The sequence below is a fragment of the Nocardia sp. MH4 genome (genome assembly GCF_019266065.1).
GTDB classification, from domain to species: Bacteria; Actinomycetota; Actinomycetes; order Mycobacteriales; family Mycobacteriaceae; genus Nocardia; species Nocardia canadensis.
Genome location: NZ_LPNR01000101.1, coordinates 57672 through 105036 on the forward strand (window position 1 = coordinate 57672; position 47365 = coordinate 105036).

The 47365-nt window shown below is 65.8% G+C and carries 42 protein-coding genes and 1 pseudogene (1 of these 43 running past the window's edge); 21 read left to right on the forward strand and 22 right to left on the reverse strand.

Annotated elements, in window-relative coordinates; translation table 11 throughout:
• The 9 genes from ATM97_RS16065 to ATM97_RS16105 form a co-directional block, all read left to right on the forward strand.
• On the forward strand, window positions 1–106 hold the 3' end of the coding sequence (locus ATM97_RS16065) for an iron chelate uptake ABC transporter family permease subunit (RefSeq protein ID WP_255587867.1). 884 nt of this gene lie to the left of the window's left edge; only the last 106 of its 990 coding nucleotides appear in the window; its start codon lies beyond the left edge, outside the window; it ends in the stop codon at window positions 104–106.
• A complete protein-coding gene (locus ATM97_RS16070; protein ID WP_218718827.1) occupies window positions 103–942 on the forward strand; it encodes an ABC transporter ATP-binding protein in 840 nt (279 codons plus the stop codon). The genes ATM97_RS16065 and ATM97_RS16070 overlap by 4 nt, the downstream gene beginning before the upstream one ends.
• Window positions 943–1137: 195 nt before the next feature.
• The gene (locus ATM97_RS16075; protein WP_308248504.1) at window positions 1138–2031 is read left to right on the forward strand and encodes an iron-siderophore ABC transporter substrate-binding protein; all 894 of its coding nucleotides are present in this window, start codon (window positions 1138–1140) and stop codon (window positions 2029–2031) included.
• A 32-nt stretch (window positions 2032–2063) separates the two neighbouring features.
• Window positions 2064–3254: an ATP-grasp domain-containing protein gene (locus ATM97_RS16080; RefSeq protein ID WP_218718829.1), complete on the forward strand. Its 1191-nt coding sequence runs from the start codon at window positions 2064–2066 to the stop codon at window positions 3252–3254.
• Window positions 3251–5029, forward strand: coding sequence for an IucA/IucC family protein (locus ATM97_RS16085; protein WP_218718830.1), 1779 nt, complete (start codon window positions 3251–3253; stop codon window positions 5027–5029). Before ATM97_RS16080 ends, ATM97_RS16085 begins: the two co-directional genes overlap by 4 nt.
• Window positions 5026–6225 carry an MFS transporter gene (locus tag ATM97_RS16090; RefSeq protein ID WP_218718831.1) on the forward strand — a complete coding sequence of 400 codons (1200 nt, stop codon included), beginning with the start codon at window positions 5026–5028 and terminating at the stop codon, window positions 6223–6225. Before ATM97_RS16085 ends, ATM97_RS16090 begins: the two co-directional genes overlap by 4 nt.
• Before the next feature lie 16 nt (window positions 6226–6241).
• On the forward strand, window positions 6242–7972 hold the full coding sequence (locus ATM97_RS16095) for an IucA/IucC family siderophore biosynthesis protein (RefSeq protein ID WP_218718832.1): 1731 nt from the start codon (window positions 6242–6244) through the stop codon (window positions 7970–7972).
• Window positions 7969–9183 carry a type III PLP-dependent enzyme gene (locus ATM97_RS16100; protein ID WP_218718833.1) on the forward strand — a complete coding sequence of 405 codons (1215 nt, stop codon included), beginning with the start codon at window positions 7969–7971 and terminating at the stop codon, window positions 9181–9183. The genes ATM97_RS16095 and ATM97_RS16100 overlap by 4 nt, the downstream gene beginning before the upstream one ends.
• 44 nt (window positions 9184–9227) lie before the next feature.
• Complete coding sequence (locus ATM97_RS16105) at window positions 9228–9980, forward strand: HpcH/HpaI aldolase/citrate lyase family protein (protein WP_218718834.1); 753 nt, start codon at window positions 9228–9230, stop codon at window positions 9978–9980.
• Window positions 9981–9982: 2 nt separating this feature from the next.
• Here ATM97_RS16105 and ATM97_RS16110 read toward each other — a convergent pair whose 3' ends face one another.
• Entirely contained in the window at window positions 9983–11197 is a 1215-nt protein-coding gene (locus ATM97_RS16110; protein WP_218718835.1) for an Ig-like domain-containing protein, read from the reverse strand.
• 290 nt (window positions 11198–11487) lie between these two features.
• Between ATM97_RS16110 and serA the strand changes: the two genes are divergently transcribed.
• Together serA and ATM97_RS34410 are read left to right on the forward strand one after the other, a co-directional pair.
• Window positions 11488–13086 (forward strand): phosphoglycerate dehydrogenase, encoded by a 1599-nt coding sequence (serA, locus tag ATM97_RS16115; protein ID WP_218718836.1) that lies wholly within the window; start codon window positions 11488–11490, stop codon window positions 13084–13086.
• 241 nt (window positions 13087–13327) lie between these two features.
• Entirely contained in the window at window positions 13328–13807 is a 480-nt protein-coding gene (locus tag ATM97_RS34410; RefSeq protein WP_255587870.1) for a hypothetical protein, read from the forward strand.
• Between the two features lie 131 nt (window positions 13808–13938).
• Here ATM97_RS34410 and ATM97_RS16125 read toward each other — a convergent pair whose 3' ends face one another.
• Entirely contained in the window at window positions 13939–16194 is a 2256-nt protein-coding gene (locus ATM97_RS16125; protein ID WP_218718837.1) for a cation-translocating P-type ATPase, read from the reverse strand.
• 61 nt (window positions 16195–16255) lie between these two features.
• The gene (locus ATM97_RS16130; RefSeq protein ID WP_218718838.1) at window positions 16256–16462 is read right to left on the reverse strand and encodes a heavy-metal-associated domain-containing protein; all 207 of its coding nucleotides are present in this window, start codon (window positions 16460–16462) and stop codon (window positions 16256–16258) included.
• Between the two features lie 1083 nt (window positions 16463–17545).
• Here ATM97_RS16130 and ATM97_RS16135 point away from each other — a divergent pair.
• Window positions 17546–17980, forward strand: coding sequence for a hypothetical protein (locus ATM97_RS16135; protein ID WP_218718839.1), 435 nt, complete (start codon window positions 17546–17548; stop codon window positions 17978–17980).
• Window positions 17981–18081: 101 nt separating this feature from the next.
• On the opposite strand, the gene ATM97_RS34415 is transcribed toward ATM97_RS16135, so the two are convergent.
• From ATM97_RS34415 to ATM97_RS16160, 5 genes and pseudogenes are all read right to left on the reverse strand, one after another.
• Window positions 18082–18432 carry a transposase gene (locus ATM97_RS34415; protein ID WP_255587871.1) on the reverse strand — a complete coding sequence of 117 codons (351 nt, stop codon included), beginning with the start codon at window positions 18430–18432 and terminating at the stop codon, window positions 18082–18084.
• A gap of 334 nt (window positions 18433–18766) precedes the next feature.
• A complete protein-coding gene (locus ATM97_RS16145) occupies window positions 18767–19129 on the reverse strand; it encodes a helix-turn-helix domain-containing protein (protein ID WP_218718840.1) in 363 nt (120 codons plus the stop codon).
• A gap of 1042 nt (window positions 19130–20171) precedes the next feature.
• Window positions 20172–21416, reverse strand: a pseudogene (locus ATM97_RS16150) (MFS transporter); the annotation flags it as partial.
• Window positions 21413–22492 (reverse strand): PLP-dependent cysteine synthase family protein, encoded by a 1080-nt coding sequence (locus ATM97_RS16155; protein WP_218718866.1) that lies wholly within the window; start codon window positions 22490–22492, stop codon window positions 21413–21415. The gene ATM97_RS16155 and the pseudogene ATM97_RS16150, both read right to left, overlap by 4 nt.
• Before the next feature lie 149 nt (window positions 22493–22641).
• Window positions 22642–23085 carry a hypothetical protein gene (locus ATM97_RS16160; RefSeq protein WP_218718842.1) on the reverse strand — a complete coding sequence of 148 codons (444 nt, stop codon included), beginning with the start codon at window positions 23083–23085 and terminating at the stop codon, window positions 22642–22644.
• Between the two features lie 554 nt (window positions 23086–23639).
• On the opposite strand from ATM97_RS16160, the gene ATM97_RS16165 reads away from it, so the two are divergent.
• The 4 genes from ATM97_RS16165 (at window position 23640) to ATM97_RS16180 (ending at window position 27449) form a co-directional block, all read left to right on the forward strand.
• Window positions 23640–23981: a hypothetical protein gene (locus ATM97_RS16165; RefSeq protein ID WP_218718843.1), complete on the forward strand. Its 342-nt coding sequence runs from the start codon at window positions 23640–23642 to the stop codon at window positions 23979–23981.
• A 207-nt stretch (window positions 23982–24188) separates the two neighbouring features.
• Window positions 24189–24431, forward strand: a complete 243-nt coding sequence (locus ATM97_RS16170; RefSeq protein WP_218718844.1) for a hypothetical protein — start codon at window positions 24189–24191, stop codon at window positions 24429–24431.
• Window positions 24432–24577: 146 nt separating this feature from the next.
• Window positions 24578–24949 (forward strand): BlaI/MecI/CopY family transcriptional regulator, encoded by a 372-nt coding sequence (locus ATM97_RS16175; protein ID WP_218718845.1) that lies wholly within the window; start codon window positions 24578–24580, stop codon window positions 24947–24949.
• Between the two features lie 1408 nt (window positions 24950–26357).
• Window positions 26358–27449 carry a M56 family metallopeptidase gene (locus ATM97_RS16180; protein WP_218718846.1) on the forward strand — a complete coding sequence of 364 codons (1092 nt, stop codon included), beginning with the start codon at window positions 26358–26360 and terminating at the stop codon, window positions 27447–27449.
• Between the two features lie 6 nt (window positions 27450–27455).
• On the opposite strand, the gene ATM97_RS16185 is transcribed toward ATM97_RS16180, so the two are convergent.
• The gene (locus ATM97_RS16185; RefSeq protein WP_062986699.1) at window positions 27456–27857 is read right to left on the reverse strand and encodes a BlaI/MecI/CopY family transcriptional regulator; all 402 of its coding nucleotides are present in this window, start codon (window positions 27855–27857) and stop codon (window positions 27456–27458) included.
• Window positions 27858–28249: 392 nt separating this feature from the next.
• Here ATM97_RS16185 and ATM97_RS16190 point away from each other — a divergent pair, with 392 nt between their 5' ends.
• Entirely contained in the window at window positions 28250–29821 is a 1572-nt protein-coding gene (locus ATM97_RS16190) for a multicopper oxidase family protein (RefSeq protein ID WP_218718867.1), read from the forward strand.
• A 27-nt stretch (window positions 29822–29848) separates the two neighbouring features.
• Here the strand turns inward: ATM97_RS16190 and ATM97_RS16195 are convergent, their stop codons facing one another.
• From ATM97_RS16195 to ATM97_RS16250, 12 genes are all read right to left on the reverse strand, one after another.
• The gene (locus ATM97_RS16195) at window positions 29849–31291 is read right to left on the reverse strand and encodes an NADH-quinone oxidoreductase subunit N (protein WP_218718847.1); all 1443 of its coding nucleotides are present in this window, start codon (window positions 31289–31291) and stop codon (window positions 29849–29851) included.
• A gap of 10 nt (window positions 31292–31301) precedes the next feature.
• Entirely contained in the window at window positions 31302–32795 is a 1494-nt protein-coding gene (locus ATM97_RS16200) for a NuoM family protein (protein WP_218718848.1), read from the reverse strand.
• A gap of 49 nt (window positions 32796–32844) precedes the next feature.
• Window positions 32845–34701: an NADH-quinone oxidoreductase subunit L gene (locus tag ATM97_RS16205; RefSeq protein WP_218718849.1), complete on the reverse strand. Its 1857-nt coding sequence runs from the start codon at window positions 34699–34701 to the stop codon at window positions 32845–32847.
• A 4-nt stretch (window positions 34702–34705) separates the two neighbouring features.
• Window positions 34706–35008: an NADH-quinone oxidoreductase subunit NuoK gene (nuoK, locus tag ATM97_RS16210; protein WP_218718850.1), complete on the reverse strand. Its 303-nt coding sequence runs from the start codon at window positions 35006–35008 to the stop codon at window positions 34706–34708.
• Entirely contained in the window at window positions 35005–35568 is a 564-nt protein-coding gene (locus ATM97_RS16215) for an NADH-quinone oxidoreductase subunit J (protein ID WP_218718851.1), read from the reverse strand. The genes nuoK and ATM97_RS16215 overlap by 4 nt, the downstream gene beginning before the upstream one ends.
• A 13-nt stretch (window positions 35569–35581) precedes the next feature.
• Window positions 35582–36505: a complex I subunit 1 family protein gene (locus tag ATM97_RS16220; protein ID WP_218718852.1), complete on the reverse strand. Its 924-nt coding sequence runs from the start codon at window positions 36503–36505 to the stop codon at window positions 35582–35584.
• Window positions 36498–37856 (reverse strand): hypothetical protein, encoded by a 1359-nt coding sequence (locus ATM97_RS16225; protein WP_218718853.1) that lies wholly within the window; start codon window positions 37854–37856, stop codon window positions 36498–36500. The genes ATM97_RS16220 and ATM97_RS16225 overlap by 8 nt, the downstream gene beginning before the upstream one ends.
• A complete protein-coding gene (locus tag ATM97_RS16230) occupies window positions 37847–38188 on the reverse strand; it encodes an NADH-quinone oxidoreductase subunit A (RefSeq protein ID WP_218718854.1) in 342 nt (113 codons plus the stop codon). The genes ATM97_RS16225 and ATM97_RS16230 overlap by 10 nt, the downstream gene beginning before the upstream one ends.
• 74 nt (window positions 38189–38262) lie before the next feature.
• Complete coding sequence (locus ATM97_RS16235) at window positions 38263–38739, reverse strand: hypothetical protein (RefSeq protein WP_308248505.1); 477 nt, start codon at window positions 38737–38739, stop codon at window positions 38263–38265.
• A gap of 157 nt (window positions 38740–38896) precedes the next feature.
• Window positions 38897–39271: a BlaI/MecI/CopY family transcriptional regulator gene (locus ATM97_RS16240; protein WP_218718855.1), complete on the reverse strand. Its 375-nt coding sequence runs from the start codon at window positions 39269–39271 to the stop codon at window positions 38897–38899.
• Between the two features lie 140 nt (window positions 39272–39411).
• Window positions 39412–40065, reverse strand: a complete 654-nt coding sequence (locus tag ATM97_RS16245) for a GNAT family N-acetyltransferase (protein WP_218718856.1) — start codon at window positions 40063–40065, stop codon at window positions 39412–39414.
• Between the two features lie 278 nt (window positions 40066–40343).
• Window positions 40344–41525 (reverse strand): NAD(P)/FAD-dependent oxidoreductase, encoded by a 1182-nt coding sequence (locus ATM97_RS16250; protein ID WP_218718857.1) that lies wholly within the window; start codon window positions 41523–41525, stop codon window positions 40344–40346.
• Window positions 41526–41658: 133 nt separating this feature from the next.
• On the opposite strand from ATM97_RS16250, the gene ATM97_RS16255 reads away from it, so the two are divergent.
• The 4 genes from ATM97_RS16255 to ATM97_RS16270 all read left to right on the forward strand — a co-directional run bounded on the left by ATM97_RS16255 (window position 41659) and on the right by ATM97_RS16270 (window position 46723).
• Window positions 41659–41880 carry a heavy-metal-associated domain-containing protein gene (locus tag ATM97_RS16255; protein ID WP_067486479.1) on the forward strand — a complete coding sequence of 74 codons (222 nt, stop codon included), beginning with the start codon at window positions 41659–41661 and terminating at the stop codon, window positions 41878–41880.
• 129 nt (window positions 41881–42009) lie between these two features.
• On the forward strand, window positions 42010–43380 hold the full coding sequence (locus ATM97_RS16260) for an MFS transporter (protein ID WP_255587874.1): 1371 nt from the start codon (window positions 42010–42012) through the stop codon (window positions 43378–43380).
• A gap of 48 nt (window positions 43381–43428) precedes the next feature.
• Entirely contained in the window at window positions 43429–44379 is a 951-nt protein-coding gene (locus ATM97_RS16265) for a hypothetical protein (RefSeq protein WP_218718858.1), read from the forward strand.
• Window positions 44380–44467: 88 nt separating this feature from the next.
• Entirely contained in the window at window positions 44468–46723 is a 2256-nt protein-coding gene (locus tag ATM97_RS16270) for a cation-translocating P-type ATPase (protein WP_218718859.1), read from the forward strand.
• Window positions 46724–47010: 287 nt separating this feature from the next.
• On the opposite strand, the gene ATM97_RS35015 is transcribed toward ATM97_RS16270, so the two are convergent.
• A complete protein-coding gene (locus ATM97_RS35015; RefSeq protein ID WP_358116557.1) occupies window positions 47011–47301 on the reverse strand; it encodes a DUF6632 domain-containing protein in 291 nt (96 codons plus the stop codon).
• Between the last annotated feature and the right edge of the window lie 64 nt (window positions 47302–47365).

Genomic DNA, 47365 nt, shown 5'->3' on the forward strand with positions numbered 1-47365 from the left:
GGTCCACGGACTGCCGGTGGGAGTCGTCACCACCACCGTAGGCGCGCCGTGGCTGCTGTGGCTGCTGGTCCGCGACAGCGGCCCGGCGATCAGGAGAACCGCATGAACGAGAGCCGAAACGAACTCACCACGCACACGCTGTCGTTGAGCTATGGCGATCGTGTCGTGGTCGACGGGCTTGATCTGACGCTGCCAGGCAACGCCGTCACCGCCATCGTCGGTCCCAATGCCTGCGGAAAGTCCACACTGCTGCGGGGACTCACCCGGCTGCTGCGCCCGGCGGGTGGCACGGTCACCCTCGACGGCGCCGACATCCATCGGCTCCCCGCACGCGCCCTCGCGCTGCGGCTCGGGCTACTCCCCCAGCAACCGGTGACACCGGAGGCGATCACGGTCGAGGCGTTGGTTCGGCTGGGCAGGTATCCACACCAAAGGCTTCTGCGTCCGTGGTCGGCGAGCGATCAAGCGGCCGTCGAAGACGCCTTGGCCCGGACCGCGACCGCACAGCTGCGTGCCCTCCCGGTCGATCAGCTTTCCGGTGGCCAACGCCAACGCGCTTGGATCGCCTTGGCTTTGGCCCAGGACACCGATCTTCTGCTCCTCGACGAGCCGACCACCTTCCTCGACCTGCGCCATCAGCTCGACGTGCTCGACCTCGTCACCGATTTGCACGCAGAGGCGGGACGCACCGTCGTCATGGTGCTGCACGACCTCGGTCAGGCCGCCCGCTACGCCGACCATCTCGTCGTGCTGCACGAGGGCCGTCTGGCCGCGGCGGGACCACCCGCCGACGTGCTCGACGCCGACCTCGTACGCACCGTCTTCGACGTCGACTGCCGCGTCATCCCTGATCCCGAGACCGGAACGCCGCTCGTCATACCACGCAGCCGCAGCGCCCGAGATACCAGGTCCGGGCGCGATACCACCGCTGTCCGGGCCTGACCCCGACCTTTTCACTCGCGACACCCGATTCCGGCTCCGTCGCGTTCGCTCCATGAGAGATGAGGACCAGCCATGTCCATTCGGTGTTTCCGCCTGCGCGGATCCCGTCGTATCGGCGCTGCGACAGCAGGTGCCGTGATCGCTGTCTCGGCACTCGTCGGTTGCGGAACTGACTCCGCTACAACAGCTCCCACGGTGTCCGCCGATGAGACGGCGTCGTTCCCTCGCACCCTGGAGACCGCCAAGGGGCAAGTGACGATCCCCAGCGCGCCGCAGCGCGTGGTCGTCCTCGACACCGCCGAACTCGACTCGGTCACCCTGTTGGGAGTCACCCCGGTGGGCGCGGTCGTCCCGCATACCAAGACCGGGGGTGGCTTCCCCGGTTACCTCGCGAGCGGTCTCGACAAGGTCAGCGATGTCGGCCCTCTGCTGGAGCCGAATCTGGAGCGCATCGCCTCGCTGAAGCCCGATCTGATCCTGTCCTCGAAGGTCCGCCACGACAAGATCTACGACAAGCTCAGAGGTATCGCGCCCACGGTTCTCACCGAGACCACCGGCGGCCCGTGGAAAGCAAACCTGGCGGTGCACGCCGCTGCCCTCGGCCGTGATCAGGCCGCGGCGACCGCCCTGCGCAAGTACGAGGACCGAGCCCGGGCCCTCGGCGCGGCGATCACAACCGCACACCATGACACGGCGCCCAGCGCCTCGGTCGTGCGGTTCCTCGCGGGGCCGACCCGGCTGTACCAGAGCACCTCGTTCAGCGGCGTCGTCTTGGCCGATGTCGGCCTGAATCGGCCCGCCTCGCAGACCTCGACCGACCCCAAGAAGACGATGACCGAGGTCAGTCCCGAGCAGATCGACCAGGCCGACGCCGACCTGATCTTCGTCGCCACGATCGACGACCCGGGCAAGACCCCGAAGAACGCGGTGACCAGCAGCCCTGTGTGGAAGGACCTGCGCGCGGTCCGCGACGGCAAGGTCTATGAGGTTCCCGACGAGACCTGGATGTCGGGCATCGGCGTCCAGGCGGCCCAGCGGATGCTCGCCGATATCGCCCAGGCCACCGGCGTGGCACTGCCCACCGAATAGGTCCGCCCGCCGAACAAGACGAAAGGGTTGCCGTGCAGCTCTATCTGCTCGCATTGAATCCCACCGACTCGGTGTCGGACGGATATCTACCCGCCGCCACCGCGCTCGGACTCGACGTCACGATCCTCAGCGACGATCCCGAACCGCACCAGGCACGCCACCCCGGCGTCGACGCGGTCCGCTGCGATGTCCGTGATCCCGAAACGGTCATCGCGGCGATCGCCGCGGGTCCCGCACCTGCCGCGGTCTTCACCAACAGTGACCATCTGCAAACCCCGGCCGCTATCGCCGCCGCGTATTTCGGTCTGCCCGGCAAGGACTGGCGCGCGACGCTGCGGGTGAACAACAAGGCGGAGATGCGTCGTCGGCTGGACGCGGCAGGCCTCGGCGGGGTCTGGTCGGCCGAACTCGGTCCGCTGCAGGACCCGGCGACGCTGGCCGATCTCGCTGTGCCACTGCCCTGTGTGGTCAAACCACGCGAAGGAGTGGCCAGCGAGGACGTGTACCTGGTGCACGATGTCGAGGAATTGGTGCTGCGCGGCAAGCACATTCGAGAGCGGCGTCCCGGGGTGCCGCTGCTCGTGGAGGAGTACTTGCCCGGTCAGTTGTTCACCGTGGAAACACTCGGTGACGGCCGACGGCGGCATGTGCTCGGCGGATTTCGCACCACACTCACCGCACCACCGCAATTCATCGAGTTGCGCCATACGTTCGTCGGCGCGCACCCGCCGCACATCCTCGGCCAGGTATGCGATCAGCTCGACGCGCTCGGGGTCGGATTCGGTGCCTGCCACACCGAGTTCGTCGTGGACCAGGGTCGTGCCCGGCTCATCGAGGTGAACTATCGCACCATCGGCGACCAGTGCGATCTGGCGCTACGTGACGTTGTCGGCATCGACCTGTTCGAGCACGTCCTGCGCACCCACCTCGGGGAACCGCTCGCCGCCGATCTCGGGCTTCGCACCGGCTTCGGTGCCCGCGTCGATCACGTCTGCGCCGCGGATTCCGGCACGTTGCATGCCGCTCCCGCGGCGCTGACCCACGTTGTCGACGGTGTCGACCTCACCTATCGACCGCTGCGTGCGATCGGCAGCCACCACCGGCTCACCCTCACCAATCGTGACTATGTCGGCGTCTTGCGCACCGTAGGTCCCGACAGCGCCACCGTCGACCGCGTCGCCGACCACTTCCTGACCGAGCAGCGCTGGGAGGTGCACCCGTGACCGCGCCCGCCCACCCGAGTCCTATCGATCCCCTCCTTCTGCCCGACGCCGACGAATCCGCTCTGGTGCGGCGCATGCTGGCGACGATGTTGCGCGAGGACGTCCTCGGCGTGCGGACCCGGTCGAGCACCGAGACCAGGCCCGACGGCCGGTGGTTACGCCTGACCCGCACCGTCGGCACAGAGTCGATCACCGTGTGCCTGCCCGTCGAGCCCGACGGTTTCCTCTGCACCGACACCGTGCGAGAGCCGCAACTGTGGCGCGAACCCGACGGCACCCGATTCGATTCGGTGGCCGGAGTCGTCGGTGTGTTCGCCGACCTCGCCGATCCCGTCGACCGGAGTGGATTCGACGATTTCGGCGCCGAATGCGCGAGCGCGTTGTCTGCCATGCGACTACATACCGCGACCCGAGGCCGCACCACCGCGCGGCTCATTGCCACCTACGGGTGTCAGCTCGACCGATGGACCGGCCCGGCCGCCCTCGGCTTCGACACCCTCGCCGCGCGCCACGACCACCCCGTCTACCCCGCCGCCCGAGCGCGCACCGGGCTGACCACCGAGCAATTGCGTTCCTACGCACCAGAATTCCATCCCACCTTCGCCTTGCGCTGGCTGGCGGTCCCCGTGGAGCAGATCACCATCGTCGGGACTCTCGAACTGCCGGCGTTCTGGCCGACGCCCGCCCAGCTCGGCGCCCCGGAGCTGTCCTCGACACACGTGCTGCTACCGGTCCACCCGCTCAGCATCGGCCCGACCCTCGATCAGGCAATCCGATCACTCGGTCTCGACGGCCGTGCGGTGCTGCTGGACACCGAGTTCCTCGACGTCGTGCCGACCTTGTCGATGCGGACCGTCGCCTGCCTCGACGCGCCCGGCGAATACCTCAAGCTGCCGCTGACCACCGCGACACTCGGCATCCGCAATGTCCGCACCATCCGGCCGAGGACCCTGTCCGACGGCGCACTGTGTCAACGGCTGCTGACTACCGTGCTGGCCGGGGAAGCTCGCTTCCGCGAACGGATTCTGCTGGTGGACGAGAGCATCTACGCCCAGGCCGCCCACGAGCTGCTGGCGGTGCTGTGCCGGCGTGACCCGCCCGCGGTGCGCGGCTGCGTCGTCGTCCCGATGGCGGCCCTGCTGTGCCGCGCACACGACGGCCGCCCGGTGATCGATCACCTGGCCGACCGCTTCTACGGCGGCGATGTCATCGCCCTGTTCGACGCCTGGCTCGAGCTGCTGTTCGACTGGCAGGCCACGCTGTTCGGATACGGCATGGCGCTGGAATCACACCAACAGAACATCTCCCTCGTCCTCGACGACCGCGGTGGCCCCACGCTGCGCCTGTTGTTCAAGGACAACGACACCCCGCGCGTGCACACCACCCGGCTGCGGCACCGGCTCGGCGACGAACCGGCGGCCTTCGCCGATCCCCGGATCAATGTCGATGACGACGGGCCACTCACCGACCTGTTCACCACGATCACCGTGCATCTGTGTGCCGGGGCTTTCGCGTTCGCTCTCGCCGACCTGGGTCGGGCACCGTTGTCCGACCTGCTCGGCATGGTCCGCGACCGGCTCGAGCAAGCCATCGCGCGCCTGGACACCCCGTGTGCCGACCGGTTGCGCGCCGACGTGCTGGAAGCGCCGTCGCTGCCGGTGAAAGCGATGGTCAGCGCCGCCACCTTGTTCAGCAAACAGCGCAGCGGTGCCGTGGATGTGAACAAGCACTACACGAGCGGACCCAACTATCTGCGTGACGGAGCGGCGCGGTGACCCGAGCGCCACTCGCCCCCACGCCGACCACGCAGGCCGGGCGCGGAAATCAGATCTACGCGGTGGCGGGATGCTATTTCGTCGCGTCCTTCGCGGCGCTCGGTCTACCGCCGTACCTGACGACGATCCTGCCCGAGCTCGGCGATCCGACGGCGCGGTGGGCCGGAGTGCTCTATGTCGTGCCTACCGTGTTCGGCGGTCTCGGCGCCCCACTGTGGGGCAGGCTCGCTGATCGGTACGGCCAGAAACGATTGCTGCTGCGCGCCCAACTCGGACTCGCGGCCGCGTTCCTGCTGGCCGGGTGGGCCGACTCACTGCCGCTGTTCGCCGCCGCACTGATCCTGCAGGGTGTACTCGGCGGCACCTTCGCCGCCTCGAGTGGGTATCTGGGTGCTTCGTTGCGCGGGCCCGCGCTGGCGCGGGCGCTGACCGTCCTGCAGGGCAGTGCCCGCCTGGCCCTGGTCATCGCGCCCATCGCCGTCGGGGCACTGTCACCGTGGTTGTCGCCGCATCGGCAGTATCTCGTGCTGGCGTTGCTACCGCTGGCTGCCGCGCTGATGCTGGCGTTCCTACCGGAACCCTCGGCCGGTGTCGATGAGCCGTCGCGAGCCGCTACCCACAGCGAAGCCGGCGACACCGCCTCGCTGCGGGCACTGTTCGCGCTGGAATTCGGTTTCGTCTTCGCTACCGTCGTCTCGTTTCCGTACCTGCAGGCGCTCATCGAACAACACCTGCCCGAAACCGGCGCCCTCGTCGTCGGCGTGTTGTTCGCCGTGCCCCACCTCGTGTATCTCGCCACCGCGACGACCGCGCAGCGAGTAGTGCGGCTCGACACCTCGACCCTTGTGATCATCGGATTCGGCTGCCTCGCACTGGGTTCGGCTGGACATCTGTGGGCGGACAACCTGACCGAGCTCGTCCTCACCCGAGTCCTGCTCGGAGTCGGACTCACGCTGTGCCTGCTCGGCCGCAACGCGCTCGCCGCACACTGTGCGAGCCGTCGCCCGGCGGGGCGAATGTTCGGCTCGCTCGAATTCTTCGCCAAGGCCGGGGCGGTCGCCGCCGGTCTCACCGCCACCGTAGTGAACCTCGAATTCGGCCCCGCCGCACCAGCTCTGGCCGGTGCGGTCGTCGCAGCCGCCGCGCTGTCGATCACGACCGGCGCAGTCCTGCGCTCCCGGACCGCCGTCCACTGACCCGATGGAGTCGTCCATGTCGAACACCGCCCTGCCCGAAACGCTGACCGCGCCGTCCGTGCTGCCAAGTGCCGACGACGCCGTCGCCCACACCTTGCTCAACTGCCTGCTGCGCGAGGTGTCCGGCCCCGAAAGCCAGTCCGCCGTGTCCGGTGACCATCTGCTCTTACGGCTTCCACGTCGGGATGTGCTGTTGCGCATCCGGATACGGCGGACCTCACGCATCGGCGCGCACCGCTTCCTCGGCCCGGTCGAGCATCGACACAGCGGGCAATGGCGGCCGGTCGACTGGCAGACCCTCGCCCGCTATGCCCACGATGAGCTCGCACTGCACAACGGTGTGGCCAACGACGAGTTCCTCGCCCAGATCGCCTCCAGCCATGCGACGCTGACCACCACCCTCGAATCGGTACCCGATGTCGGCGACCTCGACTACCTCTCCTCTGAGCGGTCCCTGATATTCGGCCACCGCTTCCATCCCACGCCGAAAGCCCGCACTGGATCGCCCGAGCAATGGGCCAGGTACTCCCCCGAGGTGGGCGCCGGATTCGGGCTGCGCATGCTCGCCGTGCGCACCCATCTCATCGCCGAGGAAAGCAATGACCAGGCGGCGTCGGCCGCACTCGACGATCTCGGACCGACCGTGCCCGTCGGGTATCGGCTGCTGCCCGCCCACCCATGGCAGTACGAGATGATGCGTACCCGGCCCGCCGTGCAGGCCGCCCTCGATCGGGGCGACATCATCGATTTGGGGGTCGGGACAAAACAATTCGCCGCTACCGCGTCCGTACGCACCGTCTACGACGGCACGACATTCCTCAAGTTCAGTCTCAATGTTCGGATCACCAACTGCCTGCGGAAGAACGCGTGGTACGAGCTGACCGGCGCGGTCACCCTCGACCGGATCCTGGCACCGATCTTCGAGCAGCTGCACACCCGCTTCCCCGGCAGCGCGATGCTGCGTGAACCCGCATACCGCAGCCTGGCCCTGCCCGGAACGAACGGCGGCCCAGATCGCGAACTGCTGGAAGGGTTCGGCGTGATCGTGCGCGAAGGGCTGTCGGGACGATTACGCCCCGGTGTCACCGCCTTGCTCGCCGCCGCCGTCGCCGACGAATATCCGACGGGCCCGGCACACATTTCCCGGCTGCTGCCCGATCAGGACGCGGACCAGGCGCTGCGCTGGTGGGACGCCTATCTGGACCTGCTGGTTGCCCCGATTCTCGCCGCGTACTTCGAGTTCGGCGTGGTGCTCGAACCGCACCTGCAGAACGTGCTGATCGGGGTAGACGGCGCCGGACTACCTGTGCAGGTACTGTTCCGGGATCTCGAGGGCACCAAGCTCGTCGCCGACCAGCACGAGGCGGTGCTGGCCGCCCTGTTGCCCGAGGTCGGTCAGCGGATGACCTACGACGCGCACCGCGGCTGGGACCGTGTTGTCTACTGTCTGTTCGTCAACAACATCGCCGACATGCTGGCCGCGCTCGCCGATCTGCATCCCGCACTCGAGACCGTTCTCTGGGAACGGGTGCGCGACAAGGTGTGCGGCTACTCCGCGCAGGCTGGTCACCCGCCTCGCCTCGCCGCGCTGCTGGCCGGAGTTCCGCTGCCCGCCAAGGCGAATCTACTCACCCGATGGGAGCGCAAACCCGATCGCGACGCCGGATACGTCCGACTACCCTCCCCGCTGACGAGCCCACCGCTGTCCGAATACGGAACCAGCGCCCTGGCGGAGCTGACCCGGTGATCACGCTCTCCGACACAGCGGCGGGTTGGGCGAGGACCCTGCCGGATGCCGATCTTCCGGCCTATCTCTACGATCTGGCCGCCCTGCGCGACCACGCCGCCGCGGTGCGCGCCGCGTTGCCCGAGCAGGTGGAGCTGTACTACGCCGCCAAGGCGAACCCGGAATCGCGCCTGCTCTCGGCACTCGCCGGGTCGGTCGACGGCTTCGAAGTTTCGTCGGGAGGTGAACTCGCGCATGTGGCCGGCGCGGTGCCCGGCCACCCACTGGCCTTCGGTGGGCCGGGAAAGACCGCCGCCGAGCTACGGGCAGCCCTCGATCACGGGGTGCATCGCATCCACGTCGAGAGCGTCGGCGAGCTTCGGGCGTTGGGAGCGCTGACCGACCGGGCCGCCCAGCCGGTCGATGTGTTGCTTCGGGTGAATCTGCCGCTCGACTCGCGCACGCTGGCCGACAGCGCCCTGGCGATGGGCGGGCGCCCCACCCCGTTCGGCCTCGATCCACACGATGCCACCGAGCTGCTGGCCGAACTGGCCGGTGGCCGATATCCGGGACTGCGCTGGCGTGGCGTGCACGCCCACCTCACCAGCGGACTGGAGGCACCGGAGCTGGCCACCATCGCGGCCGCGGTTCTCCGGTGGGCGACCGAGACAGCCGATCGCCACGATGTCGCGCTCACCGAGGTGAACATCGGCGGCGGTATGAACGTCGACTACGCCGCACCGGAGCGCCGGTTCGATTGGGCCGCTTACGGCGCCGCGCTCGACGACCTCGTGCAGGCGACGCCGGGGCTGCGGCTACGGATCGAGCCGGGCAGGTCGTTGACCGCCTACTGCGGTTGGTACGCCACCGACGTGCTCGACGTGAAGTCCAGCCACGGCGGCGAATTCGCCATCGTGCGCGGCGGCACACACCACCTGCGCACGCCCGCGACGAAAGGCCACAGTCAGCCCTGCGCGGTGGTTCCGGTCGACGGGTGGGACCAGCCCTGGGCGAGACCACGCGCCGCGACCACGTCCGTCACCGTTGCCGGTCAGCTCTGCACACCCAAAGATCAATTGGCACAAAACGTCTCGTCCGACGTACTGCGGGCAGGCGATCGGATCGTGTTCGGACTCGCCGGCGCCTACGCCTGGAATATCTCCCATCACGACTTCCTGATGCACCCGCCTCCGACATTCCACTTCGCCGACGAGACCGGCGTGAGCCGATGACACCCGTCAATCACGTCCGGCGCAAGCTGGCCGACGGGGAGCAGGTGCACGGACTGTTCTGTTCGATTCCCGCGCCCACGCTGGTCGAGATGGTCGGCTTGGCCGGCTACGACTTTGTCATCATCGATGCCGAACACACGCTGCTCGATCCACAGAATCTCGAGAACCTGATCCGCGCCGCGCAGGTCGCGGGCCTTACTCCCTTTCTGCGCGTGGCCCCGCACGACACCGCGACCATGCTGCGCGGGCTCGACGCCGGGATCCTCGGCATTGTCGTGCCGCATGTGCGCAGTCGCGCGGATGTCGACGCGGCAGTGCGGGCCGTCTACTACGCGCCCGTGGGTATGCGCTCGCTCGGCAGCGGGCGGGCGGCGGCCTACGGCCTGGACGACCCCGTCGAGCAGTGCCGGCGCAGCAACGCCGAAGTCATGCTCATCGCCCTGATCGAAGACGCCGACGCGGTGGATTCGATCGACGATATCCTGCGCGGTGGCGGCATCGACATGATCCTGCCCGGCATCGCCGATCTGTCCCAATCCTTGGGCGTGCCCTGGCAATTGCGGCATGAGACGGTGCAGGCGGCAGTAACGCGGCTGCACGAGAGCTGTACGAACCACGGTGTCGACTTCTGCGCGCTCGTCCGCACGGCGGAGCGCCACAAGCACTGGCGAGCGGCAGGCGTGCGTGCCTTCACCTGCGGTGACGTCGCCACTCTCGCGGCTACCGCCCTGCGCGCCAACCTGACCGACCTGGTGTCACAACTGCCCCGGGTCGGCAGCCGGTACCGGAGGGAATAGCGCTACCGCAACGCACTACCTTGCTGCCATTGATCCCACGACACGCTCCAGTCGCCGTTCTGCCACACTTCGAGTGGGGCGCCACCGGTATTGCGAACTTCGACTACATCTCCCGGTTGGGAGAAGTTGAAGAACCATTCGGCGTTCGCGGGGCTCAGGTTGAGGCAACCATGCGACACGTTGGTGTTGCCCTGCGCCCAGATGCTGGACTCGAGCGCGTGCAGATAAATGCCATCGGTACTGATCCGGGTGGCCCAGTTGATTGTTTCCTTGTAGCCGAGCCGGGAGTTGACCGGCAGTCCGTACGTCGAAGAGTCCATGATGACCGGGTTGGCTTTGTCCATCACTGTGTAGGTGCCGGGCTGGGTCCAAAATGTGATGGTCGTGCCCGCGACGACTTCGCTGCCGCCCATACCCATCGAGGTCGGCATGGTCCGGATGAGGTTGCCGTTCTCGTACACCGATACCTGCTTGGTGTTGTCATCGGCGATCGACACTCGTGAGGCTCCGATAGTGAAAGCTTCACGGGCATCCTCCTGACCGTAGAGACCTGGCCCGAGCTGGGCGCCGTAAATGTTTGCGGCGACACTGACTTTGGTGCCGGGCGCCCAATACTGCCGAGGACGCCAGTGCGCGTTCCGATCGTCGACCCAGTACCACGATCCGTCGACCGGCGGATCGGCGGTCACCGACAGCCGCGCCTCGGCCGCAGCTCGATCGGGAATGTCCTCGTCGAAGTGCGCAACAACCACGGTCCCGACGCCGTAGCGGCCATCCGAGGCGAAGGACTGCCCACCCGCGGTGGTCAGATACACCTTGGACTGATTACGGGGCGTAATGGTCGAGAAGGTCGCTGTTGTCGGACCGATCCGACCGGTCACGGTCATGGCTTCCGCGATGACCGTATAGGTGCGCCCATAACCGAGCGGTTGCAGCGGCTTCCACGTGGATTTATCCGGCGTGAGGACGCCTTCGATCTGAGTGCCCTGCTCGTTTGTCATGGTCACCGCAGCGAGGATCCCGTCAGAGGCGCTGACCGTGATCCCATTACCCGGGTCAGCATCGCGAGTTCCGGGTGCCGGTGTAAACGAGATCTGCGCGGGCTCAGCGGAATCTCGGATGTTCGAGGGAGCTGACGATGTACAGGCAGCGACCAGGAGCGTCGCTACCGCTGTGAGTGCGACGATAGCTACAGTCGCCCCGTGGCTTCGCGCCATATTTTCCTCCGTTGTCGCACCGCGCCGCTTATCTACTATATGAATCCGTAGTTTACCGGCACTCGTGCACATCAACCGCCCCCGGCCCATGCACTGAACAGCGCCGACGAACACCACCGACAGCAAGAATGGTGACGTTCAGCACATGCCCAGTCATCCCCGACTGTCATTTGCAGCCCCAGTTGCCCCATCAGCCCGCATTACCTACTATTTCACTACGTAGATACCGACAGATGTTCGGCGCCCACCGTCGTGATCGATCGAACACCAGCGCAGAGGAGTACTCCACAGTGAGCCAAGCAGGCCGTCCTGTAGTTCTGATCGCCGACAAGCTCGCCCAGTCGACCGTCGACGCACTCGGTGACGGTGTCGAGGTTCGCTGGGTCGACGGACCCGACCGCCCGGCGCTGCTCGCCGCGGTCCCCGAGGCCGACGCGCTGCTCGTGCGCTCCGCCACCACCGTCGACGCCGAGGTGCTCGACGCGGGCAAGAAGCTGCAGATCGTCGCCCGTGCCGGTGTCGGCCTCGACAATGTCGACGTGCCCGCCGCCACCGAGCGTGGCGTGATGGTCGTCAACGCGCCGACCTCCAACATCCACACCGCCGCCGAGCACGCCGTCACGCTGCTGCTCTCGGCCGCGCGCCAGATCCCGGCCGCCGACGCGACCCTGCGGGAGAAGACCTGGGCGCGCAGCAAGTTCAACGGTGTCGAGATCTTCGGCAAGACCGTCGGTGTGATCGGCCTCGGCCGCATCGGTCAGCTGTTCGCGCAGCGTCTGGCCGCTTTCGAGACCAAGATCGTCGCCTACGACCCCTACACCTCGCCCGCTCGCGCCGCCCAGCTCGGCATCGAGCTGCTGAGCCTGGATGAGGTGCTCGAGCGCGCCGACTTCATCTCCATCCACCTGCCGAAGACGCCCGAGACCAAGGGCATGCTCAACGCCGAGACCCTCGCCAAGACCAAGCCGGGCGTCATCATCGTCAACGCCGCCCGTGGCGGCCTGATCGACGAGCAGGCGCTCGCCGACGCCATCAAGTCCGGCCACGTGCGCGCCGCGGGCCTCGACGTGTTCGAGACCGAGCCGTGCACCGACTCGCCGCTGTTCGACCTCCCGCAGGTCGTCGTGACCCCGCACCTCGGTGCTTCCACCTCGGAGGCGCAGGACCGCGCGGGCACCGATGTCGCCAAGTCGGTGCTGCTGTCGCTGGCCGGTGAGTTCGTGCCCGGCGCGGTGAACGTCACCGGTGGCGCCGTGACCGACGAGGTCGCCCCCTGGCTCGACGTCGTCCGCAAGCAGGGCGCGCTGCTGGGCGCCATCGCCAACGAGCTGCCCGTCAGTGTCGAGGTGCAGGTTCGTGGCGAGCTGTCCGCACAGGACGTCGCCGTGCTGGAGCTGTCCGCGCTGCGCGGTGTGTTCTCGGCGCTGGTCGAGGACCAGGTCACCTTCGTCAACGCCCCGGCGCTGGCCAAGGATCGTGGCATCACCGCCACCGTCACCACCGCGTCGGAGAGCCCGACTCACCGCAGCGTTGTCGACCTGCGCGCCGTGTTCGGCGACGGTTCGACCCTGAACGTGGCAGGCACCCTGACCGAGCCCAACCTGGTCGAGAAGATCGTCAACATCAACGGCCGCAACTACGACATGCGCGCCGAGGGCCTGAACCTGGCCATCCTCAACTATGAGGACCGCCCGGGACAGTTGGGTTACATCGGAACGGTTCTCGGCCAGGCCGGAGTCGACATCAAAGCTGCCCAGTTGGCACAGGATGTCGATCCCGGAGGTGCCACTGCCATCCTCCGCGTTGACAAGGAGGTGTCCGCGGAAACGAAAGCGTGGATCGAGAAGGTAGTCGGCGCCGCCAAGGTCGTGCTGGTCGACCTGGCCTGATCGACCAGCCTCCAGCACCCCCGATGAAGTGACACCTGCGACGAAGCATCACTGCAATTCTCGACATGAGCGCAGCGTTGGGCGCATGACCGTGCACCGGCAAGCGGACTGTCCCCGTTGTCCACGGCGGGGACAGATCATGCCGCTATCGGCCACGATGTGTCCGGGGAAGACCGGTCGGCTTGAACACCCGCATGCAGGGTATGCGGGTGGCAGGAGCATCAACCGAGGAGGCATACCGATGACGACTCGACTCACTCGACTGGCCGCATCCGCTGCTGTGGTGTCCGCGGCGATAGTCGCCAGTGCTGGACAAGCCGCCGCTGATCCTGGATCGGTCTCGATCGACGGCAACATGCAGGTGCTGGGTATGAACGTGCTGCACATCGACGCCCAAGGCACAGGTGACGGCCCGGCCACGGGCACCTACGTCGCAAGCGGACGATTGGGGAATATGCCGCTGCCGGTGCGCGTGACCGGCCCGGTGACCTGTCTGACGATCAACGGAAACACCGTGTCGTTGATCTATCCGATCACTACTGCCGAACCGGTCATGATGTTCGCACCCGACTCGATGGCCATCCAGATCACCGTCACCAAGGGCACCGGCGGGGAACCTAATCGGATCGGCTATGGAATCCCGATGCCGACGACCAGCTTCCGTGGATGCCAGCCGGGTCCGACACCGCTGATCTTCGACGGGATCATCGACATCAACTGACTCGACGCCAACTAGATTCCGATTCAGCGCACCTGGCCGGGACGCCAGGTGCGCCGCTGGGAGCGACGAATCAAGGGGCCGGGTGTTGCGAGCGCCCCGGCACAGCGTTGCGGTCCGGCGGTGCTCGTGTGTCAACCGTTGCTGGAGCGGAAGCGACGCAAACGCAGACTGTTGCTCACCACGAAGACCGAGGAGAACGCCATCGCGGCACCGGCCAGCATGGGGTTCAGCAGGCCTGCCATGGCCAGCGGCAAAGCGGCAACGTTGTAGGCGAAGGCCCAGAACAGGTTGCCTTTGATGGTGCCGAGCGTCTTGCGCGACAACCGGATCGCGTCCGCCGCAGCCCGCAGGTCGCCACGGACCAGGGTCAGGTCGCTGGCCTCGATCGCCACGTCGGTGCCGGTACCCATAGCCAGGCCGAGGTCTGACTGGGCCAGTGCCGCCGCGTCGTTGACGCCGTCGCCGACCATGGCGACGACCTTGCCCTGAGCCTGCAGTTTCTTGATGACATCGACCTTGTCCTGGGGCAGCACCTCGGCGATCACCTGTTCGATGCCGACCTCGTCGCCGATGGCCCGGGCCGCGGCGGCGTTGTCGCCGGTCAGCAACATCGGTGTCAGTCCCAGCGCACGCAGTTGTGTAATCGCTTCGGCGGACGTTGGTTTCACCGTGTCGGCGACTACCAGGATGCCGCGTGCCTTACCGTCCCAGGCCACCGCGACGGCCGTTTTCCCCTCGGATTCGGCAGCGGCCATGGCTTGCTCCAAGCCCGAGTCCAGGTTTTGCGCTTGCTCTGCCAGCAGTCGGCGACGCCCGACAACAACCGCGTGGCCATCGACGACACCGTGTACACCGAGGCCCTCGACGTTGGCGAAGCCCTGCACCGGTTCGAGATCGCCGACCTTGTCCCGGGCGCCCTTGGCGATCGCCTGCGCGATCGGGTGCTCGGACGAGTCCTCCAGCGCCCCGGCCAACGCCAGGATCTGCATCTCGTCCTCGCCGTCGGCGGCATACACCTTCAGCAGGCTCATCTTGCCGGTGGTGACGGTACCGGTCTTGTCCAGCACCACGGTGTCGACCCGTCTGGTCGATTCCAGCACCTCCGGCCCCTTGATGAGAATGCCCATCTGCGCACCGCGGCCGGTACCGACCATCAGCGCGGTGGGCGTGGCCAGGCCGAGCGCGCAGGGGCAGGCGATGATCAGCACGGCGACTGCGGCAGTGAAGGCCGCCGCGACCGAACCCCCGGTACCGAGCCAGAACCCGAGGGCCACCACCGACAGCGCGATCACGATGGGCACGAAGACGCCGGAGATCCTGTCGGCCAGCCGCTGGGCCTGGGCCTTGCCGCTCTGAGCCTCCTCCACCAGCTTGGCCATCTGGGCCAGCTGGGTGTCCGAGCCGACACGGCTCGTACGCACCACGATTCGGCCGCCGACGTTGACAGTGGCGCCGACCACAGCGTCGCCGACGCCCACCTCTACCGGCACCGACTCACCGGTCAGCATCGAGGCGTCGACCGCCGAGGAACCTTCCGCGACAACACCGTCGGAGGCGACCTTCTCGCCGGGGCGCACGACGAACAGGTCGCCCACGGCGAGCTGATCGGCGGGTATGCGCTCCTCTTTACCGTCGCGCAACACCGATACTTCTTTGGCACCGAGCTCCAACAGTGCTCGCAGTGCGGCACCGGCCTGCCGCTTGGCGCGGGCCTCGAAGTAGCGTCCGGCGAGGATGAAGGTGGTGACCCCGGCTGCCACCTCCAGATAGATGTTGCCGGCGCCGCCGTCAGGGGCGATGGTCAGTTCGAATGGGTGCGTCATTCCCGGCATACCGGCGGTGCCCAAGAACAGTGCGTACAGCGACCAGCCGAGCGCGGCGAGCGTGCCGATGGAGATGAGCGTGTCCATCGTGGCGGTGGCGTGGCGCAGGTTGGTCCAGGCCGCCCGGTGGAACGGCAACGCACCCCAAACAACTACCGGCGCGGCCAGTGTCAGCGACAGCCACTGCCAGTTGGTGAACTGCAATGCCGGAATCATCGCCATGGCGATCACCGGCACCGTGAGGATCAGCGAGATGAGCAGACGCTGCCTTAGTGAGGCTGTCGGGTCATCGCCTTCGGTAGCAGGTGCTGAGGCGACACTTTTGTCGATCGTCGAGACTGGGAGCGCGGCGGTGTAACCGGCTTCCTCGACCGTGGCGACCAGGGTTTCAGGCGTGAGGTCGCCGGAGTATTCCACGCGCGCCTTCTCCGTGGCGTAGTTCACCGTGGCGGTGACCCCGTCGAGCTTGTTCAGTTTCTTCTCGATGCGATTGGCGCACGACGCGCAGGTCATGCCACCGATCGTCAACTCGATCCGGGTGGACGGTTGCGTCGTGGTGCCCATCACTGACTCCGATCCGTACTGCGATGAATCTGACTACAGGTAATGAAATCGACAGGCTCGGTCAGCCGACGAGCTGATAGCCGGCCTCGCTGACAGCCGCGGCGATTGCGCGTCGGTCTATCGCGTCCGCCGCGTCGATGGTCACGTGCCCGCTGGTGAAGTCGGCCTCCACTGCGGTAACACCCGGGATCTTCCCGATTTCTTTGTTCACCGAATTCGCGCAGCAGCTGCAGGTCATTCCGGTCACGTTGACGGTGATGGTGCTCATGGCAGATCTCCCGAAGTCTGCGGTCGCCTCCGACCGCCTGACTATGATTATACCCCCCTCGGGTATCGAATCGGTAGACGGCGCCTGCTCGGTGGGGACGAATACGATGGACCACCGTTCGACGAAAGCCTGTAGCCGCTGATGCTGCTCGCGGTCGGCCTCGCTGCGGCAACGGTGGCGCGCCGGGTTCGTACCGCTGCGCCCGCCGGCGGCCGTGGTGGTCGCAGCCTATGTTGCGGTGCGCCTGGCCGAACGTCGCGGGCGGTATCGAATCCGGCACACGGTGACACGAACGTTGAGCACCGCCGCAATCGAATCAGGGCAGTTGTCGGGAGAACGCAGGCGGGGGGCGACGCCCCGACTCGTCGCCTCCACCTTCGATGACTGCGGCGGAGGCTTCGCGAGATGAAGGGAATCGCACGCCTCCGCCGCAGCCGACACCCCGGGGTCTCGGGGGTGCCTTGTGCCGGGATCACCATTCGGCACAAGTACTATCCATCTCAGTAGAACGGTAGCCAGCGATGTCAAAGAATGCAACGGCCAATTCGATGATTCGAAGTTCAGCCCGGCCCGAATGCGCTGATCGACGATATATCGCCGAGCTGTTCGAACGGCTGCTGCGTGACGGCCGACTGCCGGGCGGCGCACCCCGCGTTTCACCGACCGTGGTCGCGACGGCATTGTTCAACCCCGTCGGCCCGGCCCTGCTGTCAACGGTTACGCGGGCACCCGCGGTCCGCTCGGCCTGCCACTGAAGCCGCATGGAAGAAGTCAGCGAAGGTGGGGCGACGCCACGAGTCGTCGCCCCACCTTCGAGAGACCGAGGCGGAGGCCTCGCGAGATGAGGGGATCGCGCCTCCGCCGCAGTCGACACCCCTCCGCTACCTCGGGGCGCCCCGTGCCGAGATCCTCATCGGCACAAGTCTCTATCTACTGCCTACGTTAGTAAATAGTAGATCAGAGGGTCGGTGAGTACAAACTGACCCCACCACCGCTGGTGAGTCATAGAACTCTGCTGTTCCGGGGAGTACTCTAGGTAGTTGACTGAAAGCTTGGTCTACATCGAATATCGGGGAGATCGCCATGGCACCCGGACGAGGCTGGTGGACGAAACGCCAGGTGTTCGCGGCACTCGCTGTGCTGCCAGCGCTGGTGTTGTCGGCATGTAGCTCTGGGGCCGGGGATACGGGTGACGTGGCAACCGTTCGAGAATCCGGCGTCGCGTCGAATTCGGCCAATTCGACGCGGATGGTAGTCAGTGAGACCGAATTCTCCATCAACGTGCCCGACTCTCAATTGACACCGGGTGCGTACACGTTCGTCGTAGAGAACTCCGGGTCCGTCTCTCATGATCTCGTGATTCTGGGTCCGGGCGGGGAATCACAGCAGACATCGCGGATCGAGAGCGGCGGGTCCAGTGAGCTGACCGTAAACCTGGAGCCTGGTTCTTACAAGCTGTGGTGCTCTATCGGAAATCATCGGGAACTCGGCATGAGCACCGAAATCGCGGTGAGCTGATCCGCCCCAGGGCGCTCCCCAACGCGGTGATGACCGCACAATTCGGTCAACTGGCCGGGGCGGCTGGTGTCCGGGGCAATGGCAGCTAGTGCCTCGTCAAGCTACGTTGGCCAGGTAATCAGGTAGCCGGATCTTGGAGTTGACGGCGAACTCGCGTTTGGGCTCGGCGTGCTGGTTGCGCCAGCGAATGTAGGCGCCGATCGCGGCGTCCTGCTCGCCGTGGCTGGGTGATCGGTGCCGTTGAGCGCGAAGTAGCGCAGCGCGGCGAACTCGGACTCGATCCAGTTCAACCACGATGAATAGGTCGGAGTGAACACCAGCTCAACGGCGTTGTCGGCAGCCCATTCCCGCACCTCGCGACGCTTGTGGACCGAGTAGTTGTCCACGATCACATACAGCTTCTGCCCTGGCCAGCGTGCGCGCAGCGACTTGACGAACGCGAGAAATTCCATCCACCGCTTCCGGTCTCGGATCCGGTAGTACATCTCCCGGTAGCCAGATCCAGCGCCCCGAACATGTGCCGAACACCCTGGGTGCGGTTGTAGGTGGCCCGCAACCGCCTCGGGCGGCGTGCGGGAAACCAGCCCCGGCCCGCGCGAGGCAGCAGGTTCAACGGACCGAACTCATCTGCGCAGATCACCCGGCCATCGGCGGGCGGATTGTCGTAGAGATCCAGGATCCGGGTCATCTTGTCGGCGAACTCGGGATCGTTGCTGGCCTTCCATGTCTTGGTCGCTTGCCACGACACCCCTGCCGCCTTCAAGAACTGCCGTATCGTTTCCCGGCTCAAATCAGCAATACTGTTGGTACGCAACACTTCCCGAAGCTTCGACAACTCCAGGTCGAGAACGGACAACCCAGGTCTTGGGGGCAGCACCGAGCGATCTGGGCGATCCGTTCACGCGTGCCCCGATCAGTCTTGCTCGGCCTCTCCCCGCTCCATTTTGGGTCCAGGGCCGCAAATCCCTTCTCGTTGAACGCGTGGATCACCTCACGCACGTAATCCTCGCTGACCTGCATCAACTTGGCTATCAGCGGGACAGGCTGGCGTTGAGCCGAGGCCATGACCACGATCGCGCGCCGCATCCGCACCGACACCTTGCTGGTCTTGGCGATCCTTGCCAGTTTCTGTCCCTCTTCCGGGGTCACCGGCCGAACGAACACTCCGGGTTTTCTCACCACCCGACACCACCTCCGCGAGCAGCATCGCTGGCCCCGGACCTCAGATCAACCCGGCGCGCACGCTTGCCAGATTACGCGGCCAACCCTTCTGGACGAGGCACTAGGGTCTTCCACTGATCACGTTCTGGCGAGCGCGGGCGAGTACCGAGATGGCTTGGGCGAGTTCACTATCCGCCGATAGGCGTCGGTGTGTGCGGAATCGGCGAATCAGAATATTCGACGGCGTCGGGCTATTCCGTCGCCTCTCGAGTGGTGCTGCGGCATGGCCCTGCGGTATGCGTACTGGTCGGGCTGGGCGCCGGGGCGGGCTTGCTGTGCTCGTCGGACTGGCCCGGCGCTGTGGGCTGTGGGCTGTGGGCTGTGGGCTGTGGGCTGTGGGCTGTGGGCTGCGTACCCGATAACGACCGGATCCTGCAGCTCTCGGGAGAACAAAGGTGGGGGCGACGCCACGAGTCGTCGCCCCCACTTCCGATGACCTGGCCGAGCGCGCGAGATGAGGGGATCGCGCAACTTCAGCCGTGGCCAACACCCCCGGCTCTTAGGGGCGCCCGTGCCGAGATCGAGTTCGGCACAAGTGTTATTGCCATCTAGGCAGTAGAGAGCAGCCAGGCATGCCTCACCGCCTGGTTTCCGGTCCAGCGGGGTAGCGCGAGCGCCGGTCCTCGGGTGAGGGGCGGGTGCGTGGTGCGGGCGGTTGGGCTCGGCGGTGTCCGCGACGATCCGGCTCGGTGCCTGGCCACGGTCGTGGCGCGCCGGTCGGGACCCGAACGCCGGGGCCGGGTCGGTCCTCGCCGGATTGGGGCCGGGACAGAACTGGCGGGGGTGGTTTGCGATATGCGTGCTGGTCGACCTCCGCGCCGGGCCGGGTCTTGGTCACTGCGCCGATCGCTGCCACAGGTTCGCCGATGCGGTTGGGTCGGCGTCGCAGTGGGGTGGTCGGCGAATCCGAGCCCGAGAATGCGGGGTCGATGGGCCGGTGACGTCCACTGGGCAGACGATGACGTCCGGTGGTGTACTGCTCCGGCACGGTGGTGGCACGGTCGGCCCGTTCCAGACGCAGCAAAGCATAGGCGGCGATGACACCGATCCCGGTCAACCCCGCCCAGACGATCCAGTCCAGTCCGGCATCGCGGGCCGCACCCACGAGAGTGCCGGTAGCCAGGTTGCCGATCAGGATTCCGACTCCGACAACGGTGTTGTAAAAGCCGTAGTGCGTCGCGACCAGCCTGTTTCCCGACAGCGACACCACGGTATCCATCTCGAACGGGAACACCGCCGCGGTGCCGATCGCCAGCAGAGTGGTCGTGATCAACAACGCGGCCACCGCCGCCACAGCGCCGAAAGTCCCCGGACCGGACACGACGATCAACGGAACGAAGGCTGCGGCCAGGACGCTCATCCCGGCGACCAGGCTCTTGCCCGGGCCCCAGCGGGCACGCAACCAGGCGGTGATTCGGAGCTGGCCGGCGACGGCGACGACACCGGAGACCACGAACAGTGCCGAGACCAGGGCTTGCGAGCGAGCCCCGGCTATGAATTCCGCTTGCAGCGGCAAGGCCAGATACACCTGGAACGACAAAACGTAGGAGCCGATCATCGCCACCGAGAACGCCAGGAACCGCCGGTTGGACATGACGCGGCGCCAGTCGTCGAGGACCGAGGTCTTCTCGGCCGGTGCCTCGCCGCGGCGAGCGGGTAGGGCGAACAGTTGGGCGATGGTCAAGGCGGCGAACACCGCCGCCGCGACACCAGCGGTGACCCGGAAGTCGACCGCCATCAACGCCAGTCCCACCAGCGGCCCGGCCAGGATGCCCGCCTGATAGAACATGTTGAACACCGCGAACGCTTCGACGCGCCGCTCTCCGGTGTCCGCGGCAAGATAGGCGCGCACCGCCGGATTGAACAACGCGCCCGCGAACCCGGTCGCCGCGGAGGCGATCAACACCGCGGGCAAGGAGTCTGCGAAGACCAACAGTGCGAAGCCACCGGTGCGCAGCAGGCATCCGGCAACGATCAACGGCTTGTAGCCGAGCCGATCGGCCAGCGTGCCACCGATGAGGAACATGCCCTGCTGGGAGAAGTTGCGCACACCCAGGACCAGACCGACCGCCCACGCGGCTAACCCCAATGGCCCGGCCAGATATCCGGCCAGAAAGGGCATCAGCATGTAGAAGCCCAGGTTGATGCCGAACTGGTTGATCATCAGCAGCCGGGCGGGCAGATCGAAACTTCCGAACTTGGCGATCACGGTCACGAAGCGAGCTCCCCTTCTGTCATTGCGACGGGCGAGACCACCGAGGTGCAGCGGGTCCAGCGCTGGACGACCCGTTCACCGGGGTGGCTGATCGCCTCGGGCGCGACGGGTGCGGTGACGTCGAGAAGCCCGTGCTCGGCGCAATAGGAGTCGTTGTAGATGGTGTCGAAGTAGCGATGGGGCCCGTCGGGGAATACCGCCGCGATCCGGGTCGACGGAGCGGCGACGCGGGCTGCCCACCCGGCGACCAGCGCGACCGCGCCCACGCTCCACCCGCCGGTCGCGTGGTGGGTGGCCGCGAGTGTGCGGCACGCCCACACCGATTCCGCCGGTGCGACCCAGTGGACCTCGTCGAATGCCTCGTAGTCGACGTTGGCGGGATAGATGCTCGATCCCAGGCCTCGCATCAGCCGCGGCCCGGCCGGCTGGCCGAAGATCGTCGAGGAGATCGTGTCGACACCGACGAGCGTCAACTCGGGGTTGTAGCGGCGCAGCACCCGCGCCACACCGGCGGAGTGCCCGCCGGTACCGACCGCGCACACCAGTACATCGACAGTCCCGAGCTGCTCGATCAGCTCCAAGGCAAGGGATTCGTAGCCCTCGACATTGTCGGGGTTGCTGTACTGATCGGGGCACCAGGCATCGGGGTCGGCAGCCAACAACTGCGCGACCCGCTCGCGCCGCGCCTGCTGCCAGCCACCGACTGGATGCGGCTCGCTCACCAGTTCGACGGTGGCGCCGTAGGCGGTCAGCATCTGGGCAACGATCGGTTCCAACCCAGGGTCGGTCACCACGGTGACCGGGTGCTGATACACCATGCCGGCCAAGGCGAGACCCAGGCCCAGCGTGCCGCTGGTCGACTCGACGATGCGTGCTCCGGGCCGCAGGTCGCCGCGTTCACGCGCCTTCTGCACCATGTGCAGCGCGGGCCGGTCCTTCATCCCGCCAGGGTTGAACCCTTCGAGTTTGGCCCAGAATCCGCGATCGGCGGCAGCCAGCGGTTCGCCGATCCACAACACCGGCGTATTGCCGACCAGGCCGCGGGGCGCATCGATCGCATCGGGGGCGCCCAGCATGCGACGAGTGTGGGCGAGTTCGAGAGTGGGGAAGGTGTTGTTCACGGTTTGCTGTCTCTTCTCTGCACAGGCGGGCCGCTTTCGCGGTACGCCACGACGATGGGCAGCGGGCACCGGCCGACACGACGGGTCGGCCTGGCGCTGACCGATCAGCGTCGGGAGATGCAGTGCAGCGTCAACACGGCGCGTCCATCCGGACGGGCCGGACGCAGTGGTGGCCCACGCACGCCACCGGTGCCGGCCGTCCGCGCCGAGACCGCCGGAAACACACTCGTGGCCGCGGCGAGGATCAACGCCGCCAATGTCATGGACACGATTCCCGGCGGCAGAGCCTTGGCAGGGCCGTGCACGGCATGCGCGGCGCATTGTTCAGCGTCGGCAGACACGACGTGTTCATGACCAGCGGCCGCGTCCGCACCCTCGGCGGCCGCTACGTGATGGTCGACCGTGCGGCCGTGTCCGTCGAAAAGAAGGCAGTCGGCGGCAGGAACGACCACCAGAGCAGCAGCTAGCAGCAGCACTAGCCAGCTACCGCGTCGCATCCAGCCGAGAGACTTCATAATGCAGCGATAGTAACGAAAACGTAACGGCATGCGCAACGATGCTGCCGCTCCTCGCATGCCACCGTCGGACGTTTGCACGCCGCGCGCCCGATGGCCGGTCGCCGACGACGGGCACGATCCCGACTGCGACCGCAGTCCATGCATACTCACCTCCGACGTCCAGACCTGTTGAGTATCAACATATCTCGCAGTCTCCACCGGACCGCCGGTCGGGGCTGGTTGACATCCACACCGATCAATCTACTATCTTGGTACGTACATAGTAGATGATGGGTGATCAGGAACACGCTGTCGGCGTGTGGGGCCCAATGACTTATATCGCGTCACATTCACGACACGCCTCGGCGAGGTGTCGGCTAACAGCCCGGTCGGCCCCGCCGGATGCATTCGTTGACCGCAACTGCAGGTCGAAAACGTTGAAAGGAAGACCACTACTATGACCACACCTTCGAGGCCCCACCGCACACGACTGCCCGCACGGCTACTGGCCGCGACCTCGATCGCTGCCGCGGCGACGTTTCTGGTGGTGGTGCCGGCGACCGCCGCGCCGCCTTCTTCCGGGACCAGCGGCAGACCCGCGGGCAGTGACGACGGACGCGGAACCGCATGGCATGGAAACGGTCGCGTCGACAACGGCCACCACACCGACAACGGCGGACGCAGCCACGGCCACGATCGGACCGACGCTGGTCGTCACGACCCCTCCGACGACGGCGGCCACTGCCTGCCTCGCGGCTGTACCGGACCCCGCTGACGTAGCGATCGGGTTGGGTTCCGGCGTGGTGCTGTGGCCAGATCCAACGATGTCGGTGACCACCGGCACCAACTCGAGCCCGTTTGCCACCGCACAGGCTCGCGGTCCGCCCGCGCGGACCGCCACCCATCCAACGCTCAACCCATTCGACAAGGAGGTGATCGACCGATGAACCCGCTGAAGATGCTGTGTGACTGGATGTGCACGATGATGCCCTCGTGCTGTCAGATGTGATCGCACACCGCCGACCAGATAACAGAGCCGGGGCCGATCGGGCTCAATTGAACGTCGGCCCCGCGCAGACTCTAACCACCGAAGCCCGGAACCTCACATCTACTATTACCGTACGTAGATAGCAGTAATGCAAGGATAGGAAATCATGAAGTTCAACCACTCTTCCCGCCGCATTGCAACCCGTTTCGGCTTCGCAGCGGTGGCCGTTGCCGCAGCGACCACCCTCGCCTCGCCAGCTTTCGCAGATTCCAGCCCGACGCCGTCGGTCACCGAGGTCGCGGCCAGACACGGCGGCCACCACGGCGGGGGTCACACCAACCATGGCAACCACAATGGTCACAGCAATCATCGGACGCCGTTGCCGTTGCCCCGCACTGGCAGCTGGTAGCAGCCGCGGCGCGCGAAGCGGTCGGGTCGCCGTGGCGTCCGGCCGTTTTCGCGCGCCGACTACTTTTTTCGATCCGATGCGACATAGCGCTGTCGCCTCATCTACGATATTGCTACGTAGATTTTGCGTTTTTGGAGGTGGTGGCGATGGCACATCGTTTCGGTGATCTCGAAGCCGCAGTGATGGACCGAGTGTGGACGGCCGAAGGCGAACTCACCGTCCGCGGGGTCTACGAAAGCTTGCTCCTCGAGCGCCACCTCGCCTACACCACAGTGATGTCGACCATGGACAACCTGCACCGCAAGGGCTGGCTCGACCGTGAACGCCACGGCAAAGCCTACTTTTACTGGCCCACCCTGACCCGCGAGGAATACAGCGCCCAGCTCATGCGAGCCGCACTCGACGGGACTCGCTCCAACCTCGTCCTTGCGCGCTTTGTCGAGCAGATCAGCGACGACGACTCCGACGCATTACGGGCGCTGTTGGGTCGCACCGCATCTCGTCGCACCGCGAACTGAGGCGAACAGCAGGCTTCCCGCGTCCGGCACGGAGGGCTATGGCACGTTGTGCTGAACACCTGCCCGACGGGACGGGGGCACCAGTCCACGCATTCACGTCCAATGATCATCGAGTGGATCGGGCATGCGCGAACTTCGTCGTGACTTTCATTGAGGTTCTCCGATAATGCGCCGCGCAGGTCGGCACGCAGGGGCGTGGGCCCCGACTCATGCCGACCTGCACGCGAGCCGCACTCTCGCGACAGGATCTACGTAAGCACACCGTCGATACATAAGCTCGCGTCACGCCACGACGGCGGTGGGGGCACTGAGCCGGGATCAAAAGTCCAGGCGGCGACCGACTCGACAGGCTTCCAAACGAGGCCCCCCTTGTCGTCCGAAAACGCTTCGTAGAGGTCATCGCGCCCTTCCACCAGTTGGCTCCCGACGCAGCGGTCGACGTAAGTCGTGCCCGGCTGTTGTGCGCCGACGCTGAATACCCCAACAGGATCAGTAGCGGCGCCGGGCGTGCGAACGGTGCTGTGGCGACTCGTTGCCGGTCCCCGTCGCCAGACGGGTGCGCCGGTGTCTGATTCGCAAGTGAAACTCCAGCCGCCCGTGATCACTGCCGCGTTCTGCGGGTGAGCTTCTCCGGCCCACAGACAGTCAGGATGAGCTAGACCGGCAGCCATACCGAGGCCTGGACCACCGATGATCGTGGCGGGCAACGCCAATGCAGCGACGATGCAGCGGACACGCCACCTGACTGCCGGAACGGGAAGGCTGTTGCCGACGCTGGGAGTGACCGGATGGGGCGCATGGTTCACGAATCGTCCTTCAGGTTCGGATTGCTTACAGTGAGCCACAACCCACTGATCTACGTAGCGAAATAGTAGACCATCATCTACGTAGTGGAACAGTAGATCCCGTTCGCGGTGATGCCGCCGCACAGGTCGACCGAGCAGTGCTCGCCAGAGAAAGCGATTGGTCGACAGACCTGGCATGCGATGTTGTTCCTGGCCGTGCTGAGCTACAGCGACAAGCCGGGTGCGCTCGGCAATATCAGCACCGAGCCGGGCGAAGTGGACTCGACATCCTGGCCGCGCCGCTGAGCCCGGGACATCGACACCGAGGGCGCCACCGTGGTGCTTCGCGTCATCGCCGAGCCTCCCGCCGAGGTGTAGCCCACGATCACCGATACCGTCGGTACGACCAAGGTGGTCCTGGTGACCCGGACTGAAGCTCCACCCCATCCCGGACTGTCGGGAAACCGAGTCGGCGCAGGGCCGGGAGGGCGTCGTTGCCGTAGGTCCGCCACTTCACTACTGTCTACGTACGTATCCAGTAATGCGAATCGCATGTGTGAATCGCGACGGCCGAATGACCTAGATTGCCCATCGGCTCGACCCTCTCCGACGAAAGGCCGCCTGTGAGCGTCGCGGTGTGTCTGCTGCTCTATGGATTCACCGTCGCTGTCCTGGCGCCGCGGGTGCTGCGCCGATTCACCAGTGGTGGTATGGCGCCGCGCCTCGGCGTGGCGGCCTGGTTGAGCGCGATCGTTTCGGTCGGCGTTTCCGCTGTCCTCGCTGTCCTCGCATTCGTCGCCGATGGGATACGCGACCTTGCCAAACCCGGAGGGCCGGGCATTCTGGACGAGTGCTTTCTCCAGTTACACGATGCCGCGATCGGCCGCTATGGCGGGTTCGTGCAGGTCGGCCTGTTGGCCTTGACCGCCGCCGCCGCGGTGGCAGGTTCGACGCTGGCCTACAAATTGATACGCACCCTGCTGCAGGCGCGAAGCACGACCCACGAGCACTCTCGGATGGCACGCATCGCGGGCCGCCATCACGCCGGGCTGGGCGCGGTGGTCATCGATGTCGATGAACCGGTTGCCTATTGCGTCGCAGGCAGTCCACCCACGATCGTGGTCACCGAGGGCATCATCGCGACTCTCGAAGACCGTCACCTTTTGGCCGTCCTCGCGCACGAGCGAGCGCACCTGAGGGGCCGTCATCATCTACTCCTCGCATTGACCCGAGGACTCGTCTCAGTTTTCCCGCGCATCGCTCTGTTCCATACAGCGGCAAGGGAAGTCGCACTACTCGTCGAGATGTGTGCCGACGATGCGGCCGCCCGTACACACGGCCGCCGCACTGTCTTGGAAGCACTGATCGCACTGTCGCATGGCCGCGAAACTGTAGGTGTGCTCGGTGCCGCCGGAGTGGGGGTAGACGCGCGGATCGCCCGACTGGCCACACCAGCAGAGCCCGCGCAGCGGGTGCGCGCCCGCCTGCGCCTCAGCACCGCGACCGCACTGGTGACCATCGGTCCGCTGATCGCCGCGCTGCTGGCAGCAGTCGGAATCGCGATCTGCGCCGACGACGAGCGCGGTGAAGGCATTACTATGGGGCACCACCGAGCCGACGGGATCTCATTGGCGATCACGCCGTTCGGCTGCGACGGTCACCGACAGACCGACGCCGCGAAGATGCCGGTGCCGACCGAGCGGATGGCGCGGTGACACAGATCATTTCGAAGGTAGCCGCAGAAGGGACTCCGAAGCGTTCGACTGTCGATACCGGACCAATGCCGCACACAGACTCTCGGATTGCTCGCCGCTGATCCCTTCCACGAAACAGGCGAGGACCGTGGCTGACTCGCCCCCTGCGCGGAGCGCGTCGTGCATCAGTCGCGCCCCATATTCTTCTCGCGTCAAGACAGGCACGTACCTGTATGCCTTACTCTCACGCACTTGGTCGAGCCAGCCCTTGCGATGCAGATTGGTCATCGTCGACAGCACCGTCGTGTATGCCAGGGACCGGTCGCCGGACAAGTCCTCGAACACTTCCCGAACCGTGGTCGGCCCCGCGCGCTGCCACAAGCGATCCATTACCGCAGACTCCAGCACTCCGAATCCTCGCGAACCCATTGCCGGCCTCCCTACCTCGAGGCGAACGCGTCGCATGCATCCTCATGGCAACGAACCGCCGCTCCGCGCACAACCGGAAGAAAGGCGGGCCCGCGACCCGAGTCGGTCAGCGATACATCCTACGTACATAGATAGTATTGACACCGCCTGCGAATCGGCGCAACATTTCCCAGCCGCACGATCAAGTAGTTACGCACCAGAAACGCCCCCGTCACGGCACCATCCGTCTCGGGCGACATTGCGGAATCGACAATCCCGCAACACAGCGGAAGCCGATCTTCTACTAAGCTAGGTAGTAGATATTTGCTAGTCTGAACTGAGCCCGAAGTCACTCGCACGTTCGATCGCAGTCGAGCGGGGTCCTTCGGATGACCACGCACAAGGGAGAGTCCATGCCGTCCAGTCACCTTCCTTCCGTCCCGATGAGTCGGCGCGGGTTCCTCGCGCTCGGGACCGGCGCGGCCACCGCCGCCGTACTCACCGCCTGTTCGCAGAACCCGCCTGGTGCGCGGACCCTCGTCGAACCGGGATCCGAAGCCGTCCAGGCCGCGGAGAACAGCCGTCGAGCCGCCGACGCCACCGTCCGGGAGGTCACCCTGCGTGCTGAGCCGACGACCCTGGACCTCGGCGGCGTCCAGGTTCGCAGCTGGGCCTTCGGAAACACCCTGCCCGGGCAGGAGATTCGGATCCGTCGTGGGGAGGTGCTGCGTGCCGATATCACCAATTCGCTCCCAGCTCCGACCACCGTGCACTGGCATGGCATCGCGTTGCGCAACGACATGGACGGGGTTCCCGACGTCACCCAGTCCGCGATCGCACCCGGCGGCACCTTTCGCTACGAGTTCGCGGCGCCCGATGCCGGAACGTACTTCTTCCACCCGCATGTCGGTGTGCAGTTGGATCGCGGGCTGTACGCACCGCTGATCATCGAGGACCCCGAAGACGGCAAGGACTACGACCTGGAAGCCGTTGTCGTGCTGGATGACTGGCTCGACGGCGTCGACGGGCGCAACCCCGACAGCGAGCTCGAACAGTTGCGTGCCAAAGGCATGGCAGGCATGAACATGGGCGGAGCAGCACCGTCGGGAGGTGGCCACGGCGGCATGGACATGGGCGGGGCGACCACGACCATGGCGATGCCCACCGACCCCAACGCACCTCTCGGTGAAGACCCGGGCGATGTCACCTACCCGTACTACCTGATAAACGGCCGAATCGGCACCGACCCTGTCACCTTCGCAGGACGTCCCGGCCAGCGGATGCGTCTGCGGATCATCAACGCCGCATCCGACACTGCGTTCCGTTTCGCTGTCGGCGGCCATCAGCTTCGCATCACGCACAGCGACGGCTTTCCCGTGCAACCGCAGCCGGCTTCGAACCTGCTGATCAGCATGGGCGAGCGGTACGACGTCATCGTCGATCTGGCCGACGGCGTCTTTCCCGTGGTCGCCGTTCCCGAGGGCAAGACCGGGCCACAAGGGTTCGCGTTGATTCGTACCGGCGGGGGAACCCCGCCCCCGCGCGACGTGCGCCCCACCGAACTCGCCGCCGTGCCCGTCACCGCGACGGTACTGACGGCGGCTGATGCTGTTCGGCTCCCTGCCCGCAAACCCGACAAGACGCACGACGTGACCCTCGCCGTGGATGACAAGAAATACGTCTGGACCATCAACGGGAAAGCTTTCCCCGACCACGCGCCGCTCGACGTGTCCGAGGGGCAGCGGGTTCGCCTGCGATTCGTCAACAAGACCATGATGTTCCATCCCATGCATCTGCACGGCCATACGTTCCAGGTGGTCACCCCAGCAGGCAATGGCCCGCGCAAGGACACCTCGATCGTGCTGCCGATGAAGACTCTCGAAGTCGATTTCGACACCGACAATCCCGGACAGTGGATGGTGCACTGCCACAACATCTATCACGGCGAGGCGGGAATGATGGCCGTGGTGTCGTATGTGAGTTGATCCGAGACCGTGTGCCGCGCAATCGAATCAGGGCACAGCGAGGGAACCCTGCATCGCGTTCAGGATCGGACCGGCGAAGATGCCGATCAGGATCGATGCGGTCGCTGCACTGTAGGCGACCGCCCCGGCGACGGAGAACGGCCCCGGACGTTCTCCGTCGATGGCTGGCTTGCCGCTCACGGCAGGAACGATCCATCGCAGGTAGTAGAAGACGCTGGCCACCGCGTTGATCAGCGCGAGCACGACCAACCAGTCGAACCCGGCGTCGAAGGCGGCGGTGAAGACCATCAGTTTGCCCACGAAGACACCGGTGGGTGGAGTTCCGATGAGACCGAGCAGGCAGACGATGAGTGCGATGACCAGCGCGGGTTTGTGGCGGATCAGCCCGGTGTAGTCGGTGATGGTGTGCGACCGAGGTAGCGCGCAGACCACCGCGAACACGCCGAGATTGGTGAGGGCGTAGGCCGCCAGATACAGCAGCACGGCGGGCAGCGCGAGTGTGCTGCGGTCGGCGGCGACTACGCCGACAAGTAGGTAGCCGACCTGGCTGATCGTCGAGTAGCCGAGCAGACGACGGACATCGGTCTGGAAGAAGGCCGCGAAGTTTCCCAATGTCATCGACAGTGCGGCGATGATGGCAAGGAGCAGCCGCCAATTCAGACCGCTCGGGTCGAGCACGAGCGCGCCGAGCCGGTAGATGGCGACGACCGCACCGAGTTTGGGCACCGTTGTGATGATGGCGGCGACAGCGGGGCGGGCACCCTGGGTTACGTCGGGCACCCAGAAGTGCACGGGGACAGCCCCGGCTTTGAACAACAGTCCGCTCAGTACCGCGACGGCACCGATGCCGAGCGCGGCGCGCGGCGCGTCGTAGGTGGTCGTCGCCAACAGCGGGTAGTCCGTGCCGCCACCTACGCCGAGCAGCAGCGTCGCACCGAAGAGCATCGTGGTGCCGAACAACGCCCCCATCAGGTAGAACTTCAACGCCGCCTCGGTGCCGAGTGAGTCCTTGCCGAACGCGGTGAGCGCGTACAGGGGAATGCTGGCGAGGAGATAGCCGGTGAGCAGAACCAGCAAGTCGTTGGCCCCGGCCAGCAGGATCGCGCCGAGCCCACCCAGCACCAGCAAGACCACGAACTCCGATTCCCGCGCATTGCCTCGGGTTTCGGACTGCGACATCGCGAGCAACAGCAGAATCGAACCGGCCACAGTGATGCGCACCGTATTGGTCGCGGTGTCGATGCCGTAGCTGCCGTCGAACAGTGTGTAGACATCGCGTTGCCACACCACCACCGTCGTGGCGATGGTTGTCGTCGCGGCGACCGCCGCGAGCATCCGCACCGGCCACTGCCTGGTACGCGGCAGGAACGAGCCGAGGAGTAATCCGAGGACAGCGGCCAGTGCGAGGGCCGCTTCGGGTACGAGGGCGAGCAGGTCCGCGACCATCATGTCGTCAGACATCTGGTCCATCTCCCCCATCTCAGCGCCCCACCAGCAGACCGAGCATCCGAGCGGCGGGTTCGATGACGTCGAGCAGGAAACGCGGGAATACCCCGATCACCACCGAACCCACCATCAGGGGAATGATCGACACTGCTTCGCGGCCGGTGAAATCCGGGAACGTCCCACTCGTCGAGTCGCCGAGGAACATTCGCTGATAGGCGCGCAGCAGCAGCGCCGCGGTGATCAGAATGCCCAGTACTGACAATGCGGTATACACCGGCGCGGGTGCGAACGATCCCGTGAAGATCTGGAACTCGGCGATGAACCCGGAGAACCCGGGCAGGCCGAGCGAGGCGAATACCGCAGCGGCGGTGACGGCGGCGAAAACTGGTGCCTGCCCTGCCAAGCCGCCGTAGGCGTCGATCTCGTAAGTCCGCCGGCGTTCGTAGAGCACTCCCGCGAGCAGAAACAGTGCGCCCGTGATCAGGCCGTGGCTGACCATCTGGGTCACAGCGCCGGTGATCGCCAATGTGCGCGCTTGTTCGGTGTTGTCGGCGACCAGCCCGGCCGCACCGACGGCAAGGACGATGTAGCCCATGTGGTTGACCGAGGTATAGGCGATCATCCGTTTGAAGTTGGTCTGCGCGAGGGCGACCAGTGCTCCGTATAGGACGCTGATCACTCCGACGATCACGATCACCAGTGCGTAGCGTCGCCACTGGTCGGGCAGCATCGGCATCGCGATCCGCACGAAACCGTAGGTGCCGAGTTTGAGCAGCACGCCGGCCAGGATGGCCGATCCGGCGGCCGGGGCCTCGGTATGCGCGGGCGGGAGCCACGTGTGGAAGGGCACTGTCGGTGTCTTGATAGCGAGGCCGACCACGATGGCGGCGAGCGCGACCGCACCGCGAGCACCAGTGCCTGCCAATGGGTTTGCCTCGGTCAACTCGACCATGTCGAAGGTGTGCGGATCTGCCGCGAGGTACAGGACGATGAAACCGAGCAGCAGGGCCAGCGAGCCGATGAAGGTGTAGAGGAAGAACTGCAACGCCGCCCGCCGCGCCTGTCCGTGCCCCCAGCCGTTGATCACGAAGTACATGCCGACGATCGACAGGTCGAAGAAGACGAAGAACAGCACCAGGTCGAGGGACACGAACGCGCCGAGGCAGACGCTTTCGAGGAACAGGAACAATGCGGCGTAGAACCGAACCCGGCGGGTCTCGCGCAGCGAATAGATCGCGCAGGCCGCGAACAGCACAGTGGTCAGAGCGACAAGCGGCAGACTGAATCCGTCGATGCCCACGTGATAGCTGGAACCGACGGTAGGAATCCAGGAGCGACGCTCCTCGTAGGCGAACCCGCCGTCGACGGGCGGGGTCCGGCGATAATCGATCCACAACCCCACGACCAGCACGACATCGACCGCGCTGACCACGACCCACGTCCATCGCGACACTCGGTCGCCGATGCGCGGCACGGCCAGCAGCACAGCTGCCACGACCATCGGCAGGAACACCAGAATGCTGAGCACGCTTACCTCACCTCTATTCGCAGCAAATTCGTCACTGTGACAACGTGATTCATCGCAGGATCAGCACAATCACAGCGAGCAGCAGCAGACCTACCACCGCTTGGGCGTAGTACTGGTGCACCTGGCCCGTTTCCAGATGGCGCGCCCATCGCCCCACACCGCGTGCCGCGGCGGCGGTATCGCGCACTGCGGCATCAAGTGGCTTCTCCACGCGCTGATCGAGATCGTGAGAAAACGCCAGAGTTGTGGTGGCCGTGGCATACACGCCGCGGTTGAGCACCCGGTCGTCGAAATCGGCCAGCCATCGCGCCACGGTGAGCGTCGGCACGACCACCGCGTAATGCGCAGCCTTCTCCAGCCCGAACCAGTCGGCAGCCAGCGCCGGTGCGGGAAGGTCGCCGCGACGAAGAATCACCGCACGCACGACCAACACGGTCAACACCGCGATAAGACCCGACACCCCCAGTTCCCACCAGGTGGCTTCGACCATCGCTCCCCCGTCGACGATGTCGGCGAATCTGTCACGCACCCAGGGCAGTACGGCGGCTCCCCCGACCGCGGTGACGGCAGCCAGCACCACCAGCGACAGCCGTTCGCTGGCATTCACCCGACGAGTTCCGACCTCCTCGGTGTCCCGGAAGCTGTCTGTGTCGGCGGTCGGCCGGGACCACACAAGCACGAGTGCGCGACCCGCGTACACCGCGCTGAGCACGGCGGCGACCAAACCGGCCAGGTACAACGCGATCGAATCAGATCGGGCCGCGGCGAGTACGGCATCTTTGGTCGGCCACAGCGCAAACGGCGGCACGCCCGCCAGACTGAGGGCACCGACGGTGAAGGTCACGCCGACGATTGGATAGGTACGCGCCACCCCACGCAGACCCGTGAGCTGTTTGGTTCCCAGCGCCGAGAGCCACGCACCCGCACCGAGGAACAACAGACTCTTCGTCGCGGCGTGCGCAACGAGTTGTCCTGTCCCCGCCGCGATGCCACCGACGCCGGCGGCAACGACGATGAAGCCGATTTGAGCACAGGTAGACGCGGCAAGCAGCTGTTTCAAGTCGGCCTGGCACACGGCAACGGCGCCTAGCACGATCGCGGTGGCGACTCCGATCCAAGCCGTAGTCGGACCTGCCCACGAGGTGGATGCGAGCAGGGGCTGCATCCGAAGGAGCAGGTACGCACCCGCGGCAACCATCGTGGCGGAGTGCAACAGCGCCGACACCGGACTCGGGCCCGACATGGCACGTGACAGCCAGAAGCTGAATGGAAGTTGTGCGGATTTGCCCAGTGCGGCAAGCAGCACCCCAGCAGCCACGACATCACGCCATCCGCCCTCGACACCGGCAGCGGAAACCATTGCGAGAGTGCCGTCTCCACCTGCCAACAGAGCACCGGCGGCGAGATACAGACCTACATCGCCGGTGCGGGTGGTCAGGAAGGCCACCAGGCCAGAAGACACGCGATAGTCGTCACGCCAATGAAAACCGATCAGTGCGTAGGACGCGGCGCCCATGATCTCCCACGCCATCAGCAACGTGACGATGTTCTGCGCAACCACCGTGGTGAGCATTGCCGCGGCGAAGACGAGCATGAGACCGTAGAACCGAGCACGTGGTTGGTCGGCACTCAGGTCGCCGGTCGCGAACACGAGCACCGCGGTGGTCACCGCGGCGACGGTGACGATCATGACCGCCGACAGCCCGTCCACCCCGACCACGAACGGTATCCCTGCCAGCAGCGGAGCCGACCCACTCGGCCGATCGACCGCGGTGAGCACGGCCAGCACCGTACTCACCGCCGCGACCGTGACACCGAGCATCGGCGCGACGTGGTCGACACGGCGGCCACACACCAGCAGGGCCACGCCGACCACACCCGGCAGCGCGATCAGCGACCACAGCATCGCCTCAGCCCTTCAGATCGTCGGCCATATCGACCATGTCGATGTCGCGGGCCCGGAAAATGGCCGTCGTGACAGCGAACCCAGCCGCCATCTCCACCGCCATGGCTGTCATCGCGACCAGCACGAGCACTTGGGGGTCGGCGGATGGCCAGGCGAAATACCAGAACGCGACTGCGGCGACGATGACCGCGTTGATCATCAGTTCCACGCCCATCATGATCATCACGATGGACTGCTGAGACAGCACTCCGTAGAGCCCGATGCTGAACAAGGCCGCGGCGAGCAGCAGGAATTCGGGCAGATTCATCGGAACACTCCTCCCTCGAGGGGATCGTCGGGAATGCGCCGGTCGAGCCGGTCGCCGTAGCGGTCGTAGCGGCCCCGGTGAGTCGCCAGCACCACCGTCGACACAATCGTGGCGAACAGCACCAGCCCGACAATGATCATCACGAGCATCTTCGAGCCCATGATGGACTCACCGAGCTGAACCGTCGGGTCGGCGGGCAGCGGTTGCTCCCGTTCCGGCCAGTCGACCAGCAGCGCGACGCTCGCCAGCCCGAGAAAGACCACCACCGAAATGCCCAGCGACGCTTTCTGGTTATGCACCATCGACATCGGCATCAACCCGGCCGGGTTCATCATGTACATGATCATGAACACCACCATGATGACCATCTCCATGATCATCATCAGGACGACGAGGACACCGAGGTAGGCCAGGTCGACCAGAAACACGGTGCCCGCGGCGAAGCAGAACGACAGCAGCAGCGCGAAGGTCGCGCGCGCCATCGAATCGACGCGGAATACCGCGAGCCCGGTCGCGACAGCTCCGACCGCGCACACCCAGAAGATCACCTGTGCCCACATCGTCGGCTCCTTCTCAGCGAATCATCACGATCGACACCACCAACGCCTGCAGCAGAATCAGCGGAAGCAAGATGATCCAGGCGACCTCCATGTAGCGCGACATCCTGATGGTCGGCCAGCGCCGCCCGAGCCAGATCAGCGCGGCCAGCACCAACAGTGTCTTCACCAGCGACCACAGCCAGCCCGGCAACCACGGACCCGCACCACCGCCCAGGAACAGCGGCACCGCCATGGCCGCGGCCGCTACGAACAGCACCCGGCGACCCACGGTCAGCACCAGGCGGTCGACCCCCGACACCTCGGCGAAGACGCCACCAGCGATATCCACACCCACCGGAGCGTCGAAGGGCGCGGTGAAGGACATGGCAGGTACCGAGAGCAGATAGATCACGAAAGCCACCGGCATGATCACAACGAACCACCGGTCCTGCTGTGCGGCAACGATGTCGGAGATGTCGAGTGACTCGGCGGCCACCGCGGCGCAGATCAACGCGAACATATGCGGCAACTCGTAGGCAAGGCCCTGCGCGACGAAGCGATACCCACCCACGAGGGAGAAAGCCGAGTCTGCGCCCCACCCGGCCAACCACACCGCTGCCCAGGAGAGGATCTCGACAGCGTTGAACCACGCGAGCGACACGCTACCGCCCAGTACGACGCGATCACCGACCGGCACGAGCGCCGCTGTGAGCACACCGGCGACCAGCAGGATCAATCCTGCACAACGCCAAAGCAATACATCAGCACCGACGATCCGGCGGCGCTGCTGGGTGAGTAGAAGTGCGACAGTCCGCGCCCGTGCGAACGCGGCAACCGGTGCGGAAGCTCCAGCGACTCGCGCGTTGAGTATCCCCTGGCAGACCTCGACGGCGAAAGCAAACGCCACCACGGCTACAGGCAAGAACGCGGCCTGCCACCAGGGAGCCGACTCAACCATGCGCCGCCTCCGAACCTGCTGCGGTCAGCACCTCGATGTCGGGATCGAGGCTGGCCACGATCAAGCGGGCCTCCGCGAGTTCCGTTCCGGCCAGCAGTGTCGGCAACGTGTCGACGATCCACTGGCATCGACCGATCTGGGCATCGATGAATCCATCTGGCTCTGTGGGCTTCTCCTCACGTCGGCGCGCCGGGTCCGTCTCGGCGATCCAGCGCAGCAGCCGGTCATGCACGTCGCCGACCAGCTCCGCCGGCACCCCCGGCCCTGCGGCGATTCGTCCGACATTACGTAACGACCACCTCAGCACCCACGAGCCCGCGACCCGCCGCGCCCAACGGCGCATCCGCACCTCACCGGCCCCGGACAGATCACCGACCAGCAAGTCGTCCCGCACCCGGCGCGCGGTCGTCGCCGTATCCGACCATCCCGCCACCGTCAGCAGCGTCGAGGCCGAGTCCAGTGCCCAGGCCGCTCGCCATCGTCTTCGTTCGTCCGCGTCGACCGACCCTGCGCGCAGCCATGGCCGCAACCAGAACGGCGCGGTTCCCGTCGGGGCCGCCAACACTGAAACCGCTGCGTCGCAGACGATATCGCCCTGCCATCGTGTGACAACGGTCAGACCCGCGGGCCACCAGGCGAGCACCGGTCCCAGCGGGACCGTCAGCACGTCGAGCTTCAGACCGTCCCGATCATCCGCTCGATCAGCCATCGCCAGCCCACCCGGCATCATCATGCCCATATCGTGGTCGTGCCCACCGTGCGCCGCACCGCCCGCGGCGTGCTCCATGTGCTCGTGTTCCGCGGCGTGCTCCACGTGCTCATGTTCAGCGGAGTGCCCCATATGCTCATGTTCCGCAGCGTGCTCCACGTGCTCATGTTCAGCGGAGTGCCCTATGTGCTCATGCCCTGCGGCGTGCTGCATTTGCTCATGCACCGCAGCCTGCTCGTGCACTGGCGCCTGCTCAGCGTCGTGGCCACTTGCCCTGTTGTGCTGGTGGTGTGGACCGTCAACGGATTCGGGGTCCGACGGTGGTGAGACAGCAACGACTTCAGCACGCAGACGAACGATCGCGGCGCCGATTTCTGCTGCGGCAGTATCGGTTTCGGTGATCCATACGCGATCTCGAGGCAGTGCCATGCTGTCGAATACCCGCGTGACATAGGAATCGAATTCCTCGTCGGCCGGTCCGGCGACGACCAGCAGGTCGGCCGCAGCTGGACTGCTCACCTGGCGCAGACCGTGTTCGCGGATTTCGCGTTCAACCGCCAAGCGTACAGAGGTACCACCAGGCACGGTCACCACGAACGGCGCAACGGCAACTCGGGCACGCAACCAGGAGTTCAGACCCATCGCAGCGCTCCCTCTCGCCAGGCATAGAGGACCGCGATCATCAACACGGCCAGGAATCCGAACATCTCGGCGACCGCCATGGCCCCGAGATCAGCGACGACGACCGACCACGGATACATGAACGCCATTTCCATGTCGAAAGCCAGGAAGATCATCGTGATCGTGTACCAGCGCACGTGATAGCGCGACACAGCGTGCTCGGTGGCCTTCGCACCCGACAGGAACGGTGCGACATCGGTCGCGACCGGTCCCGATTGCCCCGCGCGGCCCGCCGCGTACACCAATGCCGTCGAGGCCACCACCACGGCAAGGACTATGAGCAGATTGAGCATCGACGGTCACCTCCTGCTCCCCCGCGAGTGACAGTACTATTTCGGTACGTAAACCGGAGGGACTGACACGGGGATTACCGACGCACGGGATCCGCTTCGATTGCCTGCGCGTCCACCGGCGCGGATGCCGCACACGCGCGCTCGCCCATGATTCTGCGACGCAGCGCCCATACCAACAGCGACAGCGACGCCACCGCGATAATCGGCTGCAGAGGCGCCCAGATGCTGAGCGCACCACCGACTCCCAGCAGTGCCACGATCAGCTTGTTGCACACCGGGCAACCGACGGCGAATGCCGATGCGAGCGTGGCCAACGGCCCGGCCGAGCGTGTGGTCGACGGCATCTGACTTCGTACGTAGGTCGCTGCGACGAGACCGCTGAGTACTGCGGTGAGCAGCCAGATCGGGTAGTTCCACCACAGCACTGGAGTCATCCGCGTGTACAACGGCGTCTGAATCACCCCGGTGGGAATGCCCACCACAGCAGCGACCACCGTTGCCACGGCCAGTGCCACCAACCACCGTTGAATCGGCCACTGCGAGATCGTCACGACTGCGCCTCCTCCGCCCTCGGCAAACTACTAAACCGGATAGTAGATCATGGATACTCTAGCGGCTACACGATTGCCGATTTCGCATCGAAGACGTGAAACGTCCGGTCGAATTACCATGTCCGGCTTGGACAGCGGCAAATCAGGACCGTGCGGGTCAGTCCTTTTTCCGCCGAGAAGTCAATCCCCGCAGCACAGTTCGCAGTGCGTTCGATTCGTCTTCGGTGATCTGATCAATGAAGTGAGCCAGCACCAGATCGGATCGGCCACCGTCGCCGAGAGCGTCGCGCATCAGCTTCGCACTGTACTGTTCACGCGTCAGGGTGGCCCAGTAGGTGTAGGCCTTGCCGAGTCGTTCGCGCTCGAGCCAACCTTTGCGGTGCAGGTTGTCCATGGTTGTCATGACGGTCGTGTACGCGATGTCGCGGTCACGCAGCAAATCGTCGTAGACCTGCCGGACGGTGATGGTGTCGTCGGCCGACCAGACGCGATCCATCACAACCGCTTCCAGCTCTCCGAAGCGATGACCCATCGTCGTTCTCCCGTTCTCCGCTCGACCGTGCCTCGGCGGCGTCCGGCGTGCCAACACATACTATATCTCTACGTACTCGAGGACGTCATCCGGACTGCTCGGTCGCACACTCGGCGTCGCACAGCGTCACCACCTCGGCCTCATTCAGCAGACGACTGTCGCGTCCAAGCTTGCGCGGAAACCGCCCAGAGATCGTGATCGCGGCGCCTGCCCCCGACGCTGAGGTAACTGATCATCGTTCCCTCGCGCACCAGACCGATCCGGCGGGCCAATCGAGCCGAATGGGCATTGTCCACATCGATCGGCGCCGTGACCCGCGCCAGACCCAGCTGGTCGAAGGCGTAGCCGATGAGCAGGCGACATGCCGCGCCCGCGATGCCACGCCCGGCCAGTCGCGAGTCGACCCAGATACTGAGCTCGCCGCGCTCGTCGTGTGGCTGTATCCACAGGTCACACTGCCCGGCGAATTGTCCATCGACCTCGATCACAGTGCGCACGATTCGGCCGGCCTTCGCCTCCGACCTCGACCACAGCCACTCGTGAATCCATATCCGCTCGCGATGGCGCGACTCCCAGCCGCGACTGTCTGTCACCCAGAACGGTTCGATGGCGAGACGGTCGGCGATTCGAATCTCGCGCCAGGTAGCGGCGTCGGACAGTCGCGGCGGGCGTAGGGTGACCGCTTCTCCACGCGAGGTTCGACCGGCCAGGGTGACACGAGGTGGGGTGCGGAGCGAGGTGATCATCGGCCGCAGAACACGGGATGCGTAATAGCGCATCACCGGCACCACCATCGCGTATGGCGCGCTACGCCTCGGCATGACGCGCTCAGGAGTGTCGGTCGCGCCCGCGCTCGTTCGAGCGGACACCCCCTCGGGTGTCACAGATGCGGGCCGCCGAATCACACGAACCTTCCGTTCTTATCTACTAAGTAACTTAGTATTTAGCCGGTTCGTCACGGCTTTGTCAACGCATCCGGGATGAGGCGACGATTCGAGACGTCACCCCATCCGACGGGCGGCAGATCCGATGCCGAGCTGGCCCGACTACAGCTCGCGACGTGTTCGGTCCGTCAAGCAACGACCTCATCACTCGAGGTGCGCGCGGCAATAGCGCGCTTCAGTCGGATGAGATCCTTCGGCGCATTCACCGCCACCGCACCGACGAGAACACCGCGCGAGGAGAACGCAACCACGAGACGGTCCTCAGCCGACTCATCAAGGAGCACGCGCTCCTCGTCGGCGATCGCGGGCATGCCCGCGATCTGAATGCGGACACCGTGAATATGCGTCGCGAAAGATGGTACCGCCGCGTATGTTTCGGCTTCGGCTGGCCCAGCGAGGAGGTTGCGAGCAGCTAGAGCTCCCTGTTCATTGGCGTTGGCCCAGTGTTCGACGCGGACGAGTTCGCCGTCGTAGAGCGGGTGCGACCAGCGGGCGACATCACCGGCAGCGACGATCGACGATTCCCCTTCGGCGAACAGCGAACTCGTGCAGACGACGCCGTTGTCGAGCTTGAGCCCGCTCTCGCGCAACCAGTCGGTATTCGGTTCCACTCCAGTGCCCGCGACGACGACGTCGGTGGGAATTCGACGGCCATCACTCAACAGCACCGCGGTGGCGCGGCTTTCACCATCGAAGCCAAGGGCTCGAACCCCGGATACGAGATCGACGCCGTGCCGCTCGTGGTGCCGGGCGAGCCACTGCGCGCCGTGTGATCCCAATGTCGCGCTCATCGGGTGGGATCCGGCGTCGACCAGAGTGACCGAGATTCCCTGGCGTCGAGCCGTGGATGCCACTTCGCTTCCGATGAAGCCACCGCCGATCACCGTGACGTGACCGGGGACAGCCGCAAGTTCGGTCCGCAAGGCGCGAGCGTCGTCGACGGTTCGAAGGTTGTGCACACCTGCGGGCTGCGCATCGAAGCGCCGCGGGCTCGCACCCGTCGCCACGACCAGTCCGTCGAATGCGATTTCCGAGCCGTCATCGACGACGACCAGGTGTTCGTCGGTGCGCAGTGCAGTGGCTCGCCGTTTGCGCAGCCAGTCGCCGTCGAGCTGCTCAGCACCGGGGAGGGCGATGTCGTCGTCGCCGTCCAGGACACTTTTCGACAGGGGCGGCCGGTTGTAGGGTGCGTGGTTTTCCGCGCCGATCAAGGTGATGTCACCAGCGAAGTCCGAGGCGCGTAGGGCCTGTACTGCGCGCAGACCTGCCAGCGAAGCTCCGACAACGACGATCCGATTCAGCTTTCTCATATCGCCACCATACATACCCATTGGGGGTATCCGTAGCACTCAATACGCATACCCCCTAGGGGTAGACAACGTGACTCGGTTGTCGTATCGTCTGTTCTCGGAACGCCCCTGAAGCACAAGGAGACAAACGGTCATGAGCACCAACAACAGCACCAGCACCTACGTCGTCTCGGGCATGTCGTGTGGCAGCTGCGTCGGCAAGGTCAAGAACGAGATCGGCAAGCTCGACGGCATCAACGGTGTCGACATCGAACTCGCCACCGGCCGGATGACCGTCATCGGCGCAGGCGCGATCGACGACGCGCTGATCCAGGACACCGTCGAAAACCTCGGCTACGAACTCGTCCAGAACTGATACCCCGCCACCGTGTCATCGAGCCTCTTCACTCGATGACACGGTGGCCGATCCTCGGGGAAGTCAGTGAACGGGTGGCCACGCTCAGCAGGTGCCACGCACCGACACAGAAGTAGAAGGACAACCCCGATGATCACGTCACTGTTCGCCAACCGCGACTACATGCGGTTGTTCACCGCACAGATGACCGCCCTGTTCGGTACCGGCCTGACCACGGTCGCGCTCGGACTGCTCGCTTACGAACTCGCCGGAGCCGACGCCGGAGCCGTGCTCGGCACCGCGTTGACCATCAAGATGGCCGTCTACGTCACCGTCGCCCCGATCGTGGCCGCTTACGCCGACCGATTCCCCCGCCGACTGTTCCTGGTCTCGCTCAACATGATTCGCGGCGGCGTCGTACTGGCACTGCCCTTCATCGACCAGATCTGGCACATCTACGTACTGATCGCCGTCCTACAGACCGCCTCAGCCGCGTTCACCCCGACTTACCAGGCAGTGATCCCCGATATCCTGCCCGACGAACGTGACTACACCCGCGCACTGTCGGCCGCACAGCTCGCCGCGACCATGGAAACACTGCTCAGCCCCATGCTGGCCGCGGCCGCGCTGACCCTGATCAGCTTCCACTGGCTGTTCGTCGGCACCGCGATCGGCTTCCTTGTCTCGGCCGCCCTGGTGATCTCGACCCGAGTCCCCAACGCGGGCGCTAGCACCCAGGGCAGCTTCCGCGAACGGATCGCGGTCGGAATGCGGATCTTCGCCGCCACGCCTCGCCTACGCGGGCTGCTCGGCCTTAACCTGGTCGTCGCCGCGGCGGGGTCGGTGATCATGGTCAATACCGTCAACTACGTCCGCGACACCCTCGGCGGAACCCAAACCGGTGTTGCGATGCTGTTGGCCGCCAACGGCTTCGGGACGATGATCGCTGCCCTGTCACTGCCGCGAGTCCTGGACCGGATCGGCGCACGCCCGGTGATGCTGTCCGGCGCCACGACGTTGGTCTTCGGGCTCAGCTCGGCTATCGCGCTGTCGACCGCGAACGGTGGCCAGTGGCGCTGGGGTGCCGCGTTCGCGGTGTGGGCCGTAATCGGCGCGGGCACCGCCGCGGTCCTCACCCCGACCGGGCAGGTCCTGCGTCGCTCGTCGCAGGCCGCCGACCGTGCGGCCCTGTTCGCCGCTCAGTTCTCGCTGTCCCACCTGGCCTGGCTGCTCACCTACCCGATTGCCGGATGGCTCACCCGCACAGCCGGTTTCACCACAACATGGGTGGTGCTGGCGGTACTCGCAGTCGTCGGCACCATGGTCGCGCTGCGGTTCTGGCCGCGCCACGACCCCGAGCAGATCACCCACCTACACGAGGCGGGCACCATCGACCCCGCCCGTTTGGCCGATGCGATTCGCGTCAGCGACCGCCTCTACCTGCACACCCATCCCTACGTCATCGACGCAGAACACCTGAGGTGGCCGCGTGACACCCGTCAGCCCACCCTCATCGGCTGATCCGATCCCCTTATCGGACAACCAAGTACAGAAAGTACGGAGCTCTGGATGAATGCCACCACCAAGTTCGCCGGATTCGCCCTCGGCCTCGCCGCGGTCTTCGGAATCGCTGTCGCCGCCGGCGCGACAATCGGCCCGGACCCCGATCCGAGTGGACCCGCCGGGCACGGCGGCCACGCCGCACCCAGTGACACTGCCCCCTCCGCCGATCTACCCGGTGGTCTGCTTGTCACCGACCAGGGGTACACCCTCGCTTTGGATAAACCGAACACTATGACCGCGGCGCAGACGACGGTCTCCTTCCGCATCCTCGACGCCACCGGAACCCCGGTCACGAAATACCAGGCCAGCCACGACAAGGACCTGCACCTGATCGTGGTCCGGCGCGACATGGCCGGCTTCCAGCACGTGCACCCGGTGCTCGACCCGGCCGGAACCTGGACCGTCCCGCTGAATCTCAGCCGGGCCGGTGACTACCGAGTCTTCGCCGACTTCACCCCGGCCGGCGGGTCGAACCTGACCCTCGGCACTGATCTGCGCGTCGCCGGGAACTACGACGTCCAGGCGCTGCCTGCCCCCGCCGCGACAACGCAGGTCGGCGAGTACACGGTCGCACTGAACGGCACCGTCACCCCGGGTGCTGCCTCGAAGGTGACACTCTCGGTCAGCCGTAACGGCACTCCGGTCACCGACCTGCAGCCCTACCTCGGCGCCTTCGGTCACCTGGTCGCGCTCCGGGCTGCCGACCTCGCTTACCTGCACGTTCACCCGGAGGGCACGCCCAGCGACGGGGTCACCCCCGCCGGTCCCGGCATCGACTTCGTGGTGAATGCACCGAGTACCGGCGACTACCGGCTGTTCCTGGACTTCCAGCACCAGGGCGTCGTACGCACCGCCGAATTCACCCTCAGCGTTGCCACCACAAACCAGGCTGCGGCAGCACCGGCGGCGCCAACCCCAGCACCCGCCAACCACGGAACTCCCGGCCACGGACACTGAACACCGCCGGGCAACAGGAACATTCGATGACAAACCAGCTTCCGACCCCCAACTCTTCAGCACTGTCAACACAAGAATGGAGCACCCCATGACCACCGTGACACACCCACCGGGCACCGGCCAGGTAGAACTGGTGATCGGTGGCATGACCTGCGCTTCCTGCGCCAACCGGATCGAAAAGAAGCTCAACAAGCTCGACGGGGTCACCGCCACCGTCAACTACGCCACCGAGAAGGCGCGCGTCGACTTCACCGGTGAGGTCTCCCCCGAGGAACTCATCGCCACCGTCGAGCAGGCCGGCTACACCGCGGCACTGCCCGCGCCGAAGAAGGCCGAGCCTGCCGAGGACGCCCCCGCCGAGCCCGACCCCACCGCCTCGCTGCGCACCCGTCTGCTGGTCTCGCTGGTGCTCACCGTTCCGGTGATCGCGATGGCGATGATTCCGGCGCTGCAGTTCACCAACTGGCAGTGGCTCTCGCTGACCCTCGCGGCACCGGTCGTGATCTGGGGCGCGCTGCCCTTCCACAAGGCGGCGTGGACCAACCTGAAGCACGGCACCGCCACCATGGACACGCTGGTGTCGATCGGCACCCTCGCCGCGTTCGGGTGGTCGCTGTTCGCCTTGTTCTGGGGCACCGCGGGCACGCCGGGAATGAAACACCCGTTCGAGCTCACCATCGCGCGGATGGACGGCACCGGCAGCATCTACCTCGAAGCCGCGGCGGGCGTGACCACGTTCATCCTCGCCGGGCGCTACTTCGAGGCCAGGTCGAAGCGACGGGCGGGCGCTGCATTGAAGGCACTGCTCGAGCTCGGAGCCAAGGATGTCGCGGTTCTTCGCGGCGGAGTCGAGACGCGAATTCCGGTGGAGCAGCTGACCGTCGGCGACGAGTTCATCGTGCGGCCGGGCGAGAAGATCGCCACCGACGGTGTGATCACCGAGGGGACGTCGGCGGTCGACGCGTCCATGCTGACCGGTGAGTCGGTGCCGGTGGAGGTCGGCGTGGACGACGGGGTCACCGGTGCCACCGTGAACGTCGGCGGACGACTCGTGGTGCGCGCCACCAGGATCGGCGCCGACACCCAGCTCGCCCAGATGGCGCAGCTCGTCGAGGATGCGCAGACCGGCAAGGCGCAGGCGCAGCGGCTGGCCGACAAGATCTCCGGCATCTTCGTTCCGATCGTCATCGCGCTCGCCGTCGCCACGCTCGGATTCTGGCTCGGTACAGGTGGTTCGGTCGCCGCCGCTTTCACCGCGGGCGTGGCGGTGCTGATCATCGCCTGCCCGTGCGCCCTCGGCCTGGCCACGCCGACCGCGCTGATGGTGGGCACTGGGCGCGGCGCGCAGCTGGGCATCCTGATCAAGGGACCCGAGGTGTTGGAATCGACCCGCGAGGTCGACACCATCGTGCTGGACAAGACCGGCACCGTCACCACCGGCAAGATGACCCTGCTCGACGTGATCCCCGCCGACGGCGAGGACGATGAACAGGTGCTGGAACTCGCTGGTGCGCTGGAGGATTCGTCGGAACATCCGATCGCTCAAGCCATAGCCAAAGCCGCGCGGGACAAGGTCGGCACACTCCTGCCGGTCGAGGGCTTCGCCAACATCGAAGGCCTCGGTGTGCAGGGTGTGATCGACGGAAAGGCCGTGATCGTCGGCCGGGCGCGACTGCTGGCCGATTGGTCACAGCCGCTACCCGAAGCGCTGGCAACGGCGATGACCGACGCCGAGTCGGCGGGTAAGACCGCGGTTGCGATCGGCTGGGACGGCAAGGCGCGCGGTGTGCTCGTTGTCGCCGACGCGGTGAAACCGACCTCGGCGCAGGCGATCTCGCAATTCCGTGAACTGGGTCTCACCCCGATCCTGCTGACCGGTGACAATGCCCGCGCGGCCCGCACCATCGGCGACGAAGTGGGCATCGACGAGGTCATCGCCGAGGTGCTGCCGCAGGACAAGGTCGACACCGTCAAGCGGCTGCAGGCCGAGGGCAAGGTCGTCGCGATGGTCGGTGACGGCGTCAACGACGCGGCAGCCCTGGCCCAGGCCGACCTCGGCCTGTCGATGGGCACCGGCACCGACGTCGCCATCGAGGCCAGCGACCTCACCCTCGTTCGCGGCGACCTCCGTGCCGCCGCCGACGCGATCCGCCTGTCGCGGCGCACGCTCGCCACGATCAAGGGCAATCTGTTCTGGGCCTTCGCCTACAACGTGGCCGCTATCCCGCTGGCCATGGCAGGCCTGCTCAACCCGATGCTGGCCGGCGCCGCGATGGCGTTCAGCTCGGTCTTCGTGGTGAGCAACAGCCTGCGGCTGCGCCGATTCAAGTCCACGGCGAACTGAACGAACACCGCCGATCGGAGAAGGGGACGACACAGAGTGTCGTCCCCTTCTCTCATAGCCCAGGAGGACCACGTGCACTTTTCATCCGACACCGCTATGCGAATCGCCCGCCATCCTGCCGCCCGAGCAATCGCGCAGTGCGCCGTGGCATGTCTTGCAGAAGCGATTCGAAGCACGCTCCTCCCCCGAGTAGTCGACGACCGCAACCAGTCGGCCCCGTGTCGCCCCTAGTCCAGCGGTTCCGACACGGGTTCTTCACTCGGCGTCGCGGCGTATCCAGCGAAGCACTATGGCGTTGGTTGTTGATCGTTCGGCCCTCCCGCTTCCGCCTCGACTCGCTGCACGCTTACAGGTGTGAGTGCGGCGAGGAGTGCGGCCGCCGCGATCAACAACGGAATATCGGCTATAAGGTGCGTTCGTTCACCGTGCGCGGCAACGGCATGCGTAGCCATGACTACAGCGTGCGCAACGCTTGACCAGACGGTGAACCAGATCAACGAAAGATGCTCGAGCGGACTACGCGATGCTCTGAGCAGGAATATGTCAACGGCATGCGAAAGCTGAACACTTTTCGGCACCTGAATTCTGACCCCTCCGGCCGGTCGGATTGATGGTTTCAGTCTTCAGTTGTGCTGGCAGAAG

Bases quoted from the DNA above. Each gene is read 5' to 3' on its own strand.
- ATM97_RS16195 (WP_218718847.1), bottom strand. From the start codon at position 31,291: ATGGACCAGATGTCTGACGACATGATGGTCGCGGACCTGCTCGCCCTC.
- ATM97_RS16170 (WP_218718844.1), top strand. From the start codon at position 24,189: ATGAAGTTCAACCACTCTTCCCGCCGCATTGCAACCCGTTTCGGCTTC.
- ATM97_RS16125 (WP_218718837.1), bottom strand. From the start codon at position 16,194: ATGGGCACCACGACGCAACCGTCCACCCGGATCGAGTTGACGATCGGT.
- ATM97_RS16095 (WP_218718832.1), top strand. From the start codon at position 6,242: ATGTCGAACACCGCCCTGCCCGAAACGCTGACCGCGCCGTCCGTGCTG.
- ATM97_RS16260 (WP_255587874.1), top strand. From the start codon at position 42,010: ATGATCACGTCACTGTTCGCCAACCGCGACTACATGCGGTTGTTCACC.
- ATM97_RS16245 (WP_218718856.1), bottom strand. From the start codon at position 40,065: ATGGTGGTGCCGGTGATGCGCTATTACGCATCCCGTGTTCTGCGGCCG.
- ATM97_RS34415 (WP_255587871.1), bottom strand. From the start codon at position 18,432: ATGGAATTTCTCGCGTTCGTCAAGTCGCTGCGCGCACGCTGGCCAGGG.
- ATM97_RS16225 (WP_218718853.1), bottom strand. From the start codon at position 37,856: ATGGGTCTGAACTCCTGGTTGCGTGCCCGAGTTGCCGTTGCGCCGTTC.
- ATM97_RS16190 (WP_218718867.1), top strand. From the start codon at position 28,250: ATGCCGTCCAGTCACCTTCCTTCCGTCCCGATGAGTCGGCGCGGGTTC.
- ATM97_RS16255 (WP_067486479.1), top strand. From the start codon at position 41,659: ATGAGCACCAACAACAGCACCAGCACCTACGTCGTCTCGGGCATGTCG.
- ATM97_RS16265 (WP_218718858.1), top strand. From the start codon at position 43,429: ATGAATGCCACCACCAAGTTCGCCGGATTCGCCCTCGGCCTCGCCGCG.
- ATM97_RS16240 (WP_218718855.1), bottom strand. From the start codon at position 39,271: ATGGGTCATCGCTTCGGAGAGCTGGAAGCGGTTGTGATGGATCGCGTC.
- nuoK (WP_218718850.1), bottom strand. From the start codon at position 35,008: ATGAATCTGCCCGAATTCCTGCTGCTCGCCGCGGCCTTGTTCAGCATC.
- ATM97_RS16110 (WP_218718835.1), bottom strand. From the start codon at position 11,197: ATGGCGCGAAGCCACGGGGCGACTGTAGCTATCGTCGCACTCACAGCG.
- ATM97_RS16160 (WP_218718842.1), bottom strand. From the start codon at position 23,085: ATGCCGTTACGTTTTCGTTACTATCGCTGCATTATGAAGTCTCTCGGC.
- ATM97_RS16130 (WP_218718838.1), bottom strand. From the start codon at position 16,462: ATGAGCACCATCACCGTCAACGTGACCGGAATGACCTGCAGCTGCTGC.
- ATM97_RS16205 (WP_218718849.1), bottom strand. From the start codon at position 34,701: ATGCTGTGGTCGCTGATCGCGCTGCCGGGTGTGGTCGGCGTGGCCCTG.
- ATM97_RS16220 (WP_218718852.1), bottom strand. From the start codon at position 36,505: ATGGTTGAGTCGGCTCCCTGGTGGCAGGCCGCGTTCTTGCCTGTAGCC.
- ATM97_RS16250 (WP_218718857.1), bottom strand. From the start codon at position 41,525: ATGAGAAAGCTGAATCGGATCGTCGTTGTCGGAGCTTCGCTGGCAGGT.
- ATM97_RS16185 (WP_062986699.1), bottom strand. From the start codon at position 27,857: ATGGGTTCGCGAGGATTCGGAGTGCTGGAGTCTGCGGTAATGGATCGC.
- ATM97_RS16070 (WP_218718827.1), top strand. From the start codon at position 103: ATGAACGAGAGCCGAAACGAACTCACCACGCACACGCTGTCGTTGAGC.
- ATM97_RS34410 (WP_255587870.1), top strand. From the start codon at position 13,328: ATGACGACTCGACTCACTCGACTGGCCGCATCCGCTGCTGTGGTGTCC.
- ATM97_RS16155 (WP_218718866.1), bottom strand. From the start codon at position 22,492: ATGCTGGGCGCCCCCGATGCGATCGATGCGCCCCGCGGCCTGGTCGGC.
- ATM97_RS16230 (WP_218718854.1), bottom strand. From the start codon at position 38,188: ATGCTCAATCTGCTCATAGTCCTTGCCGTGGTGGTGGCCTCGACGGCA.
- ATM97_RS16135 (WP_218718839.1), top strand. From the start codon at position 17,546: ATGGCACCCGGACGAGGCTGGTGGACGAAACGCCAGGTGTTCGCGGCA.
- ATM97_RS16175 (WP_218718845.1), top strand. From the start codon at position 24,578: ATGGCACATCGTTTCGGTGATCTCGAAGCCGCAGTGATGGACCGAGTG.
- ATM97_RS16215 (WP_218718851.1), bottom strand. From the start codon at position 35,568: ATGTGGGCACAGGTGATCTTCTGGGTGTGCGCGGTCGGAGCTGTCGCG.
- ATM97_RS16270 (WP_218718859.1), top strand. From the start codon at position 44,468: ATGACCACCGTGACACACCCACCGGGCACCGGCCAGGTAGAACTGGTG.